We start from the raw sequence: 41,241 nt of genomic DNA, 5'->3' as shown, positions 1-41,241 counted from the left end.
GTCATCGGGAATGAGTTCGTCTAGCGAGAGTGGAAACAGCGCGCTCTGGGAGCGGTTTTCACCTTGGATATAGCGCATAAGAAAAATGCCCGTATCTTGCGATACGGGCATTTTCTTCAACCGGCCAGCAGATTGCTAGGTTTTCACACAGCCTGAAGTGCCGGGTTTTTTATGTCCCGCCAATTTACCTGTGATCCATGCCGCAGGTCCTACTCAGAATAGCGACTTTGACACCTTGATCCCGAGCCACGGCGCGCTACCCTTCAAACCAGCGGAATAATTGTCCGTTACGCCTCAAGTTGGAGGCAGGAACGACCGAAACAGTACGATTAGGGCAAATACTTCAGAAAGCAGCATTTTGGCCAGGCCTTCAGGCAAATCACCCGGTACCTGATTGTCCCTTTGACTGCCACCACGGGATTGCCAATACTCATGGCAACTTGACGCTACCCGCACGGATTAAGGAATAACCCTTTGAAGCTGGAACTCAAGAACAGCTTGTCGGTGAAGTTGCTCCGGGTCGTGCTCCTGTCGGCATTGATCGTCGGCGTCGTCTTGAGCTGCGCGCAGATCGTTTTCGATGCTTATAAAACACGTCAGGCCGTAGCCAGCGATGCCGAGCGCATCCTCGACATGTTCCGCGACCCCTCGACTCAGGCCGTCTACAGCCTGGATCGCGAGATGGGCATGCAAGTCATCGAAGGGTTGTTCCAGGATGACGCAGTGCGCCAGGCCTCCATCGGCCATCCCAACGAAGCCATGCTCGCGCAAAAAAGCCGCGAGTTGCAGCATTCCAACAGCCGCTGGCTGACTGACCTGATCCTCGGCCAGGAACGCACCTTCACCACACAATTGGTGGGTCGCGGCCCGTACAGCGAATATTACGGTGACTTGAGCATCACCCTCGACACCGCCACCTATGGCGAAGGGTTTATCGTCAACTCGGTGATCATTTTCATTTCCGGTGTGCTGCGCGCCCTGGCCATGGGACTGGTGCTGTATCTGGTCTATCACTGGCTGTTGACCAAACCGCTGTCGCGAATCATCGAGCATCTGACTGAAATCAATCCGGATCGCCCCAGCGAACACAAGATTCCGCAGCTCAAGGGTCATGAGAAAAACGAGCTGGGGATCTGGATCAATACCGCCAATCAGTTGCTCGAATCCATCGAACGCAACACCCATTTACGCCACGAAGCGGAAAACAGCCTGCTGCGCATGGCCCAGTACGACTTCCTTACCGGCCTGCCCAATCGCCAGCAGTTGCAGACGCAACTGGACAAGATCCTCGTCGACGCGGGCAAGTTGCAGCGCAGGGTTGCGGTGTTGTGCGTGGGGCTGGACGACTTCAAAAGCATCAACGAGCAGTTCAGCTACCAGACCGGCGACCAACTGTTGCTCGCCCTCGCTGACAGACTGCGCGGCCACAGCGGTCGCCTGGGTGCCCTTGCCCGTTTGGGCGGCGATCAGTTCGCGCTGGTGCAGGCCGATATCGAGCAACCCTATGAAGCGGCGGAACTGGCGCAAAGCATTCTCGATGACCTCGAAGCACCGTTCGCCCTCGACCAGCAAGAGATCCGCCTGCGCGCGACCATCGGCATCACACTCTTTCCCGAAGACGGCGACAGCACCGAAAAGCTGCTGCAAAAAGCCGAACAGACCATGACCCTGGCCAAAACCCGATCGCGCAACCGTTATCAGTTTTATATCGCCAGCGTCGACAGCGAAATGCGCCGACGTCGCGAATTGGAAAAAGACCTCCGTGATGCTCTGTTGCGCGATCAGTTTTACCTCGTTTACCAGCCGCAGATCAGCTACCGCGATCACCGCGTGGTCGGCGTCGAGGCGCTGATCCGCTGGCAACATCCGGAACACGGTCTGGTGCCGCCGGATCTGTTCATCCCGCTGGCCGAACAGAACGGCACGATCATCGCCATCGGCGAATGGGTGCTGGATCAGGCCTGCAAGCAATTGCGCGATTGGCACGATCAGGGCTTCGCCGATTTGCGCATGGCGGTGAACCTCTCAACCGTGCAGTTGCACCACGCCGAGCTGCCACGGGTGGTTAACAACCTGCTGCAAATCTACCGCTTGCCGCCGCGCAGTCTTGAGCTGGAAGTCACCGAAACCGGCCTGATGGAAGACATCAGCACCGCCGCACAGCACCTGCTGAGCCTGCGCCGCTCTGGCGCTTTGATCGCCATCGACGACTTCGGCACCGGCTATTCATCCCTGAGCTATCTGAAAAGCCTGCCGCTGGACAAGATCAAGATCGACAAAAGCTTCGTCCAGGATCTGCTGGATGACGATGATGACGCGACCATCGTTCGCGCAATCATTCAGCTCGGAAAAAGCCTGGGCATGCAGGTGATTGCCGAAGGGGTGGAAACCGCCGAGCAGGAGGCGTACATCATTTCCGAAGGCTGCCATGAAGGTCAGGGCTACTTCTACAGCAAGCCGCTGCCGGCGCGGGAGTTGAGCGCTTATCTGAAGCAGGCGCAGCGTACCGACGCGGCGATTTTATAAGTTCAAGAGATCGCAGCCCGCAACAGCTCCAACATGAGCCGTTACGGGCTGCGATCTTTTGCTGTGTGTAAATAAGAAATATTTCCAGCCACAACCCTTTACACATAATGCGAAAGATTTGCATTATGTCGCACGTTTGCGCACCCCCGCGCCTGACCGATCAATCACCGAAGCAGGATGTTCGCCATGATTCGTATGCCTCTGGCTACCGCCAGTCTGCTGGCCATCGCTATTTCCCTCGCCGGTTGCGGCGAAGGCAAAGACAAAGCCGCCGCCCCGGCCACGCCGACGCCAGCCGCCAGCACCGCTGCTCCGGCTGCACCTGCTGCAGCGACGGCTGCCGGTAAAATCGACGAAGCCGCCGGCAAAGCCGTTGTCTCGCACTACGCCGAGATCGTCTACGCCGTTTACAGCGATGCCGAATCCACTGCGAAAACCCTGCAAACCGCCATCGACGCTTTCCTCGCCAAGCCGAACGCCGACACCCTGAAAGCCGCCAAGGCTGCCTGGATCGCGTCCCGCGTGCCGTACCTGCAAAGCGAAGCGTTCCGCTTCGGCAACACCATCATCGACGATTGGGAAGGTCAGGTTAACGCCTGGCCCCTGGACGAAGGCCTGATCGACTACGTCGACAAATCCTACGAGCACGCACTGGGTAACCCGGGCGCTACCGCCAACATCATCGCCAACACTGAAATCCAGGTCGGCGAAGACAAGGTCGACGTCAAAGACATCACCCCGGAAAAACTCGCCAGCCTCAACGAGCTGGGCGGTTCCGAGGCCAACGTCGCCACCGGTTACCACGCCATCGAATTCCTGCTCTGGGGCCAGGATCTGAACGGCACCGGCCCTGGCGCCGGCAACCGTCCTGCTTCCGACTACCTGGAAGGCGCCGGCGCCACCGGTGGCCACAACGACCGTCGTCGTGCCTACCTGAAAGCCGTGACCCAACTGCTGGTCAGCGACCTCGAAGAAATGGTCGGCAACTGGAAGCCGAACGTGGCCGACAACTACCGCGCCACCCTGGAAGCCGAACCGGCTGAAACGGGCCTGCGCAAAATGCTGTTCGGCATGGGCAGCCTGTCCCTGGGCGAACTGGCGGGCGAGCGCATGAAGGTTTCCCTGGAAGCCAACTCCCCTGAAGACGAACACGACTGCTTCAGCGATAACACCCACAACTCGCAGTTCTACGATGCCAAAGGCATCCGCAACGTGTACCTGGGCGAATACACCCGCGCCGACGGCAGCAAAATGACCGGCGCCAGCCTGTCGTCCCTGATCGCCAAAGCCGATGCCGCCGCCGACACCGCGCTGAAAGCCGACCTGGCAGCGACCGAAGCGAAGATGCAGGTCATCGTCGATCACGCCAACAAGGGTGAGCACTACGACCAATTGATCGCTGCGGGCAACACCGCCGGCAACCAGATCGTGCGCGACGCCATCGCCTCCCTGGTCAAGCAGACCGGTTCGATCGAAGCCGCTGCGGGCAAACTGGGCATCACCGACCTGAACCCGGACACCGCCGATCACGAATTCTGATCAACGCTGCCGGACTGAAAAAGGCGACCTCCGTGTCGCCTTTTTTCATTCCTGTTGCAGCGGTGCAAAAATCGCGTGAGAACGGAGTTTCGTGCAGGACGGGAAATGGGCACAACGGAAGGGATTGGTCGGCTGCCAGGCCGCCATCGCTGGCAAGCCAGCTCCCACAGTGATTTGAGCTGCCGCACATATGCGCTTCACCACTCAACAGGATGAGCGTTAGCTCGGCTGCCGATCTTGATCTTGATCCACCCCGAAGGGAGTCGACCGTCGGGCGAAACCATAAGCGGCCATCACCGCAGCAACGGATAAGCACACGATCAAAAAATCAAAAAACTGCAGCCCCGCCTGTCCCAACAGAAACGATAATTCCTCTTATTCAATCTCCCCCGCCCTGTTAAACTGCGCGCCTTCGATTTACCCCCGCTTGCAGGATGTCTGATGCCCCCGCTGCTGCTTCGCTTGTCTGCACTGTTTCTGGCCCTGAGCCTGAGTGCCTGCGATGACGCCCCGCGTTTTACCAAGGCCGAGCCTGGTGAAGCACGCTCCGGCGGCAGCGCGACCGTGCGCAAAAGCGATCAGAACGCATTCTCCCTGCCATCGGCCAACCTGCCCCCTTCGCGCCGGGTGGATTTCAGCGTCGGTAACAGCTTCTTCCGCAACCCCTGGGTCATCGCCCCGGCAACCACCACCGCCCGCGACGGCCTCGGCCCATTATTCAACACCAACGCCTGCCAGAATTGCCACATCAAGGACGGTCGCGGTCATCCACCACCGCCGGGCGCCAACAACGCAGTGTCGATGCTGGTGCGCCTGTCGATCCCCGACGCACCGGCCTATGCCGATATCATCAAAACCCTCGGCGTGGTCCCGGAACCCGTCTATGGCGGCCAGTTCCAGGACATGGCCATCCCCGGCATCGTCCCGGAAGGCAAGGTACGGGTCGACTACACCCCCGTGCCGATCCGCTTCAAGGACGGCACTGAAATCCAGCTGCGCAAGCCAAGCCTGAACATCACGCAACTGGGCTACGGCCCGATGCACCCGGACACACGTTTCTCGGCACGCATCGCCCCGCCCATGATCGGCCTCGGCCTGCTCGAAGCCATTGCGGACGAAGCGATCCTTGCCAATGCCGCCGCGCAAGCCAGAGAAAATAACGGCATCGCCGGGCGGCCGAATCAGGTCTGGGACGATGCGCTGCAAAAGACGGTCATCGGTCGATTTGGCTGGAAAGCCGGACAACCAAACCTCAATCAACAGAATGTTCACGCGTTTTCCGGGGACATGGGCCTGACGACGAGCCTGAGACCCATCGACGACTGCACCGACACGCAAACCGCCTGCAAACAAGCCCCCAACGGCAACGGCCCGAATGGCGAGCCGGAAGTCAGCGACAACATCCTGCGTCTGGTGCTGTTCTATAGCCGAAACCTTGCCGTTCCGGCGCGCCGTGGCGTCAATGACGAACAAGTGATCGCCGGCAAAAACCTGTTCTTCAAGGCCGGCTGCCAATCCTGTCACACGCCCAAATACACCACCGCCGCCAACGCCGCCGAACCTGAACTGGCCAATCAAGTGATTCGCCCGTACAGCGATCTGCTGCTGCATGACATGGGTGAAGGCCTGGCGGACAACCGTACCGAATTCAAGGCCTCTGGCCGCGACTGGCGCACCCCGCCGCTGTGGGGCATCGGCCTGACGCATGCGGTCAGTGGCCACACTCAGTTTTTGCATGATGGCCGCGCGCGCAATCTGCTTGAAGCCGTGCTCTGGCATGGCGGCGAAGCGAGTGCCGCGCAGCAACAGATTTTGTCTTTTGATGCCGGGCAGCGTGATGCGCTGCTGGCGTTTTTGAATTCCCTTTAACAACGTTTTCCATAGCGGGAGCCCGACATGTTCCGTCCCAAATTGTTGTTCACCAGCCTTGCCGCCATCGCCCTGGCCGCCTGTTCGCCGCAGGATCCGCAAGCCGTTACCTCGGCCGCCATCGCCAAATCGGTGATCCTGCCGACTTACAGCCGCTGGGTTGAAGCTGACAAACAATTGGCCGTCAGCGCCCTCGCCTATTGCCAGGGCAAAGAAACCCTGGAAACCGCCCGTGCCGACTTCCTCCACGCGCAGAAAGCCTGGGCGGAGTTGCAACCGCTGCTGATCGGCCCGCTGGCCGAAGGCAACCGAGCGTGGCAGGTGCAGTTCTGGCCGGACAAGAAAAACCTGGTCGGTCGTCAGGTCGAACAACTGGTCGTGGCCCAGCCGCAAATCGACGCCGCCGCGCTGACCAAGTCCAGCGTCGTGGTGCAAGGCCTGTCCGCCTACGAATACATCCTGTTCGATGCCAAACCTGATGTGGCCAACGACGAACAGAAAGCCAAATACTGCCCACTGCTGATCGCCATCGGCGAGCGTCAAAAGCAACTGGCCGAAGAGATCCTGGCGGGCTGGAACAACACCGATGGCATGCTCGCGCAGATGAGCAAATTCCCGAACCAGCGTTATGCCGATTCCCACGAAGCCATTGCCGACTTGCTGCGCGTGCAGGTCACCGCCCTCGACACCCTGAAGAAAAAACTCGGCACCCCGATGGGGCGTCAGAGCAAAGGCGTACCGCAGCCGTTCCAGGCCGATGCCTGGCGCAGCCAGTCGTCGATGACCGCCCTGCGCGCCAGCCTCGCCGCCGCCAAAACCGTTTGGGAAGGCGTCGACAACAAAGGCCTGCGCGGTCTGTTGCCGAGCGAGCAGAAGCCGCTGGCGGACAAGATCGATGCCGCCTATGCCGCGTCGCTGAAACTGTTCGACAGCACCCAGCGCTCGCTGGGCGAAATGCTTGACGACGATGCCGGTCGCCAGCAACTCAACGACATCTACGACAGCCTCAACGTCGTCCATCGCCTGCACGAAGGCGAACTGGCCAAGGCACTGAACATCCAATTGGGCTTCAACGCCAACGACGGTGACTGATGAGGGCAACAGCCATGCTGCGACGCCAGGCTCTGACTTTAGGTAGTTTGCTGCTGGGAGCAGTGACATTGGGCGGCTGGACGCTGTTCAAGCGCAAGGACCAAAGCCCGCTGCTGCTGTCGGCTCGCGACGACACCGACGGCAAGCACTACGCCGTCGGGTATCGCCTGGACGGCACGCGTGTGTTTGCCACCGAAGTCGGCCAGCGCTGCCACGACATCATCAATCACCCGACGCTGTCGGTTGCGCTGTTCGTTGCCCGCCGACCGGGCACAGAAAGTTACTTGATCGACCTGCGCGATGGTGCGTTGCTGCAAACCGTGACGTCGCAACCGAACCGGCATTTCTACGGCCACGCGGTGATTCACAAGGACGGCGAATTTCTCTACGCCACCGAGAACGACACCACCGATCCGGGGCGCGGCTTGCTCGGGGTGTACCGGTTTGAAGGCGAGCGGCTGGTGCACAGCGGCGAGATTTCCACCCACGGGCTCGGCCCGCATCAGGTGTCATGGATGCCCGACGGCGAAACCCTGGTGGTGGCCAACGGCGGGATTCGTACCGAGGCGGAAAGCCGCGTCGACATGAACCTCAGTGCCATGGAGCCGAGCCTGGTGCTGATGCAACGTGACGGTACGCTGCTGAGCAAGGAAACCCTCGCCCAGCAGATGAACAGCGTGCGTCACCTGGGGATCGCCAGCGACGGCACCATCGTCGCCGGTCAGCAATTCATGGGGCCGTCCGATGAATCGTCGGAACTGCTCGCGATCAAACGCCCGGGCCAGCCATTCGTGGCGTTCCCGGTGCCGGAGCATCAGTTGCAGGCGATGGGTCATTACACCGCCAGCGTCGCGGTGCATAGCGATCTGCGCCTGGTCGCACTGACTGCGCCGCGTGGCAATCGCTTCTTCATCTGGGATCTGGACAGCGGCGAAGTGCGCCTCGATGCGCCGCTGCCCGATTGCGCGGGCGTCGGTGCGGTGCAGGACGGTTTTGTCGTGACCTCGGGCCAGGGACGCTGCCGTTACTACGATTGTCGGCAGGACACCTTGCTCGCCAAACCGCTGGAATTGCCGGCGGGGCTCTGGGACAACCATCTGCATTTGATGGCGTGATACACCTTTGAAAGATCGCAGCCTTCGGCAGCGCCTACAGGGGATTCGATTTCTACTGTAGGACCTGCCGCAGGCTGCGATCATTTGTATTCCTGGGGAAAAGTGCCAGTTGGAATCCCCCCTCTACTCGGAGTAATGTGCCCGCCTGTCTCACCTGATTTTCTCCAAGGAAATGGAAAATATGCTGCGTCGCCGCATGCTGATCATGTTGGGTGTTGTACTGCTGATTGTGTTGGTGCTGGCCGGGTACAAAGCCTTCTCGATCTACACAATGATCCAGGGTTTCTCCAAGCCGAAACCACCGATCAGTGTTGCCGTTGCCACAGCCGCCGAACGCCCGTGGCAGATGCGTCTGCCCACGGTCGGCACGCTCAAGGCGTTGCAAGGCGTCGATCTGAGCCTGGAAATCGCCGGCACGGTCACGGAGCTGAAGTTCGAGTCCGGGCAGAAGGTCAAAGCCGGACAGCCGTTGCTGCAACTCGACAGCGCCGTCGAACGTGCATTGCTGGAAACCGCCAAGGCTGATCTGGGCCTGGCGCAAGTGGATTTCGGTCGCGGCAGCCAACTGGTCGACAGCCGCGCCATTTCCAGGGGTGAGTTCGATCGCCTCTCCGCCGTCCTGCAAAAAAATAAAGCCACGGTCAATCAACTCAACGCCTCGCTGGCGAAAAAACGCATCGTCGCGCCTTTCAGCGGCACCATTGGTATCCGTCAGGTGGATGTCGGCGACTATCTCGCCAGCGGCACCCGCATCGCCACGCTGCAGGATCTGAGCAGTCTTTACGCCGACTTCTACGTCCCCGAGCAATCTGTCCCTAAACTGGCGATTGGCCAACCGGTGCAGATCAGTGTGGCGGCCTACCCCGGCGAACACTTCCCCGGCAAGATCAGCGCGATCAACCCCATCGTCGAAAGCACCACGCGCAATGTGCTGGTACGCGCCACACTGGGCAATCCCGACAGCAAATTGTTGCCGGGCATGTTCACCAGCCTGGAAGTACTGCTGCCCAATCCGCAACAGCGCATCGTGGTGCCGGAAAGCGCGATCACCTATACCCTCTACGGCAACTCCATGTACGTGGTCGGGCAGAAGAAAGCCGAGGATGGCACTGTCCAGAACGATGACAAGGGCCAGCCGATACTCATCGCTGAACGTCGTTTCATCGAAACCGGCGAGCGCCGCGATGGCCTGGTGATGATCAACAAGGGCGTGCAAAGCGGCGAACAGGTGGTGACGGCCGGCCAGATAAAACTGGACAGCGGCGCCCACATCGCCATCAGCGACGACAAGACCCTCGGCGAGCAGAACAGTCCGCCTCGCGCGGATTGATCAAGGAATCCCCATGGCTTTTACCGACCCGTTCATCCGCCGCCCGGTGCTCGCCACCGTGGTCAGCCTGCTGATTGTGTTGCTGGGCTTTCAGGCGTGGAGCAAGCTGCCGCTACGCCAATACCCGCAAATGGAAAACGCCCTGATCACGGTGACCACCGCTTATCCCGGGGCCAACGCCGAAACCATTCAGGGCTACATCACCCAGCCGATGCAGCAGAGCCTGGCCAGCGCCGAAGGCATCGACTACATGACCTCGGTCAGTCGGCAGAACTTTTCGGTGATTTCGATCTACGCGCGCATAGGCTCCAATAGCGACCGTTTGTTCACCGAACTGCTCGCCAAGGCCAACGAGGTCAAGAACAAGCTGCCTCAGGACGCCGAAGACCCGGTGCTGAGCAAAGAATCCGCAGATGCCTCGGCGCTGATGTACATCAGTTTCTTCAGCAAAGAACTGAACAACCCACAGATCACCGATTACCTGTCACGGGTGATCCAGCCAAAACTGGCGACGCTGCCGGGCATGGCCGAGGCGGAAATTCTCGGCAACCAGGTGTTTGCCATGCGCCTGTGGCTCGACCCGGTGAAGCTCGCCGGTTTTGGCCTCAGCGCCAGTGACGTGACCGATGCGGTGCGCCGATACAACTTCCTCTCCGCCGCCGGAGAAGTGAAAGGCGAATATGTCGTCACCAGCATCAACGCCAACACCGAACTGAAAACCGCCGAAGCATTCGCCGCCATTCCATTGAAAGTCGACGGCGATAGCCGTGTCTTGCTCAGCGACGTGGCGCGGGTCGAGATGGGCGCGGAAAACTACGACACCATCAGCTCCTTCGGCGGCACGCCGTCGGTGTACATCGGCATCAAGGCTACCCCGGCGGCGAACCCGCTGGAGGTGATCAAGGAAGTGCGCAAGATCATGCCGGAGCTGGAAGCCCAGCTGCCGCCGAATCTCAAGAGCGAGATCGCCTACGACGCCACGCTGTTCATTCAGGCATCCATCGACGAGGTGGTGAAAACCCTGTTCGAAGCCGTGCTGATCGTCATCGTCGTGGTGTTTCTGTTCCTCGGTGCGCTGCGCTCGGTGGTGATCCCGGTGGTGACCATTCCACTGTCGATGATCGGCGTGATGTTCTTCATGCAGATGATGGGCTACTCGATCAACCTGCTGACGTTGCTGGCAATGGTGCTGGCCATCGGTCTGGTGGTGGACGACGCCATTGTCGTGGTGGAAAACATTCACCGACACATGGAGGAAGGCAAGACGCCGTTCGAGGCCGCGCTGGAAGGTGCCCGGGAAATCGCCATGCCGGTGGTGTCGATGACCATCACGCTGGCGGCGGTGTATGCGCCAATCGGTTTCCTTACGGGACTGACCGGCGCGCTGTTCAAGGAGTTCGCCCTGACGCTGGCGGGTGCAGTGGTAATTTCAGGCATCGTCGCGCTGACCCTGTCGCCGATGATGTGTGCCTTGTTGCTGCGCCATGATGAAAACCCCAGCGGTCTGGCGCATCGCCTCGATCTGATTTTCGAAAGTCTCAAGCGCCGCTATCGTTCGATGTTGCATGGCACCCTCGACACGCGGCCGGTGGTGTTGGTGTTTGCGGTGATCGTGCTGTGCCTGATTCCCGTGCTGCTCAAATTCACCAAGTCGGAACTGGCACCGGACGAAGACCAGGGCATCATTTTCATGATTGCCAACGCGCCACAGCCGACCAACCTTGATTACCTGAACGCGTACACCGACGAGTTCATCAATATCTTCAAAGCGTTTCCCGAGTATTACTCATCGTTCCAGATCAACGGCTACAACGGCGTGCAGTCCGGCATTGGCGGGTTCCTGCTCAAACCGTGGAACGAGCGTGACCGCACGCAGATGCAGATCCTTCCAGAAGTGCAGGGCAAGCTCGAAAGCATTCCCGGCCTGCAGATCTTCGGTTTCAACCTGCCCTCCCTGCCCGGCACCGGCGAAGGTCTACCGTTCGAATTTGTAATCAACACCGCCAACGATTACGAATCCCTGCTCCAGGTGGCCGACCGGATCAAGAAGCGCGCGATGGAATCAGGCAAGTTCGCCTTCGTCGATATCGACCTGGCATTCGACAAGCCGGAAGTGGTGGTCGATATCGACCGCGCAAAAGCGGCGCAGATGGGCGTGTCGATGCAGGATCTGGGCGGCACGCTGGCGACGCTGTTGGGTGAGGCCGAAATCAACCGTTTCACCATCGAAGGACGCAGCTACAAAGTCATCGCTCAGGTCGAACGGCCCTACCGCGACAATCCGGACTGGCTGAACAACTATTACGTGAAGAACACTCAGGGTGAGTTGCTGGCCTTGTCGACCTTGATCACCGTCACGGATCGGGCCCGACCGCGTCAACTCAATCAGTTCCAGCAACTCAACGCGGCGAAGCTGTCTGGCTTCCCGCTGGTGAGCATGGGCGAAGCCATCGACAGCGTGTTGCAGATCGCCCAGGAAGAAGCACCGGCGGGGTTTGCCTTTGACTATGGCGGTGCGTCCCGACAGTTCGTGCAGGAAGGCAGTGCATTGTGGGTCACGTTTGCACTGGCGCTGGCGATCATTTTCCTGGTGCTGGCAGCGCAGTTCGAGAGTTTCCGGGATCCGCTGGTGATTCTGGTGACTGTGCCGCTGTCGATTTGCGGGGCCTTGATTCCGCTGTTCCTGGGCTGGTCGAGCATGAACATTTATACCCAGGTCGGCCTGGTGACGCTGATCGGGCTGATCAGCAAGCACGGGATCCTGATCGTCGAATTCGCCAATCAGTTGCGCAAGGAAAAGGGTCTCACGCCCCGGGAGGCTGTGGAGGAAGCGGCGGCGATTCGCCTGCGCCCGGTACTGATGACGACGGCGGCGATGGTATTCGGCATGGTGCCGCTGATTCTCGCCGGTGGTGCGGGAGCGGTCAGCCGTTTCGATATCGGGACGGTGATTGCCACGGGCATGTCGATCGGGACGCTGTTCACCCTGTTTGTATTGCCTTGCGTTTACACGCTGCTGGCGAAACCGGATGCCAAGGACCATCGATAACCCGTGGGAACGAGCCTGCTCGCGAAGAGGCCGGCACATTCAACATCACTGTTGCCTGAGCTGGCGCTTTCGCGAGCAGGCTCGCTCCTACAATGGTTCTTGGAGCATTCAAAATGCGGAAAAAAAAGGCCTCGCAGATGTGAGGCCTTTTATGTGGGTTTCAACCGCTTCAACTTTGCGGCCTCATCCCTTGGGACAGCCCGAACATGAACAGCAACAGATCATGATCCGGTTGGGTCGCCGCGGAAGCTTTCGCTACCCGTGGTGCCGGGCAATGGGCATCGGCGCCGATTACCTGCATACGAGGCTGCTCCCACGCAGCCATCGCCAATGACGCAACTGCCAAGGCTCCTACCAGAAACACACCTCGTGCAATTTCGAGTTTCATCGCTATAAACCTTTGATAGCGCTGCCAAACGCCGTCTCATAAAAGTAGACGAGTTTTTTCCAGTCGCTATCGCTGAACGACGAATGGCGACGTAATTGCTTCATGTCGTGGGAAGCGGCGCGATAAGCGGTCAGACGTTGCCGGCACTTTTCGAGATCAATCAGCGCTACCTCGACGTTCGCGGCATCACCTTCTCCGGTAACCCGCACAAAGACATGCTTGATGTAGATGCAGCTGTGCTGCCAGCGGCCCTTGTGCATGCGCGCAAGGTTGTCGGCCATGTCTTTCAGGACACGCTCGTGCACTGCTTCGCCGTACTGCTCACGACCGCCTGCGGCGAGCCAGTGTTGGTATTCCTGAAAGCCGTCCAGGGATTTGGTGACAAGCAGTGCCCGCCACTTGTGCACAGGATCGGCCTGCGCACCGCAAAAGACGATTTCCGGTACCCGCACGCCGAGCTTGCTGACGCCGGTCAGCGCATCCAGCTCGCGCAACACGGTCGGACGGCCGAACGGGTGCAACCAACTGCGGTAAATATGCCCGGTCTGGCGCTTGGCATACAGTAACTGGCCATCACGGCCCACGACTCGTTGCACACCACTTTCTCCGCCACGGCGAACATTGGGCTCTTCTACCCATTCACCGTGCTGGTTCCAGTAGTAGTCGAATCGATCCTGGGGAGCGACGTCCGTTTCTGCTGCTAATTGCACCGCCATTTCCTACCTCTTGCGTAATACGTAAACCCGCCACATGGCATAGAGCGGAATAAAGTCCAGTTGTTCCTGAATTCGGAAACCGGCTTCCTCAAATTCTTTTTCGACCGTAGCAGCCGGTAACACAAAACGGTTTTGGTAACCTTCCTGCCCACGTTTTGCCTCGGAGCGCTTGCGCTTCCAGGCCTTGAAATTGCCGTCCACCCACAGCGAAATGATCACGCTGTCACGGGTGACACGTTGAAACTCACGCAGGATGGCCCGTCGATGCTCGGCTTCACCGATGTGATGGAGCAAACGCATGCAGAAAATGCTATCGACGGCGTTATCAGGCAAGGCAATGTCGAATGCAGACGTGTGCAAGGGTTGTACCCGTTTCACTACATCCGCCGGTTGCGCCTGCATGGCGATCTTGATCATTGACTCGGAATTATCCGCGCCGATGATGACCCGATTGGGTTTTTCCGCCAGCAAGGGCCAGAAACGCCCGGCGCCGCACGGCAGATCCAGCACCAATCCTGGCTCACCCACCAGTGCCAAAGCCTTACGCGCCAACTGCCCGTCCCGCCAATGGGACAACTTACGACCCAATCCGTCCTGGTGCTTGCGCAAATATTTCTGCGCATGCTGATCGTCATACTTTTCGGAAAAATCGAGCTTTATCGGGCCGGCCATTACCAGGACTCCTGAATTACTGATGGCGCTACCTTAATCAGCAGCGTGTCAGCGTCAGGTCATCGCTTTGTGAAAAAAACGTCATGTAAACGGCGCAATTATTTCAACGTTATGCAGTATGCGGACAGCAAACCGGGTCATGCCTGCTTACAGACGCCATCAACCTTCGCCGAGGTTCACTTCAAAGCGGCAGCCATTTGGCTCCATGGTACTCAGGCTCACCGTCCAGCCCTGGTTTTCGCAGATGCGCTGCACCAGCGACAATCCCAGCCCCAGACCCTCACCGCGCTTTTCCGCACCGCGCACGAAAGGTTCGAACATTGCTTCACGTTTTTCTTCGGGAATGCCAACGCCCGAGTCCTCGACGACGAATCCGCTGCTGGTCAGCGTCAGGCGAATGAAGCCGTGCTCGGTGTAGTGCAACGCGTTGCGCAACAGGTTACCCATCACAGCGTTCAGCAACGTCGCGTTGTATCGAGTATCGGGCGGGTTACCCGGCTCGAAACCCAGACTCAGCCCCTTGTTTTCGATCGGCGTGCGCCACAGGCATAAAAGATTATCGGCCACCTGCGACAGATTCTGCTGAGGCGCCACCCCGGCATCTTCGTGTTGAGCGCGGGCCAGCATCAGGAAGGTCTGCACCAGCTCACGCATTTCCTCGCAGGCCCTGGCGATGCGTTCGACCTGCGCCCGTCCGCGCTGGTCGAGGCCTGGATTCACCAGCAGTAGCTCGCAGGAACTGGCCAGCACCATCAACGGCGTGCGCAGTTCGTGGCTGACGTCGCTGGTAAACAGACGCTCGCGAGTCAGCGCCTGGCGCAGGCGGCCCAACGTGGCGTCGAACGCCACTGCCAGTTCACCCACTTCGTCGGCGGCATAGTCCGGCGCCAACGGCGGCGCCAGCCCCAGCAATTGGTCACGATGACGCACCTGCCGGGCCAGTCGCACCACCGGCGCCATCACCTTGCGCGCCAACCCCCAGCCAAGAAACACCGCCAATGCAAGGCTGAGCACGAAACCCACCAGCACCACGGCGAACAAAACTCGCTCACGCTCTTCGAAATCGCTCTGATCCTGGAGCAGTACGTATCGCCGGCCATCGACCACCTCAACCATCGCGTGATACGACAGCTGCTCACGAAAGACTTCATGGAAACCCGGATCCAGGTGCCGCAGATCCTTGGGCAGATCGAAATCGCCCGGCCCGCCGCTGAAATAAAACAACTGATCCGGCTCCGGGCGATGGCTCCAGTCGGACACGTTGTCCATCAACAACAGACGCTGCAAATCGCCACCAAGACCGGCGGAAATGAGTTTCTCCTCCACCAGGTGCACCGTCGCGACAATGCCCATCGCGAAAGCACCGGCCACCAGAGCGCTCATCAGCGCAAAAGCGATGATGATCCGCTGAGAAAGGCTTTGCTTAAACTCCATCACGACCCTCGGCCAAGCGATAACCCACGCCGTGCACGGTGTGCAGCAAAGGCTTGGCGAACGGTTTGTCGATCACTTGGCGCAATTGGTGGACGTGGCTGCGCAGGCTGTCGCTGTCCGGACAATCGTCGCCCCACAGCGCTTCTTCGAGAATCTCCCGACGCAAGACGTGCGGGCTTTTCTGCATCAACACGGCAAGCAGTTTGAGGCCGACCGGGTTGAGTTTCAAAAACTTGCCTTCTCGAGTCACTTCCAGTGTGTCGAGATCGTAATTCAGGTCGCCAACCTGCAAGGCCCGGCGCCCACCGCCCTGGGTACGGCGCATGACCGCTTCGACCCGCGCCGCCAGCTCGGACAACGCGAACGGCTTGACCAGATAATCGTCAGCCCCGGACTTGAAGCCCTGCAAGCGGTCGTCCAGTTGATCCCGGGCGGTGAGCATGATCACCGGCGTGTCGCGGCGGGCGTCCTCGCGCAGGCGCTTGCACAGGGTGTAGCCGTCGATGCCAGGCAACATGATGTCGAGCACGATCAGGTCGTAATGTTCGGTGGCCGCCAGATGCAGGCCCGACAGACCGTCCTGGGCGCAATCGACCGTATAGCCTTTCAGGCCCAGGTAGTCGGCCAGATTGGCCAGAATGTCGCGGTTGTCTTCAACCAATAAAATTCGCATCGGCACCTCCTCCGTTCACGGTTACGGCCGTCGTGGCCCGCGCAGCTTAAGGCCAAGCGTGGCTCAGGGCTAGGCGTGTATGGGTTGTTTGAGCGCATTCATGCACTTTGCAGCGCTTCACGTTTTTTTCACTCTCGGTCGACAAATCACCTACAGAGGCGCGAGCAGAATCCGCGCGGTTGCGCACTTCAGCACACATCTACCGATCAAGGAATCGCCCATGGCGTCGACCATTGCCCGCCCCGCTCCCAGGCCTTTGAACTTCTGGCTAGCCTTGGGGATACCCGTTGCAGCAGCAATCATTCTGTTGCTGCTGGAAATGACCGATCTGGACATGTTCCTCGCCACAAAATTTTACGATCCGGCTGCTGGCGACTTCATCGGGCGCCATAGCTATTTCCTCGAAGACATCCTCCACGACCGCGCCAAACAGCTCGTGATTGGCTTTTCGGTGCTGGCCATTGTCGGTTTCGTCGGTTCGTTTTTCATGGAACGCCTCAAACCGTTCAAACGGGAACTGGGCTGCCTGGTGTTGTCACTGGGCCTGGCGACTTCGTTCGTCACGCCGGTCAAGGCCGTGACGGCGGTGCAATGCCCATGGAGCCTGGAACAATTCGGCGGGCATGAGACTTATAGCAAACTGCTCGACCATCGCCCCGAAACCGACAAGCCCGGACGTTGCTGGCCGGGCGGACATGCGGCCACCGGGTTTACCCTGTTTGCATTGTTCTTCGTCCTGCGTGACCGCAAACCGAAACTGGCGCGCAAGGCGTTTATCTTTGCCTTTGCGCTGGGCACAGTCTTTTCCGTGAGCCGGATGATGCAAGGCGCGCACTTTTTTTCGCACAACGTGTGGACGGCGATTTTCTGCTGGCTGATTTGTCTGGGGTCGTATTACTGGGTGCTGTATCGCCCGGCGGCGAAAGACGAATCGGTGGTCAACGCACAACCGGTCAGCGTCTGAACTGATGCCATCGCTGGCAAGCCAGCTCCCACAGTGTTCACTGTTGCTCATAGCATCTGTGAACACTGTGGGAGTCTGGCTTGCCAGCGATGGCCGCGCCTCGGGTAAAGGTGAACATCAAGTCGGAGGCAATAAAAAACCCCGCTGGCTTTCGCCAGCGGGGTTTTGCGTTACGGGTAAGGCTGGCTTACATCATGCCGCCCATGCCACCCATGCCGCCCATGTCTGGCATGCCACCACCAGCGCCACCGTCTTTCTTCGGTGCTTCGGCAATTGCAGCTTCGGTGGTCAGGATCAGACCGCCGATCGACGATGCAGCTTGCAGCGCGGAACGAGTCACCTTGGTTGGATCCAGGATGCCCATTTCGATCATGTCGCCGTATTCGCCAGTCGCAGCGTTGTAACCGAAGTTACCTTTGCCGTTCTTGACTTCGTTGACCACAACGCTTGGCTCGTCACCGCTGTTGGCAGCGATCTGACGCATCGGTGCTTCAACGGCGCGACGCAGAACAGCGATACCCACGTCCTGATCGGCGTTGTCGCCTTTCAGGTCAAGGATGGCTTCCAGAGCGCGGATCAGCGCTACGCCACCGCCAGGTACCACGCCTTCTTCAACGGCTGCGCGGGTTGCGTGCAGGGCGTCTTCAACGCGGGCTTTCTTCTCTTTCATTTCAACTTCGGAACCGGCGCCAACCTTGATCACTGCAACGCCGCCGGACAGCTTGGCCAGACGCTCTTGCAGTTTTTCACGGTCGTAGTCGGACGAAGTCTCGGCAACCTGTGCACGGATCTGAGCGATACGCGCCTGGATGTCGGTTTCAACGCCGGCACCGTCAACGATGATGGTGTTTTCCTTGGAGATGGTCACGCGCTTGGCGCTGCCCAGGTTTTCCAGGGTGGCGCTTTCCAGGCTCAGGCCGATCTCTTCGGAGATGACAGTACCGCCGGTCAGAACGGCGATGTCCTGCAGCATGGCCTTGCGACGGTCGCCGAAGCCTGGCGCCTTGACGGCTGCAACCTTGACGATGCCACGCATGTTGTTCACGACCAGAGTCGCCAGGGCTTCGCCTTCAACGTCTTCGGAAACGATCAGCAGTGGACGGCCGGCTTTGGCAACGGCTTCCAGCACTGGCAGCATTTCACGGATGTTCGAGATCTTTTTGTCGACCAGCAGGATCAGCGGGCTGTCCAGCTCGGCAACCATGGTCTCCGGCTTGTTGACGAAGTACGGGGACAGGTAGCCACGGTCGAACTGCATGCCTTCTACAACCGACAGTTCGTTTTCCAGGCCCGAGCCTTCTTCAACGGTGATCACGCCTTCTTTACCGACTTTTTCCATGGCTTCGGCAATGATGTCGCCGATGGAGTTGTCGGAGTTGGCGGAGATGGTGCCTACCTGAGCGATTGCCTTGGTGTCAGCGCATGGCTTGGACAGGTTTTTCAGCTCTTTGACAATGGCGATGGTCGCCTTGTCGATGCCGCGCTTCAGATCCATCGGGTTCATGCCGGCAGCGACGGCTTTCAGGCCTTCGTTGACGATCGACTGAGCCAGAACGGTAGCGGTAGTAGTACCGTCACCAGCGTCATCGTTGGCACGGGAGGCAACGTCTTTGACCAGCTGCGCGCCCATGTTTTCGAAGCGATCTTCGAGTTCGATTTCTTTGGCGACGGAAACGCCGTCCTTGGTGATGGTCGGAGCGCCGAAGCTCTTCTCGATGATCACGTTACGGCCTTTCGGGCCCAGAGTCGCTTTTACTGCGTCGGCCAGGACGTTGACACCGGTGAGCATTTTTTTGCGGGCGGAGTCGCCGAATTTAACTTCTTTAGCAGCCATGATCGATATTCCTTAAATACTTTGTAGTAACGGGAAAATGAGCGGGGAATCAGTCTTCCAGTACGGCGAGAATCTCGTTCTCAGCCATGACCAGCAGGTCTTCGCCGTCGACTTTCACAGTGTTGCTTCCGGAGTAAGGACCGAACACGACCTTGTCGCCGACTGTCACGGCCAGCGCACGTACGTCACCGTTTTCCAGAGTCTTGCCCGGGCCTGCAGCGACGATCACACCGTGGTTGGCTTTTTCAGCAGCCGAACCTGGCAGGACGATGCCGCCAGCGGTTTTCTTTTCTTCTTCGCTGCGACGGATGACGACGCGGTCATGCAAAGGACGAAGCTTCATTGTCGATCTCTCCTAATTGTGGTTTTCATCGGCCGGTGTAGTCCCCGGCGGGTTTAACAATCCGGCCTTCGCCGGTTGCGACTCGTCGAGCGAGTCGCGAAAGTCTGTCTGGCAAATGCCAGAAACCTTGCGGTGACCGATACATAAGGGCGCATAAGCTTATTACAAGGGCGAGGATGGAAAATTTTTCGCCCGAAACGAACACGGCACCCGAAGGTGCCGTGTCGAAACCGATGTTACTTGGAATCGCGATGCTCGAATTCGCCTTCGATCACATCACCCTCACGCCCCAAAGGCTGACGCGGAGCGGGACCGCCGCGAGGTTGTTGCAGGTCGTCGGCGAAGGCGCGTTGACGCATGGCGGCGTCTTCGGCGCGCTGGCGCATTTTATTGGCCAGCAGGCGACGGCTGAGCGGCAGCAACATGACCAGGCCGACCACATCGCTGATGAAGCCCGGCAGGATCAACAGACCGCCAGCCAATGCCAGCATCAAACCTTCAAGCATGGTCTGCGCCGGCAGTTCGCCACGGTTCAGGCTTTCACGGGCACGCAGCGCCGTGGCGAGGCCGGCGACGCGCAGCACGAAAACGCCGAACATCGAGCCGAGAATGACCAGCAGCAGGGCCGGGAAAAACCCGATAGAGCCTGCCACCTTGACGAATACGAACAGCTCCAGCACCGGAAACAGCAGAAAGAGCAACAAAAAAGGGCGCATCAAAGTTTCCTCAACGCAAGAAATGCCTTGCAGTAAGCCTTAGATGACGTCGCCCTTTCGTGAATTCAAGCGTCGGCCACTTCATTTTTTGGCCAATGCGTGGCGTGAGCCAGAGAAACCAAGGCTTCGCGCACTTGTGTCGGCGTATTACAAGGCGCCGGAAACGGCAGCCAGTACAGCGCCTGACCAATACGCAAATGCATGCCTTCAGTATCGATCCCGGCCATTTGCGCCGGCACGGTGTTCGGCAGACCGGCGAGTTCGACGTAATGGGCGATGGCTTTGGCGTGATCGCTGTTCATGTGCTCGACCATGCTGATCTCGGTCTTGCCGGCGAACGGATTGGTCAGGGTCAATTGATCGACCCAGTGGATCGCGCCGAAACCGCCGATGTAGCGGTGGCGTACCGGTGTCAGCACCCAGAAATCGAAATCGTGGGCCTTGTGATAGTTTTGCGAGTCGGGGAAATAGCGGTAGTAACGCTCGGCGGCGGCCTCGATGGCGGCCGGCTCTTCAAGTTTTTTTCCTTGCGCCAGATAGGTCAGGCGGCCTACGGCCTGCACATCATCAGCCTCGCGCTCACCGACCAGCAGCGAGCATTTCGGATCCTTTTGCAGGTTATGCGTGTGCTGTGCAATGCGGCTAATGAGGATAAGTGGTCGACCCTGCTCATCGAGACAGTAAGGCACCACGGAGCCAAACGGAAAACCGGGCATTGATTTGGAGTGGGTCGACAACACCCCACGGTATTCCTTGAGAAGCAATTCTCGGGCATTCTTGGCCGCTTCAACGCTCAATTTATGACTCCTTAAATAGAATCCGTCGAAAAAACGGACAGGCGCCTGGCGATAAGTTTCCAGTCGCGCCATCGGGGCAATTCTCATGTGCAGCCAGGCCATGTCGGGCGCAGATCGAGAGGCTCTCTAAAGGACACTACTCAGACCTGCTAAAGGGGCATGCCAATGCAACTCAACGACAAAGTAATCATTATCACGGGCGGTTGCCAGGGTTTGGGCCGCTCCATGGCCGAGTATTTCGCCGGCAAAGGCGCGAAACTGGCGCTGGTGGATTTGAACCAGGAAAAACTCGACGACGCTGTCGCGGCGTGCAAAGCCAAAGGCGTCGAAGCGCGCAGTTATCTGTGTAACGTCGCGAATGAAGAACAGGTCGAGCACATGGTTGCGCAGGTTGCTGAAGATTTCGGCGCGATCCACGGTTTGATCAACAATGCCGGGATCCTGCGTGATGGTCTGCTGCTCAAGGTCAAGGACGGCGAAATGACCAAGATGAGCCTGGCCCAATGGCAGGCAGTCATCGACGTCAACCTGACCGGCGTGTTCCTGTGCACCCGTGAAGTCGCGGCGAAAATGGTCGAGCTTAAAAACAGCGGTGCGATCATCAACATCTCGTCGATTTCCCGCGCAGGGAACGTCGGCCAGACCAACTACTCCGCTGCCAAGGCTGGTGTTGCTGCGGCGACAGTGACCTGGGCGAAAGAGCTGGCGCGTTACGGCATTCGCGTAGCGGGCATCGCTCCGGGCTTTATCGAAACCGAGATGACCCTGAGCATGAAGCCGGAGGCGCTGGAGAAGATGACTTCGGGAATTCCGCTCAAGCGCATGGGCAAACCGGAAGAAATCGCCCATTCGGCGGCGTATATCTTCGAGAACGACTACTACACCGGCCGGATTCTGGAGATGGATGGCGGGTTGCGCATCTAACCCCACCGCAAAACCGATGTGGGAGCGAACCTGCTCGCTCCCACAGGGTATTGCGTATTACGGATTGATCAATCGTCGCTGATGGTGATGTTCGGCATCGCCGGCGACGCGGCTTCCTGCAAGACGATCCGCGCGCCCACGTGGCGGGCGAGTTCCTGATAGACCATCGCGATCTGGCTGTCCGGCTCGGCGATCACCGTCGGTTTGCCGCCATCGGCCTGTTCACGGATCAGCATCGACAGCGGCAGCGAGGCCAGCAGTTCCACGCCGAACTGGGTCGCCAGTTTCTCACCGCCGCCCTCACCGAACAGATGCTCGGCATGGCCGCAGTTCGAACAGATGTGCACGGCCATGTTTTCCACCACGCCCAGCACCGGAATGTTGACCTTGCGGAACATTTCCACGCCTTTGCGCGCATCGAGCAGGGCCAGATCCTGTGGCGTCGTGACGATGACCGCGCCGGCGACCGGGACTTTCTGCGCCAGAGTCAACTGGATGTCGCCAGTGCCTGGCGGCATGTCGATGACCAGATAATCCAGATCACCCCACGCGGTTTGCGTAACCAGTTGCAGCAACGCGCCGGACACCATCGGCCCGCGCCAGACCATCGGCGTGTTGTCGTCGGTCAAAAACGCCATCGACATGACCTCGACGCCGTGGGCCTTGAGCGGCACGAACCACTTCTGATCCTTGATTTGTGGACGCGTGCCTTCGGGAATGCCGAACATGATGCCTTGGCTCGGGCCATAGATATCGGCGTCGAGAATGCCGACTTTGGCACCTTCACGGGCCAGCGCCAGCGCGAGGTTGGCAGCGGTGGTGGATTTACCCACACCGCCCTTGCCGGACGCCACGGCGACCACGTTCTTCACGTTGGCCAGGCCAGGGATTTGCGCCTGAGCCTTGTGCGCCGCGATCACGCTGGTGACGTCGACCCGCGCGATGACGACGCCTTCAAGGTTCTCGATGGCCAATTGCAGCAGTTGCGCCCAGCCGCTCTTGAACAGACCGGCGGCATAACCGATTTCCAGCTTCACGCTGACGCGGTCGCCCTCGATCTGGATGTCGCGCACGCAACCGGCGCTGACCGGATCCTGGTTCAGATAAGGGTCGGTGTACTGGCTGAGGACGGCTTCCACCGCTGCGCGAGTGACGGCACTCATGGGCAACTCCGATAACAATTCTGGGAAATGATGGCGGGTATCGTACCTGAAAAGATCGCAGCCTTCGGCAGCTCCTTGGGAGATCGGCGCACATCTGCTGGAGCTGGCGAAGGCCGCGATCTTTTCTGTCTGCTCATCCAGTGAAACAGGTGCACAGGGTGAAAAATATGCGCCAGCGCTTTATAGTGGCCGACCTCCGTTTCATCAAGTAGCGAAGCCCCACATGTCCGAACCACGCAAGATCCTCGTCACCAGCGCCCTGCCCTACGCCAACGGTTCGATTCACCTTGGCCATATGCTGGAATACATCCAGACCGATATGTGGGTGCGCTTCCAGAAACACCGTGGCAACCAATGCATTTACGTCTGCGCCGACGACGCCCACGGTTCGGCGATCATGCTGCGCGCGGAAAAGGAAGGCATCACCCCTGAACAACTGATCGCCAACGTACAGGCTGAACACAGCGCCGACTTTGCCGAGTTCCTGGTCGATTTCGACAATTTCCACTCCACTCACGCTGAAGAAAACCGTGAGCTGTCGAGCCAGATCTACCTGAAGCTGCGTGATGCCGGGCACATTGCCCAACGTTCGATCACCCAGTATTTCGACCCGGAAAAGAAAATGTTCCTGGCCGATCGCTTCATCAAGGGCACCTGCCCGAAATGCGGTACCGAAGACCAGTACGGCGACAACTGCGAAAAATGCGGTGCGACCTACGCGCCGACTGATCTGAAGGATCCGAAATCGGCGATTTCCGGCGCCACGCCTGTACTCAAGGATTCCCAGCACTTTTTCTTCAAGCTGCCGGATTTCCAGCAGATGTTGCAGACCTGGACACGCAGCGGCACCTTGCAGGACGCCGTCGCCAACAAGCTCGCCGAATGGCTGGACGCCGGCCTGCAACAGTGGGACATCTCCCGCGATGCGCCGTACTTCGGTTTCGAGATCCCGGGCGAGCCGGGCAAGTATTTCTACGTGTGGCTGGATGCGCCGATCGGCTACATGGCCAGCTTCAAGAACCTTTGCGACCGCACGCCGGAACTCGATTTCGACGCGTTCTGGGGCAAGGATTCCACCGCCGAGCTGTATCACTTCATCGGCAAGGACATCGTCAACTTCCACGCCCTGTTCTGGCCAGCGATGCTCGAAGGCGCCGGTTTCCGCAAGCCGACCGGGATCAATGTGCACGGTTACCTGACCGTCAACGGCCAGAAGATGTCCAAATCCCGCGGCACTTTCATCAAGGCCCGCACGTATCTGGATCATCTGTCGCCGGAATACCTGCGCTACTACTACGCCTCCAAACTGGGGCGTGGCGTCGATGACCTCGACCTGAACCTTGAAGACTTCGTGCAGAAGGTCAACTCTGACCTGGTCGGCAAAGTGGTCAACATCGCCAGCCGTTGCGCCGGTTTCATCAACAAAGGCAATGCCGGCGTGATGGTCGACAGCAATGCAGCGCCTGAACTGACCGAAGCGTTCCTCGCCGCCGCGCCAAGCATCGCCGATGCGTATGAAGCCCGCGACTTTGCCCGTGCCATGCGCGAAATCATGGGCCTGGCTGACCGCGCCAACGCGTGGATCGCCGATAAGGCACCGTGGTCGCTGAACAAGCAGGAAGGCAAACAGGATGAAGTCCAGGCGATCTGCGCCACCGGCATCAACCTGTTCCGCCAACTGGTGATCTTCCTCAAACCGGTGCTGCCGCTGCTGGCCGCCGATGCCGAGGCGTTCCTCAACGTCGCGCCGCTGACCTGGAACGATCACACCACCCTGCTGGCCAATCATCAGTTGAACGAGTTCAAGCCACTGATGACCCGCATCGACCCGGTAAAAGTACAAGCCATGTCCGACGCCTCGAAAGAAGACCTGACCGCCAGCCAGACCGACACCAGTGCAGCCGCCCCGGCAGGTAATGGCGAACTGACCAAGGATCCGCTGTCGGCGGAAATCGACTTCGACACCTTTGCTGCCGTCGACCTGCGCGTCGCACTGATCGTCAAGGCTGAACACGTGGAAGGCGCCGACAAGCTGCTGCGCCTGACCCTGGACATCGGTGATGAGCAACGCAACGTGTTCTCGGGGATCAAGAGCGCTTACCCGGATCCGTCCAAGCTTGATGGTCGCCTGACCATGATGATCGCCAACCTTAAGCCACGGAAAATGAAGTTCGGCATCTCCGAAGGCATGGTGATGGCAGCCGGCCCCGGCGGTGAAGAAATTTACCTGCTGAGCCCGGACAGCGGCGCCAAGCCGGGCCAGCGCATCAAGTAAGGCTTTGCGCGACAGCGATCCCACAGGCGTACCCCGTGCGCCTGTGGGATTTTTCATATCTGGCCCGCTCTCCACGCACGCCGGATAATGCCTAACCTTTAATGAAACGGGCCTTCCTGCCGGCAGAACCATGACCGACATCGTGCTTACGCTCATCAGTGCTGCGCTGATCAACAACCTCGTGTTGCATACGCCGCTGGGCGTCGATCCGCTATTGGCCGGCGAGCGGCGCCAAATGCATGCATTGGGGCTGGCGACACTGTGCCTGATGGTGATCGTCGGCACGCTCGGTTACGTGGTGTTTCACTGGCTGCTGGTGCCGTTACAACTGCAAGCGCTGCGGCTGTTCGTGTTTCTGCCGTTGAGCGTCTTGCTGATCGCGCCGTTGCTCAGGGGGTTGGGCCGCGCGCTGCCGACGCTGTCATTCGATGGCTTGTGGCCGTTGTTGCTGGGCAATGCCGGCGTGCTGGGTCTGGCGCTGACCAACGCGCAAAACGATCAAGGCTTGCTGCATGTCTTGGCGACAAGTCTTGGCGCCGGCCTCGGCTTCTGGCTGGTGCTGATTTTGTTCAATGATTTGCGCGCACGCACGAACGACAACGATATCCCACTGCCCTTTCGCGGCCTGCCGATCCAGTTGATCGGCGCTGGACTGATGGCCGTGGCTTTTCTCGGATTCAGTGGATTGATCAAAACATGAGTCTGATCCAATACATCGACGCCCTGCTGCCGCAGACCCAATGCGGCAAGTGCGGACATCCCGGATGCAAACCCTACGCCGAAGGCATTGCCAGCGGCGAACCAATCAACAAGTGTCCTCCGGGCGGCGACGAAACCATTCAAGCCCTGGCCGAACTGCTGAAAATACCCGTGCTTGAGCTGGACATCAGTCGCGGTTCAGCGCCTGCGCAAGTGGCGTTTATCCGTGAGGCCGAGTGCATTGGCTGCACCAAATGCATCCAGGCTTGCCCGGTGGATGCCATCGTCGGTGCGGCGAAGTTGATGCACACGGTGATCATCGACGAGTGCACCGGGTGCGACCTGTGCGTGGCGCCCTGTCCGGTGGATTGCATCGAGATGCACCCGCTACCGATCGGAACGCTACCGGTCGTCGGTGGATTGGCGGCCGATCTTGCGCAGATTCAGGCCCGCGCGGAAAAACGCAATCATGCACGTCAACGCTTCGAGCGACGCAATGCCCGACTGCTACGCGAAGAGCAACAGAAACAAGCCGAGCGTGAAGCCCGCGCGCAACGGGCAGCACAGACCGCAATCACCGCACTCAACCCGGTGCAGGCCGCGTTGGAGCGTGTGCGCGCACAAAAAACGGCGAACGCCGATGCGGCGGTGAAAAAAGCCAAAATCGACGTGGCCATGAGCCGCGCACAACTGCATAAATCCTTGAAAGCGTTCGGTCACCCGCCGACATTCGAACAGCAGTCGCAACTGATCGTACTTCAACAACAGTTCGAAGCGGCCGAACAGGCGCTGGCTGCGCTGGAACACAGCGCCGCGCCTGCGCCGATAAACGTTGCCCCTCCCGCGAAGGATGCGGAGCTGAAACGGGCGAAAATCCAGCTGGCCATGCGCCGCGCCGAACTGAGCAAACTCGAACGGGCAACCGACACGCCGAATGCCGACCTCGACGAAGCCCGCGCCCGGTTGCAGGAAGCCGAACGCCAGGTTGAAGCCCATGTTGCCCCTTGAGAGCGCGGACGAGCGACTGCAACAGGCGATGAAGCTTGTGCTCCTCGCCACATTGCCGGGGCTGCTGGCACTGGTCTGGTTTTACGGCTGGGGCGTGCTGATCAACCTGATCCTGTCGATTGCCACCGCATTGACCGTTGAAGCCGCTGTCACTCGCCTGCGTCAACAACCTTGGCTGCCAACGTTGACCGATGGCAGCGCAGTGGTCAGTGCCACGTTGCTGGCCGCCGCGCTACCGGCCTATTGCCCGTGGTGGCTGACCGTCTCGGCAATTGCCTCCGGGCTGTTGCTTGGCAAGCATCTGTATGGCGGCGTCGGCAAAAATCCATTCAATCCGGCCATGCTCGGTTTTGCACTGGTGATGGTGACGTTCCCGCAACCAATGACTCAATGGCCGGCTCACGGCATGGATCTGTGGCCGGCGCTACAGCATGTGTTCGGCTTCGGACAGGCGCCGGATGCGTGGGTTCAGGCCACGGCGCTGGACAGCTTGCGCATCAATAAAAGCCTGACCATGGACGAATTGTTTGCCGGTCAGACGGCGTTTGGCCGTTTCGGCGGGCATGGCGTGGAATGGGTGAATCTGGGGTTTCTTGCAGGGGGGCTGTTTCTGCTGCAACGCAAAGTGTTCGACTGGCACGCGCCGGTCGGCATGCTCGCCGGCCTGTTTCTCGTCAGCCTGCTGTGCTGGAACGGCTCGGGCTCCGACTCTCATGGCTCGCCGCTGTTTCACCTGTTGACGGGCGCGACCATGCTCGGGGCGTTTTTCATCATCACCGAACCGGTCTCGGGCGCGAAAAGTCGTCTTGCACGATTGCTGTTCGGAGTGGGCGCGGGATTACTGACCTATGTGATCCGCACATGGGGCGGTTATCCAGATGGCGTGGCATTTGCGGTGTTGCTGATGAATCTCTGCGTGCCGATGCTCGAACGTGTTGTCGCTGCCCGGCAAGCGCAGGCGATGCCATGAACCGCGCCGCAAACGTGACTGTTCTGTTATTGCTCGCAGCATTCGGCACGGGCTTGACCTACTGGGCGCAACGCAGCAACGCACCGCACATCGCCGCCGAGCAGCGCCTGCTCGACAGTCGCAAACTGTTGGACATGTTGCCGGCGGATGCTTATGACAATCAGCCGCTGGAACAAACGCTGCCAGTGCACGATATCGCCTTGAGCCACAGCACATTGGCGGGCGGTTATCTGGCCAGCAAAAACGGCCGCTCGGTCGCCGTGTTGCTGCGCAGCCAGACACAGGGTTATGACGGACTCATCGAACTGCTGATAGCCATTGATGCCAACGGCAAACTGCTCGGCGTCAAAACCTTACGGCAATCTGAAACCCCGGCGCTTGGCGGCCATCTTGGCGACTGGCCGAATGACTGGCTGCAAGCGTTTTCCGGCAAGTCGCTCGATGAGCCTGTGAGCGCTGGCTGGGCGTTGAAAAAGGATCAGGGGCAATTCGATCAGATCGCGGGAGCGACAATCACATCCCGCGCGACGATCGACGCCATCCACGATGCCCTGCGCTACTTTGATGAACATCGCGCGGCACTGCTCGGGGGTAAGCCATGAACAGATTCGCGACGCTGTCGAATTCTTTGATGTTAATGCTGCTGCTCGGTGCCAGCGACACATTGACTGGCGCGTTGGGGATGCTGGTGATGTTCGCCATCGTCAACGGGCTTTACGGTTTGTGCAGGTTGCCACTGCGTCTCAGAGAAATGACCAGCACCTTGGCCAGCGTGCTGATCGCCGCCACACTGACCAGTTGCGCCGAGATCGCGGCGCAACGCCTGTCCTTGCCGTGGTACCAACATTCAAGCCTGTATGCCGGGCTGATCGCTTTGCAGTGCGTCGTGCTGGAACATAACGGTTTCTACCGTCAGCCCTGGATTGAACGGCTGAAACTGTGCGGATTGTTCGCCGCACTGATGGTCGTTCTGGCCCTGCTGCGTGAGTGGCTGGGTCATGGTGCTCAGTGGGCAACCCAGATGTCCGGCGCGTTCATTCTGCTGGGACTGTTGCTCGCAATCTGGCAGGCCTTTACGCGCAAGTCGCTCCACCCCGAGGAAACGCATCGACCATGAATGCCGCAAAACGCCTGGAAATATTTCGCAGACTCCATGAGGACAACCCCGAGCCAAAAACTGAACTCGCGTACTCCTCACCTTTCGAGTTGTTGATCGCGGTCATCCTGTCGGCGCAATCGACCGACGTTGGCGTCAACAAGGCCACGGCAAAGTTGTACCCGGTGGCCAACACGCCGGCGGCCATTCATGCGCTGGGTGTCGAGGGATTGTCCGAGTACATCAAGACCATCGGTTTGTTCAACAGCAAGGCGAAGAACGTTATCGAGACCTGTCGGCTGCTGGTCGAGCGTCACGGCGGTGAAGTCCCGCAGACTCGGGAAGAACTTGAGGCGCTGCCCGGCGTCGGGCGCAAGACAGCCAATGTGGTGCTCAACACGGCTTTTCGCCAACTGACCATGGCCGTCGACACGCATATTTTTCGCGTCAGCAACCGTACTGGTATCGCACCGGGCAAAAATGTTGTTGAAGTGGAACAGAAGCTGATGAAGTTTGTGCCAAAAGAATTCCTCCTCGACTCCCATCACTGGCTGATCCTGCATGGCCGGTATGTATGCCTCGCGCGTAAGCCACGATGTGGCAGCTGCCGGATCGAAGACCTGTGCGAGTACAAACACAAAACGTCGGACGATTGACCCGCTATTAGGATTTACGATTATCGATTGAAAAAATCTTTTTTACCCGCCGCTGGAATATCGATATAAGGAGCGCCAAAGGCCGTCCTCGCCTGGAGTTAACCTTATGAGCACCAGCAAAGAGCAACTGGAAACAGACGACGATTTTGTTGCCACAGAAGCAGAGGCTGACGACGCCGAACCGGTGGTTGAAGTTGCAAAAACCAATCTGAGCAAACGTCGCACCATCGACAATCTGCTGGAAGAACGTCGCCTGCAAAAGCGTTTGGCCGATTACGATTTTGATCTCTGAGCATCCACGCAAATAAATCAAAGCCTCCGTCCGGGAGGCTTTTTGCTTTTTCAGGCAAGTTGAAACAGATCGCCCATGACCCCGCCAACTACCCAGCGATCAAACCAGACCGTTACGCTGCGCCAGCTCAATCAGATCCACCAGCGAGCGGGCGTTGAGTTTCAACAACAGGCGAGTCTTGTAGGTGCTCACGGTTTTATTGCTTAAAAACATGCCATCGGCAATTTCCTTATTGGTCTTTCCCCTCGCCAGTTGCTGCAAAACCATCATTTCCCGGCCGGAAAGACGATCCACCATATCGGCCTCGCTGGCGTTACCAAGGCTGGTGCGCACCGTGTGCAAGGCTTGATTCGGAAAATAGCTGTAACCGGACAGCACAGCCTTGATGGCGCTGAGCAGTTCGGTCAGATCCTGTTGTTTACATACATAGCCTGCCGCTCCCGATTGCATGCATCGCATCGAAAAGTGACCCGGCGCCTGGGAAGTCAACACCAGGACTTTGAGTGGCATCGCCGTTGAAGTCAGACGGGCAATAACTTCCAGGCCGTCGAGTTTCGGAATGCCAATATCCAGTATGACAATATCCGGCATTTGATCACGGGCAAGTTGCAATGCATCCACACCGTTATCCGTTTCTGCAATGACTTCGTAGCCATGACGTTCCATCAGCATACGCACCGCAAGACGAATGACGGGGTGATCATCCACGATCAGCACTTTATTCATGGGCAAGTCCAGTTTCGCTGTTCGAATTTTTAGAACCGGCACAATATCCTAGTCACTTCACCCGTGGCACAAGGAAGTCTGGATACACTTGCAGCTAAAGACATCTCCTACGCGCAATAAAGATTAATCCTACAAAAAATCTCTCTACCAATCATGTCATTCAGCCCGGTCAGTTTATTGGCAGGCTAAACGATGTAATTTCTCGACGCTTAACTTAAACACCACCACCGACTTTTAAACAGAACAGCGTCCAAGCGCAGTGTCGGCCTCCAGACGTTACAACTTCACACGGCCCGGATCATTCGAAAAATTCGAAAAACACGATACTGTTGTTTGCAATTAAACCTTTGTTAAAGACACGTACTTTTCAATCCAGCTCCAAGTGTCAACAAATCAAAGACCAACTTTATTCAGCGAGCAATAAACGATGTTCAAAACCACAAAAAAAATCACTAACCCAATGACCGTTATCGCCATCTTCGCGGTTATTTCTGAGGGATCGGCGGCGGCTTCGCTGCCCTTTCTGGATAACAACGAGCGTGAAATTTACATATGGTTCCTGATCAGCTTCCCTTTCTATCTACTGCTGCTTTTTTTCCTGACGCTTAATTTCAACTATCGATCCTTGTACGCCCCTTCTGACTTCGAAACGGACGAGGCCTTTCTAAAAGCTTTTAACGCTGCGGAAAACGAAGACCCCATAAATCCCGACCCAATGGACGAAGACGGATTATTCCAAACCTTCAAACTCTCAAACGCGCCACACTCAAAAAAAACCACGAAATCATGCCCCGATTCGAAAACCCCGGCCAGCGCCCAGGATCCGCCGTTTTTTGCTGGTGACGTCAAAAAGTTTTTAGCCCGGCATCGTATAAAGTTACCCGGCTCGATCACGTGTATTAACACCATCGACACGCGACGACTTAAGACCAGAACAAAACTTGAAACGTTGTTGAAAAAAATCTTACAACCTGAAGGGGACGGTCCTGTCGTGATCATCATATTGGTCGACTACATGTCAGAGAATTTTCTAGACAAAACTTCTTTCAAACCAGTGAAGGTTTTGAAAAGGGATCTAAATACGCCGACTTGTATTTTCTACAATGTGTGCGAGAAAACGGTCACGATGATGGGACGGGCGTGAATCGGGGGAGAGTGAGGTGGCGGATCGAACGATCAAGGATGCTGACTCGTCAAGCCTATAGACCAGGACTTCGTATTGAATGGCAGCCCTGTCAGGGCGACAGGGCTGCCATTTCGCGCTGAATCAGAAAGACTCAGAACAGTTTGCGGCCCTTGTTGGCTGCAATACGCATACGCAAGGCGTTGAGCTTGATGAAGCCCGCTGCGTCGGCCTGATTGTAAGCGCCGCCATCTTCTTCGAAGGTTGCGATGTTGGAGTCGAACAGCGAATCGTCGGACTTGCGGCCCGTCACGATCACATTGCCTTTGTAGAGTTTCAGGCGCACCACACCGTTTACGCTGGTTTGGGAAGCGTCGATCATCTGTTGCAGCATCAGACGCTCCGGGCTCCACCAGTAACCGGTGTAGATCAGGCTGGCGTACTTGGGCATCAGCTCGTCTTTCAAGTGAGCGACTTCGCGATCCAGAGTGATCGATTCGATGGCGCGGTGAGCGCGCAGCATGATGGTGCCGCCCGGAGTCTCGTAGCAGCCACGGGACTTCATGCCGACGTAACGGTTCTCGACGATGTCGAGACGACCGATACCGTGAGCGCCACCAATCTTGTTCAGCGTCGCCAGTACGGTGGCCGGAGTCATTTCAACGCCGTCCAGCGCGACGATGTCGCCATTGCGATAGGTCAGTTCCAGATACTGCGGCTTGTCGGGAGCGTTCTCCGGGGAGACGGTCCACTTCCACATGTCTTCTTCGTGCTCGGTCCAGGTGTCTTCCAGCACGCCGCCCTCATAGGAGATGTGCAGCAGGTTGGCGTCCATCGAGTACGGGGATTTCTTCTTGCCGTGACGCTCGATCGGAATCGCGTGCTTCTCGGCGTAGTCCATCAGCTTCTCGCGGGACAGCAAATCCCACTCGCGCCAAGGGGCAATGACTTTCACGCCCGGCTTGAGGGCGTAGGCGCCCAGTTCGAAACGAACCTGGTCGTTGCCTTTGCCGGTGGCGCCATGGGAAATGGCGTCGGCGCCGGTTTCGTTGGCGATTTCGATCAGACGCTTGGCGATCAGCGGACGCGCGATGGAAGTACCCAGCAGGTACTCGCCTTCGTAAACGGTGTTGGCGCGGAACATCGGGAACACGAAGTCACGCACGAACTCTTCGCGCAGGTCGTCGATGTAGATTTCTTTGACGCCCATGGCCTGAGCCTTGGCGCGTGCCGGCTCGACCTCTTCGCCTTGACCCAGGTCAGCAGTGAAGGTCACCACTTCACAGTTATAAGTATCCTGCAGCCACTTGAGGATCACCGAAGTGTCCAGGCCGCCGGAATACGCCAGAACGACCTTGTTTACGTCCGCCATGCCATCACTCCACGGGGTAATACGGAAAGCCGAGGAGTCTACCGCTCCGACGCGATAATTTACAGAGGCGCGACAGCTTCTGACGATGAAGCGACAGATTGTTTCGATAGCGCGACGATGACCGGCAGGTCAGGAAGTCGCCGCCGGGCTGGGAGGCGCACTCACTTGCGGCGCTGTCTGTTCGACGGGTGCCACCTTCGCCAAGTGCACATTCACGCGACGGTTCTTCGCCCGATTGGCCGCATTGGTGTTAGGCACCAATGGGTAACGCTCGCCATGGAAGCGCACGGTGATCTGCGATTCCTGAATACCGTTGGCCTTGAAGAAGTCCACCACCGCCAACGCGCGGCGGCGCGACAGTTCGCGGTTGGTCAGGCGATTGCCGCTGTTGTCGGAGTGGCCGTCAAGTTCGATATGGTTCACCGTCGGATCGGCCTTCATGTATTCGAGCATGACCTGCAGCTTGGCCTTGGCGGCGGCATCCAGTTCGATGCCTTCGCCCGGAAAGCCGATTTGCGACTGTTTCACCTGCTCGAAATTCTGCGGCAGCAATTTCGCCACGCACGTCTGGTATTCATTGAAAGCCTTGCTGAATTTAACTGGCAGCAAGCGCACTTCCGACATGCGGCCGTCTCCGGATCGGCGAACCACCGGACTGCGGCCGTCCATCAAGCCTCCCATCAGACTCGCCGCCTGAGCCTGCGAGCTATTGAACAGCACATTGCCACTGCCGAGCCTGACCGTACCGAGGTTTATATCGCCGCGCCCCGGCTGCCAGGGTGCCGCCGCAGCCAACAAGGTCGCCGAACCACCGCCAAGCATCGCGTTATAAGCGTTTAGACGGAAGGTCGCCTGCTCGCCGGCGCGGCGCACGAACTGACCCGAGCCGAAATCGGTAATCGGCTGGGTGAGACGGCATTCGAATTTGTCGCCTTCGACCGTCCACTCAATGTTCTCCAGACGGGTCTGGTAAGTCAGCGCCATCGCGGGAAGGCTGGCAAACACACTGAGCAAGACTAAATAACGCTGGCGCACGGGAGGCTCCCATTGGCTTCTGCAACAAAAAGACCGACACACACATGATTACGGCATACCTGATGGGTATCGGACGCTTGCTGCAAAACTTGATAGCGGGTGCCTGTCAGAGTCTTTTCCGGTAGGATTCGCCTCAGTTTGACCCGCCTGGAATCCCCTCATGTCCGACCGCCTGACCCTGCTGCGTCCCGACGACTGGCATATTCATCTTCGCGATGGTGCCGTGTTGACCAATACCGTTGCCGATGTTGCGCGCACGTTTGGTCGCGCCATCATCATGCCCAACCTGGTACCTCCAGTGCGTAACGCCGCTGAAGCCGACGGCTATCGCCAGCGGATTCTCGCTGCCCGCCCGGCCGGCAGTCGTTTCGAGCCGTTGATGGTGCTGTACCTGACCGATCGCACCCAGCCTGAAGAAATTCGCGAAGCCAAGGCCAGCGGATTTGTGCACGCCGCCAAGCTGTACCCGGCCGGAGCGACCACAAACTCCGATTCCGGCGTGACCAGCATCGACAAGATTTTCCCGGCGATCGAGGCGATGGCCGAAGTCGGAATGCCGCTGTTGATCCACGGCGAAGTCACCCGCGGCGACGTGGACGTGTTCGACCGCGAGAAAATCTTCATCGACGAACACATGCGTCGCGTGGTCGAGCGCTTCCCGACGCTCAAAGTCGTTTTCGAACACATCACCACCGGCGATGCCGTGCAGTTCGTCAACGAGGCCCCGGCCAATGTCGGCGCGACCATCACGGCGCATCACTTGCTGTACAACCGCAACCACATGCTGGTGGGCGGGATTCGACCGCACTTCTATTGCCTGCCGATCCTCAAGCGTAATACGCACCAGGAAGCCCTGCTCGACGCCGCCACCAGCGGCAGCGCGAAGTTCTTTCTTGGCACCGACTCAGCGCCGCATGCCCAGCACGCCAAGGAAGCCGCTTGCGGCTGTGCCGGCTGCTACACCGCTTACGCCGCCATCGAGATGTACGCCGAAGCGTTCGAACAACGTAATGCGCTGGACAAGCTCGAAGCATTCGCCAGCCTCAACGGCCCGCGTTTCTATGGTTTGCCAACCAATTCCGACCGCATCACCCTGGTTCGCGAAGAATGGACTGCCCCAACCAGCCTGCCATTCGGCGAGTTGACCGTTATCCCGCTGCGCGCCGGTGAAAAACTGCGCTGGCGCCTGCTGGAGGAACACGCGTGAGTGAAGACCATTTCGACGACGAACAGGACGGTCAAGGTGGCGGCGGCAGTTCCCGTCATCCGATGGCAGCGCGTTTTCGCGGTTACCTGCCAGTAGTTGTCGACGTAGAAACCGGTGGCTTCAATTCGGCCACCGATGCGTTGCTGGAGATTGCCGCGACCACCATCGCCATGGACGAAAAGGGTTTTGTGTACCCGGATCACACCTATTTCTTCCGTGTCGAGCCGTTTGAAGGCGCCAACGTCGAAGCCGCTGCCCTGGAATTTACCGGGATCAAGCTCGATCATCCGCTGCGTATGGCCGTCAGTGAAGAAACCGCGCTGACCGATATCTTCCGTGGCCTGCGCAAGGCGTTGAAAGCCAACGGCTGCAAGCGGGCAATTCTGGTCGGCCACAACAGCAGCTTCGACCTCGGATTTCTCAACGCCGCCGTTGCGCGACTGGACATGAAGCGCAATCCGTTTCACCCGTTCTCCAGTTTCGACACCGCCACCCTCGCAGGGCTTGCGTACGGTCAGACCGTGCTCGCCAAGGCCTGTCAGGCCGCCGGTATCGACTTCGATGGCCGTGAAGCGCATTCGGCGCGTTACGACACCGAGAAGACCGCCGAACTCTTCTGCGGCATCGTCAACCGCTGGAAGCAAATGGGCGGCTGGGAAGACTTCGACGACTGATCGTCACAGGCTCGAATCCCGCCCATAAAAAAACCGGCCACGTAGGCCGGTTTTTTTGTACCTGCTTTTAGAACATGCGCCTTACAGGGCTGCAGCGTTCTCGGTCAGGTAAGCCGCAACGCCTTCTGGCGAAGCGTTCATGCCTTTGTCGCCTTTTTTCCAGTTGGCAGGGCAGACTTCGCCGTGCTCTTCGTGGAATTGCAGAGCGTCGACCAGACGGATCAGCTCTTCCATATTACGGCCCAGCGGCAGGTCGTTGATGATCTGCGAGCGGACAACGCCTTTGTCGTCGATCAGGAACGCGCCACGGAAAGCCACGCCGCCTTCGGATTCAACGTCGTAGGCTTTGGCGATGTCGTGCTTCATGTCGGCAGCCATGGTGTATTTCACCTGGCCGATGCCGCCATTGTTCACCGGGGTGTTGCGCCAGGCGTTGTGGGTGAAGTGCGAGTCGATCGATACGGCGATCACTTCAACGTTACGTGCCTTGAAGTCAGCCATGCGGTTGTCCAGAGCGATCAGCTCGGACGGGCAGACGAAGGTGAAGTCCAGCGGGTAGAAGAACACCAGGCCGTATTTGCCTTTGATGGCCGAGGACAGGGTGAAGCTGTCAACGATTTCGCCATTGCCGAGTACGGCCGGAACGGTGAAGTCAGGGGCTTGTTTGCCTACGAGTACGCTCATTGATATCTCCTGGTGTAAAAACTTGAAGTTCAGGGTTCGTACCAGCCTGTCATCCTCAGGCGAAAGCCTTGTGACATGAACCCTCTTCGCAAGGGCCGACCATCATACACTGCGAGTTTGGACTGTCCTCAACCGTTTTTTTATCACGCGTTGAACGCGTCCTGCCGACCAGCGGAGCCTATTACTTCGCCATTTAAATACCGTTCGTCAGTCGTCAGCTGATCAAGACCAGAAAGCACTTTGACAATCATTCTCGTTAACATTAAGATCCATCGCAATTGAGTCACAACCAGCGACGGTTCTCACTTATGTATGTCTGCCTCTGCACTGGCGTCACCGACGGCCAAATCCGCGATGCGATCAACGAAGGATGCTGCAGCTACAAGGAAGTGCGCCTGGCCACCGGCGTAGCCAGCCAATGTGGCAAATGCGCCTGCCTCGCCAAAGAAGTGGTGCGTGAAACGCTGGCCAAGTCGCAATTCGTCCAGGCTGCGATCCCCTACCCTGCAGAATTTACTGCCGCTTAAATAACCCTGTTTTGAAGAACCGGACTTATGTCCGGTTTTTTTATGTCCGAAAATCAATTGGTTAGCATCCAGACGCGGAACACAAACATTCTTATTCCGATTAATTTTCATTTATTATTCAACAACTTAGGTTTGACACTTATAAGTACTCGGCTCAAACTCCGCCCTATATACAGCTATTACAGGGCAGGACTCCCATCATGAAAGGCGACATTACAGTCATCCAGCATCTCAACAAGATCCTTGCCAATGAACTGGTCGCGATCAATCAGTACTTCCTGCATGCGCGCATGTATGAAGATTGGGGCCTGAACAAGCTGGGCAAGCACGAGTACAAAGAATCCATCGACGAGATGAAACATGCGGACAAGCTGATCAAGCGCATCCTGTTTCTTGAAGGCCTGCCGAACGTGCAGGATCTGGGCAAGCTGCACATCGGCGAGCACACCCGGGAAATGCTCGAGTGCGATTTGCGTATCGAGCGAACCGGCCATGCCGACTTGAAAGCCGCAATCGCGCATTGCGAAACTGTCGGCGATTTCGGTAGCCGTGAATTGCTCGAAGACATTCTTGAATCCGAAGAAGAACACATCGACTGGTTGGAAACGCAACTGGGCCTGATCGATAAAATCACGATCGAAAACTATCTGCAGTCGCAGATGGGTGAAGAGTAATTCGGCGCCCGCTGAATTCGAGACACTAAAAAGCCCCGCCCTCTTTCGAGTGGCGGGGCTTTTTACTGCCCGGTGTTGTAGGAGCCTGGCTTGCCAGCGAAGCAAACGCCGCGATCCAACAGGTGCACCGCGTTACCGTTTTTCGCGAGCAAGCTCTGCTCCTACAAACGGATCAGGCTTCGGACTTGTTCGCAGCAGCCGCTTCGACAGCAGCCTTGATGGTGCTCTGCAACGAACCGTCTGCAGCCATCTCGGTCATGATGTCGCTGCCGCCGACCAGCTCGCCGCCGACCCACAATTGCGGGAAGGTTGGCCAGTTGGCGTATTTCGGCAGGTTGGCGCGGATTTCCGGGTTCTGCAGGATGTCGACGTAGGCGAACTTTTCGCCACATGCCATCACGGACTGCGCGGCTTTCGCGGAGAAGCCACACTGCGGGGCATTCGGCGAACCTTTCATGTAAAGCAGAATGGTGTTGTTGGCAATCTGCTCTTTAATCGTTTCGATGATATCCATGGAGCACCTCGGCTGAACTTTCCGACTCATGGGTCGGCACGGTGGCGCATTGTAACGGAATCCCGAGCGCCATGCTTGGTCTCCCCGACAGACACGCTCAAGCCGCTGCCACGGTTACCGGCACGCCGTTCAACGCCGCATTGCCCGACAGCTCATCCAATTGGCATTCATCGGTCAGGTCATTGGCACTGGATCCCGGCTGCTCGCTGGCGATGGTCATCTGCACACCCGGCCGTGCATGGCCCCAACCGTGCGGCAGGCTGACCACACCCTTCATCATGTCAACACTGCCCAGCACTTCGACTTCAATCTGCCCGACCCGCGAACTGACGCGCACACGTTGCCCATCGCTGAGACCACGACTGGCGAGATCATCCGGGTGCATCAGCAACTGATGGCGCGGCTTGCCCTTCACCAGCCGATGATAGTTATGCATCCATGAATTATTGCTGCGCACATGGCGACGTCCGATCATCAGCAGCTCATCGGCGGCAGGTGCCTGCAACCTCGCGAATCGCGCCAGATCCGCGAGAATCTGTGGCGGCGCAGCTTGAACGCGCCCGTCGACCGTCTTCAATCGTGCCGCCAGGTTGGGCCGCAATGCGCCGAGATCGATCCCGTGCGGATGATCGAACAGCGTCGCCAACGACAACTTGTGCTCGGATTGATCGCCGTAGTCCCCCATGCGCAAGCCCATGTCGATCATCTCCGCCGGCGGCAAGGTCGGCTTCAGTTCCTTGCCGGTAAGCTTTGCAAAGGCTTTGGCCAGGCCGACGAAGATTTCCCAGTCATGCAGCGCACCTTGCGGTTTGGCAAGGATCGCGCGATTGAAACGGCTGACGTTGCGCACCGCGAACAGGTTGAACGTGGTGTCGTAATGATCGTTCTCCAACGCTGATGTGGACGGCAGAATCAGATCTGCGTATCGGGTCGTCTCGTTGATGTACAGGTCGATACTGACCATGAACTCCAACCCATCGAGCGCCTGCTCGAGCTGCCGGCCATTGGGCGTCGAAAGCACCGGGTTGCCTGCCACGGTAATCAGCGCACGTACCTGGCCCTCGCCGTCGGTGAGCATTTCTTCGGCCAGCGCCGACACCGGCAGCTCACCGCCATATTCCGGGCGCCCGGACACGCGGCTTTGCCATTTGTTGAAATGCCCACCCGACGTGGACGCCACCAGATCCACCGCCGGCGACGTGCACAGCGCACCGCCGACCCGGTCGAGATTGCCAGTGACCAGGTTGATCAATTGCACCAGCCAATGACACAGCGTGCCAAATGCCTGCGCCGACACGCCCATACGCCCGTAGCAAACGGCACTTGGCGCGGCGGCGAAGTCACGGGCCAACTGACGAATCTGTTCGGCAGGCACGGCACACAGCGGGCTCATCGCCTCTGCGCTGAAGGTCGCCACTGCCGAGCGCACATCGTCCAGCCCTTCGACGGGCAAATGGCTGTCGCGGGTCAGCCATTCATCGAACAAGGTATTGAGCACCCCGAACAATAACGCCGCATCACCGCCCGGACGTACGAACAGATGCTGATCGGCCATGGCCGCCGTCTCGCTACGCCGGGGATCGACCACGACAATTTTGCCGCCCCGCGACTGAATTGCCTTCAGGCGTTTTTCGACATCCGGCACGGTCATGATGCTGCCGTTGGACGCCAGCGGATTGCCGCCGAGGATCAGCATAAAGTCGGTGTGATCAATATCCGGAATCGGCAGCAGCAGGCCATGGCCGTACATCAAATGGCTGGTGAGGTGATGCGGCAACTGGTCGACGGAGGTTGCCGAAAAACGATTACGGGTTTTCAGCAGCCCCAGGAAATAATTGCTGTGGGTCATCAGCCCGTAGTTGTGCACGCTCGGGTTGCCTTGATAGACGGCCACCGCGTTCTGCCCGTGACGTGCCTGGATCGCCGCCAATCGTTCGGCGACAAGCTGGAATGCATCGTCCCAGCCAATGGGCAGCCATTCATTGCCCACGCGTTGCATCGGTTGACGCAGGCGATCCGGATCATTCTGAATGTCTTGCAACGCCACGGCTTTGGGGCAGATATGTCCACGGCTGAACGTGTCCTGTGCATCACCCTTGATCGAGGTAATGGCAACCGCGCCGTCGGTTTCGCTGGTTTCAATGGTCAAGCCGCAGATGGCTTCACACAGGTGGCACGCACGGTGATGAAGAGTCTTGGTCATGGCCATTCTCTGTCTTGTTCTGGGCAGGCAATGACGCCCACGGGATCAAAACTATGGCCCGAGCCTCGGTACTGCGCCAGCGACGTTCGTCTTGTGAATCGGCCGCCATCAGGCGAGCCGATAGATCGCAACCCTCAGTTCGACGGAAGCCGGGGCGGCGCGGCCAACTGGATTTCCTGAACGGTTTCGATCTGCTCGTGGGCGACGTGGACGCCGGTGAGTTCGCCGATCAGGCGCCAATGCTCGTCAAGCCCGGCGCTGATGGTCGCCATGCGATCGATCATGTGTCGGCCGGCAGCCTTGGTCACTTCGTCATCACTGCGTAACAACTCGAAAGACATCGAGGTGACAGAAGCGGTGAG

The 41,241-nt window shown here is 58.5% G+C and carries 39 protein-coding genes (1 of these 39 cut by a window edge); 22 read left to right on the top strand and 17 right to left on the bottom strand.

The features are described 5' to 3' along the window. Window positions 1-474: 474 nt before the first annotated feature. From GIW69_RS10750 to GIW69_RS10720, 7 genes are all read left to right on the top strand, one after another. Window positions 475-2,526, top strand: a complete 2,052-nt coding sequence (locus GIW69_RS10750; RefSeq protein ID WP_236482390.1) for a bifunctional diguanylate cyclase/phosphodiesterase — start codon at window positions 475-477, stop codon at window positions 2,524-2,526. 186 nt (window positions 2,527-2,712) lie between these two features. After that, on the top strand, window positions 2,713-4,065 hold the full coding sequence (locus tag GIW69_RS10745; protein ID WP_236482387.1) for an imelysin family protein: 1,353 nt from the start codon (window positions 2,713-2,715) through the stop codon (window positions 4,063-4,065). A gap of 441 nt (window positions 4,066-4,506) precedes the next feature. Further along, on the top strand, window positions 4,507-5,934 hold the full coding sequence (locus GIW69_RS10740; RefSeq protein ID WP_236482386.1) for a di-heme oxidoredictase family protein: 1,428 nt from the start codon (window positions 4,507-4,509) through the stop codon (window positions 5,932-5,934). A 27-nt stretch (window positions 5,935-5,961) separates the two neighbouring features. After that, a complete protein-coding gene (locus tag GIW69_RS10735) occupies window positions 5,962-7,026 on the top strand; it encodes an imelysin family protein (protein WP_236482384.1) in 1,065 nt (354 codons plus the stop codon). Window positions 7,027-7,040: 14 nt separating this feature from the next. Further along, the gene (locus GIW69_RS10730; RefSeq protein ID WP_236482382.1) at window positions 7,041-8,141 is read left to right on the top strand and encodes a DUF1513 domain-containing protein; all 1,101 of its coding nucleotides are present in this window, start codon (window positions 7,041-7,043) and stop codon (window positions 8,139-8,141) included. A gap of 181 nt (window positions 8,142-8,322) precedes the next feature. Next, window positions 8,323-9,471: an efflux RND transporter periplasmic adaptor subunit gene (locus GIW69_RS10725; RefSeq protein ID WP_236482380.1), complete on the top strand. Its 1,149-nt coding sequence runs from the start codon at window positions 8,323-8,325 to the stop codon at window positions 9,469-9,471. 13 nt (window positions 9,472-9,484) lie between these two features. Then, window positions 9,485-12,520 (top strand): multidrug efflux RND transporter permease subunit, encoded by a 3,036-nt coding sequence (locus GIW69_RS10720; protein ID WP_236482378.1) that lies wholly within the window; start codon window positions 9,485-9,487, stop codon window positions 12,518-12,520. A gap of 169 nt (window positions 12,521-12,689) precedes the next feature. Here GIW69_RS10720 and GIW69_RS10715 read toward each other — a convergent pair whose 3' ends face one another. The 5 genes from GIW69_RS10715 to GIW69_RS10695 form a co-directional block, all read right to left on the bottom strand. Continuing rightward, window positions 12,690-12,908, bottom strand: coding sequence for a hypothetical protein (locus tag GIW69_RS10715; protein ID WP_236482376.1), 219 nt, complete (start codon window positions 12,906-12,908; stop codon window positions 12,690-12,692). Window positions 12,909-12,910: 2 nt separating this feature from the next. Further along, window positions 12,911-13,624: a lipopolysaccharide kinase InaA family protein gene (locus GIW69_RS10710; protein ID WP_236482375.1), complete on the bottom strand. Its 714-nt coding sequence runs from the start codon at window positions 13,622-13,624 to the stop codon at window positions 12,911-12,913. Window positions 13,625-13,627: 3 nt separating this feature from the next. Next, entirely contained in the window at window positions 13,628-14,296 is a 669-nt protein-coding gene (locus GIW69_RS10705; protein ID WP_236482373.1) for a class I SAM-dependent methyltransferase, read from the bottom strand. Between the two features lie 159 nt (window positions 14,297-14,455). Continuing rightward, entirely contained in the window at window positions 14,456-15,730 is a 1,275-nt protein-coding gene (locus GIW69_RS10700; protein WP_236482371.1) for a sensor histidine kinase, read from the bottom strand. Beyond that, complete coding sequence (locus GIW69_RS10695; RefSeq protein WP_201236988.1) at window positions 15,720-16,403, bottom strand: response regulator transcription factor; 684 nt, start codon at window positions 16,401-16,403, stop codon at window positions 15,720-15,722. Before GIW69_RS10695 ends, GIW69_RS10700 begins: the two co-directional genes overlap by 11 nt. A 220-nt stretch (window positions 16,404-16,623) precedes the next feature. Here GIW69_RS10695 and GIW69_RS10690 point away from each other — a divergent pair, with 220 nt between their 5' ends. Next, window positions 16,624-17,367, top strand: coding sequence for a phosphatase PAP2 family protein (locus tag GIW69_RS10690; protein ID WP_236482370.1), 744 nt, complete (start codon window positions 16,624-16,626; stop codon window positions 17,365-17,367). Between the two features lie 187 nt (window positions 17,368-17,554). On the opposite strand, the gene groL is transcribed toward GIW69_RS10690, so the two are convergent. From groL to GIW69_RS10670, 4 genes are all read right to left on the bottom strand, one after another. After that, on the bottom strand, window positions 17,555-19,201 hold the full coding sequence (groL, locus tag GIW69_RS10685; RefSeq protein WP_236482368.1) for a chaperonin GroEL: 1,647 nt from the start codon (window positions 19,199-19,201) through the stop codon (window positions 17,555-17,557). Between the two features lie 49 nt (window positions 19,202-19,250). Further along, window positions 19,251-19,544: a co-chaperone GroES gene (locus GIW69_RS10680; RefSeq protein ID WP_236482366.1), complete on the bottom strand. Its 294-nt coding sequence runs from the start codon at window positions 19,542-19,544 to the stop codon at window positions 19,251-19,253. Between the two features lie 236 nt (window positions 19,545-19,780). Then, window positions 19,781-20,260: an FxsA family protein gene (locus GIW69_RS10675; RefSeq protein WP_236482364.1), complete on the bottom strand. Its 480-nt coding sequence runs from the start codon at window positions 20,258-20,260 to the stop codon at window positions 19,781-19,783. 65 nt (window positions 20,261-20,325) lie between these two features. Then, window positions 20,326-21,057, bottom strand: a complete 732-nt coding sequence (locus GIW69_RS10670; protein WP_236482362.1) for a HugZ family pyridoxamine 5'-phosphate oxidase — start codon at window positions 21,055-21,057, stop codon at window positions 20,326-20,328. A gap of 165 nt (window positions 21,058-21,222) precedes the next feature. Here GIW69_RS10670 and GIW69_RS10665 point away from each other — a divergent pair, with 165 nt between their 5' ends. Continuing rightward, window positions 21,223-21,981: an SDR family oxidoreductase gene (locus GIW69_RS10665; RefSeq protein ID WP_236482361.1), complete on the top strand. Its 759-nt coding sequence runs from the start codon at window positions 21,223-21,225 to the stop codon at window positions 21,979-21,981. Window positions 21,982-22,049: 68 nt separating this feature from the next. On the opposite strand, the gene apbC is transcribed toward GIW69_RS10665, so the two are convergent. Beyond that, the gene (gene apbC / locus GIW69_RS10660; RefSeq protein WP_236482359.1) at window positions 22,050-23,144 is read right to left on the bottom strand and encodes an iron-sulfur cluster carrier protein ApbC; all 1,095 of its coding nucleotides are present in this window, start codon (window positions 23,142-23,144) and stop codon (window positions 22,050-22,052) included. Window positions 23,145-23,367: 223 nt separating this feature from the next. On the opposite strand from apbC, the gene metG reads away from it, so the two are divergent. The 8 genes from metG (at window position 23,368) to GIW69_RS10620 (ending at window position 30,140) form a co-directional block, all read left to right on the top strand. Further along, complete coding sequence (metG, locus tag GIW69_RS10655; RefSeq protein ID WP_236482357.1) at window positions 23,368-25,419, top strand: methionine--tRNA ligase; 2,052 nt, start codon at window positions 23,368-23,370, stop codon at window positions 25,417-25,419. Between the two features lie 130 nt (window positions 25,420-25,549). After that, a complete protein-coding gene (locus tag GIW69_RS10650; protein WP_236482355.1) occupies window positions 25,550-26,119 on the top strand; it encodes an Rnf-Nqr domain containing protein in 570 nt (189 codons plus the stop codon). After that, window positions 26,116-27,126 carry an electron transport complex subunit RsxB gene (gene rsxB / locus GIW69_RS10645; RefSeq protein ID WP_236482354.1) on the top strand — a complete coding sequence of 337 codons (1,011 nt, stop codon included), beginning with the start codon at window positions 26,116-26,118 and terminating at the stop codon, window positions 27,124-27,126. The genes GIW69_RS10650 and rsxB overlap by 4 nt, the downstream gene beginning before the upstream one ends. Next, window positions 27,113-28,096 (top strand): RnfABCDGE type electron transport complex subunit D, encoded by a 984-nt coding sequence (locus GIW69_RS10640; RefSeq protein ID WP_236482352.1) that lies wholly within the window; start codon window positions 27,113-27,115, stop codon window positions 28,094-28,096. The genes rsxB and GIW69_RS10640 overlap by 14 nt, the downstream gene beginning before the upstream one ends. Then, entirely contained in the window at window positions 28,093-28,698 is a 606-nt protein-coding gene (locus GIW69_RS10635; RefSeq protein WP_236482351.1) for an RnfABCDGE type electron transport complex subunit G, read from the top strand. Before GIW69_RS10640 ends, GIW69_RS10635 begins: the two co-directional genes overlap by 4 nt. Further along, the gene (locus tag GIW69_RS10630) at window positions 28,695-29,213 is read left to right on the top strand and encodes an Rnf-Nqr domain containing protein (protein ID WP_236482350.1); all 519 of its coding nucleotides are present in this window, start codon (window positions 28,695-28,697) and stop codon (window positions 29,211-29,213) included. Before GIW69_RS10635 ends, GIW69_RS10630 begins: the two co-directional genes overlap by 4 nt. Then, window positions 29,210-29,848 (top strand): endonuclease III, encoded by a 639-nt coding sequence (gene nth, locus GIW69_RS10625; RefSeq protein ID WP_236482349.1) that lies wholly within the window; start codon window positions 29,210-29,212, stop codon window positions 29,846-29,848. Before GIW69_RS10630 ends, nth begins: the two co-directional genes overlap by 4 nt. Before the next feature lie 106 nt (window positions 29,849-29,954). Continuing rightward, window positions 29,955-30,140, top strand: coding sequence for a PA3496 family putative envelope integrity protein (locus GIW69_RS10620; RefSeq protein WP_236482348.1), 186 nt, complete (start codon window positions 29,955-29,957; stop codon window positions 30,138-30,140). A gap of 99 nt (window positions 30,141-30,239) precedes the next feature. On the opposite strand, the gene GIW69_RS10615 is transcribed toward GIW69_RS10620, so the two are convergent. After that, a complete protein-coding gene (locus GIW69_RS10615; protein WP_108592726.1) occupies window positions 30,240-30,866 on the bottom strand; it encodes a response regulator transcription factor in 627 nt (208 codons plus the stop codon). A gap of 427 nt (window positions 30,867-31,293) precedes the next feature. On the opposite strand from GIW69_RS10615, the gene GIW69_RS10610 reads away from it, so the two are divergent. Then, entirely contained in the window at window positions 31,294-32,010 is a 717-nt protein-coding gene (locus tag GIW69_RS10610) for a hypothetical protein (protein WP_236482347.1), read from the top strand. A 133-nt stretch (window positions 32,011-32,143) separates the two neighbouring features. Here GIW69_RS10610 and GIW69_RS10605 read toward each other — a convergent pair whose 3' ends face one another. After that, window positions 32,144-33,361 (bottom strand): argininosuccinate synthase, encoded by a 1,218-nt coding sequence (locus GIW69_RS10605; protein WP_236482346.1) that lies wholly within the window; start codon window positions 33,359-33,361, stop codon window positions 32,144-32,146. Window positions 33,362-33,490: 129 nt separating this feature from the next. Then, on the bottom strand, window positions 33,491-34,396 hold the full coding sequence (locus GIW69_RS10600; RefSeq protein ID WP_236482345.1) for a flagellar protein MotY: 906 nt from the start codon (window positions 34,394-34,396) through the stop codon (window positions 33,491-33,493). A 160-nt stretch (window positions 34,397-34,556) separates the two neighbouring features. Between GIW69_RS10600 and pyrC the strand changes: the two genes are divergently transcribed. Both pyrC and rnt read left to right on the top strand, forming a co-directional pair. Further along, complete coding sequence (gene pyrC / locus GIW69_RS10595; RefSeq protein ID WP_236482344.1) at window positions 34,557-35,603, top strand: dihydroorotase; 1,047 nt, start codon at window positions 34,557-34,559, stop codon at window positions 35,601-35,603. After that, window positions 35,600-36,277 carry a ribonuclease T gene (gene rnt / locus GIW69_RS10590; protein ID WP_236482343.1) on the top strand — a complete coding sequence of 226 codons (678 nt, stop codon included), beginning with the start codon at window positions 35,600-35,602 and terminating at the stop codon, window positions 36,275-36,277. The genes pyrC and rnt overlap by 4 nt, the downstream gene beginning before the upstream one ends. A gap of 81 nt (window positions 36,278-36,358) precedes the next feature. On the opposite strand, the gene GIW69_RS10585 is transcribed toward rnt, so the two are convergent. Beyond that, on the bottom strand, window positions 36,359-36,961 hold the full coding sequence (locus GIW69_RS10585) for a peroxiredoxin (RefSeq protein ID WP_003227723.1): 603 nt from the start codon (window positions 36,959-36,961) through the stop codon (window positions 36,359-36,361). A 308-nt stretch (window positions 36,962-37,269) separates the two neighbouring features. On the opposite strand from GIW69_RS10585, the gene GIW69_RS10580 reads away from it, so the two are divergent. Then, window positions 37,270-37,488, top strand: coding sequence for a bacterioferritin-associated ferredoxin (locus GIW69_RS10580; RefSeq protein WP_236482342.1), 219 nt, complete (start codon window positions 37,270-37,272; stop codon window positions 37,486-37,488). A 200-nt stretch (window positions 37,489-37,688) separates the two neighbouring features. After that, on the top strand, window positions 37,689-38,162 hold the full coding sequence (bfr, locus tag GIW69_RS10575) for a bacterioferritin (protein ID WP_236482341.1): 474 nt from the start codon (window positions 37,689-37,691) through the stop codon (window positions 38,160-38,162). 172 nt (window positions 38,163-38,334) lie between these two features. Here bfr and grxD read toward each other — a convergent pair whose 3' ends face one another. The 3 genes from grxD to plzR all read right to left on the bottom strand — a co-directional run. Further along, window positions 38,335-38,676, bottom strand: a complete 342-nt coding sequence (gene grxD, locus GIW69_RS10570) for a Grx4 family monothiol glutaredoxin (protein ID WP_129395324.1) — start codon at window positions 38,674-38,676, stop codon at window positions 38,335-38,337. Between the two features lie 97 nt (window positions 38,677-38,773). Beyond that, window positions 38,774-40,879, bottom strand: coding sequence for a molybdopterin oxidoreductase family protein (locus GIW69_RS10565; protein WP_236482340.1), 2,106 nt, complete (start codon window positions 40,877-40,879; stop codon window positions 38,774-38,776). 134 nt (window positions 40,880-41,013) lie between these two features. After that, window positions 41,014-41,241, bottom strand: the 3' portion of a protein-coding gene (gene plzR / locus GIW69_RS10560) for a PlzR type 4 pili assembly inhibitor (RefSeq protein WP_236482339.1). The gene runs 63 nt beyond the window's last position; the window shows 228 of its 291 coding nt (coding positions 64-291); its start codon lies beyond the right edge, outside the window — the gene reads right to left on this strand; the stop codon is at window positions 41,014-41,016.

Source organism: Pseudomonas syringae, assembly GCF_021605415.1.
Classification (GTDB): domain Bacteria; phylum Pseudomonadota; class Gammaproteobacteria; order Pseudomonadales; family Pseudomonadaceae; genus Aquipseudomonas; species Aquipseudomonas syringae_S.
Note: the sequence above shows the minus strand (reverse complement) of the source record. Positions and strands in the feature narration are given on the sequence as shown.

Bases quoted from the DNA above. Each gene is read 5' to 3' on its own strand.
- bfr (WP_236482341.1), top strand. From the start codon at position 37,689: ATGAAAGGCGACATTACAGTCATCCAGCATCTCAACAAGATCCTTGCC.
- GIW69_RS10680 (WP_236482366.1), bottom strand. From the start codon at position 19,544: ATGAAGCTTCGTCCTTTGCATGACCGCGTCGTCATCCGTCGCAGCGAA.
- GIW69_RS10640 (WP_236482352.1), top strand. From the start codon at position 27,113: ATGTTGCCCCTTGAGAGCGCGGACGAGCGACTGCAACAGGCGATGAAG.
- GIW69_RS10580 (WP_236482342.1), top strand. From the start codon at position 37,270: ATGTATGTCTGCCTCTGCACTGGCGTCACCGACGGCCAAATCCGCGAT.
- GIW69_RS10675 (WP_236482364.1), bottom strand. From the start codon at position 20,260: ATGCGCCCTTTTTTGTTGCTCTTTCTGCTGTTTCCGGTGCTGGAGCTG.
- GIW69_RS10740 (WP_236482386.1), top strand. From the start codon at position 4,507: ATGCCCCCGCTGCTGCTTCGCTTGTCTGCACTGTTTCTGGCCCTGAGC.
- GIW69_RS10565 (WP_236482340.1), bottom strand. From the start codon at position 40,879: ATGACCAAGACTCTTCATCACCGTGCGTGCCACCTGTGTGAAGCCATC.
- GIW69_RS10735 (WP_236482384.1), top strand. From the start codon at position 5,962: ATGTTCCGTCCCAAATTGTTGTTCACCAGCCTTGCCGCCATCGCCCTG.
- pyrC (WP_236482344.1), top strand. From the start codon at position 34,557: ATGTCCGACCGCCTGACCCTGCTGCGTCCCGACGACTGGCATATTCAT.
- GIW69_RS10605 (WP_236482346.1), bottom strand. From the start codon at position 33,361: ATGGCGGACGTAAACAAGGTCGTTCTGGCGTATTCCGGCGGCCTGGAC.
- GIW69_RS10630 (WP_236482350.1), top strand. From the start codon at position 28,695: ATGAACAGATTCGCGACGCTGTCGAATTCTTTGATGTTAATGCTGCTG.
- metG (WP_236482357.1), top strand. From the start codon at position 23,368: ATGTCCGAACCACGCAAGATCCTCGTCACCAGCGCCCTGCCCTACGCC.
- grxD (WP_129395324.1), bottom strand. From the start codon at position 38,676: ATGGATATCATCGAAACGATTAAAGAGCAGATTGCCAACAACACCATT.
- GIW69_RS10690 (WP_236482370.1), top strand. From the start codon at position 16,624: ATGGCGTCGACCATTGCCCGCCCCGCTCCCAGGCCTTTGAACTTCTGG.
- nth (WP_236482349.1), top strand. From the start codon at position 29,210: ATGAATGCCGCAAAACGCCTGGAAATATTTCGCAGACTCCATGAGGAC.
- GIW69_RS10615 (WP_108592726.1), bottom strand. From the start codon at position 30,866: ATGAATAAAGTGCTGATCGTGGATGATCACCCCGTCATTCGTCTTGCG.
- rsxB (WP_236482354.1), top strand. From the start codon at position 26,116: ATGAGTCTGATCCAATACATCGACGCCCTGCTGCCGCAGACCCAATGC.
- GIW69_RS10700 (WP_236482371.1), bottom strand. From the start codon at position 15,730: ATGGAGTTTAAGCAAAGCCTTTCTCAGCGGATCATCATCGCTTTTGCG.
- GIW69_RS10585 (WP_003227723.1), bottom strand. From the start codon at position 36,961: ATGAGCGTACTCGTAGGCAAACAAGCCCCTGACTTCACCGTTCCGGCC.
- GIW69_RS10720 (WP_236482378.1), top strand. From the start codon at position 9,485: ATGGCTTTTACCGACCCGTTCATCCGCCGCCCGGTGCTCGCCACCGTG.
- GIW69_RS10620 (WP_236482348.1), top strand. From the start codon at position 29,955: ATGAGCACCAGCAAAGAGCAACTGGAAACAGACGACGATTTTGTTGCC.
- GIW69_RS10705 (WP_236482373.1), bottom strand. From the start codon at position 14,296: ATGGCCGGCCCGATAAAGCTCGATTTTTCCGAAAAGTATGACGATCAG.
- GIW69_RS10725 (WP_236482380.1), top strand. From the start codon at position 8,323: ATGCTGCGTCGCCGCATGCTGATCATGTTGGGTGTTGTACTGCTGATT.
- GIW69_RS10635 (WP_236482351.1), top strand. From the start codon at position 28,093: ATGAACCGCGCCGCAAACGTGACTGTTCTGTTATTGCTCGCAGCATTC.
- GIW69_RS10710 (WP_236482375.1), bottom strand. From the start codon at position 13,624: ATGGCGGTGCAATTAGCAGCAGAAACGGACGTCGCTCCCCAGGATCGA.
- apbC (WP_236482359.1), bottom strand. From the start codon at position 23,144: ATGAGTGCCGTCACTCGCGCAGCGGTGGAAGCCGTCCTCAGCCAGTAC.
- GIW69_RS10730 (WP_236482382.1), top strand. From the start codon at position 7,041: ATGCTGCGACGCCAGGCTCTGACTTTAGGTAGTTTGCTGCTGGGAGCA.
- GIW69_RS10695 (WP_201236988.1), bottom strand. From the start codon at position 16,403: ATGCGAATTTTATTGGTTGAAGACAACCGCGACATTCTGGCCAATCTG.
- GIW69_RS10715 (WP_236482376.1), bottom strand. From the start codon at position 12,908: ATGAAACTCGAAATTGCACGAGGTGTGTTTCTGGTAGGAGCCTTGGCA.
- groL (WP_236482368.1), bottom strand. From the start codon at position 19,201: ATGGCTGCTAAAGAAGTTAAATTCGGCGACTCCGCCCGCAAAAAAATG.
- GIW69_RS10745 (WP_236482387.1), top strand. From the start codon at position 2,713: ATGATTCGTATGCCTCTGGCTACCGCCAGTCTGCTGGCCATCGCTATT.
- GIW69_RS10610 (WP_236482347.1), top strand. From the start codon at position 31,294: ATGTTCAAAACCACAAAAAAAATCACTAACCCAATGACCGTTATCGCC.
- GIW69_RS10650 (WP_236482355.1), top strand. From the start codon at position 25,550: ATGACCGACATCGTGCTTACGCTCATCAGTGCTGCGCTGATCAACAAC.
- GIW69_RS10665 (WP_236482361.1), top strand. From the start codon at position 21,223: ATGCAACTCAACGACAAAGTAATCATTATCACGGGCGGTTGCCAGGGT.